Origin of the sequence: Virgibacillus sediminis, assembly GCF_042643265.1 — a bacterium.
GTDB classification, from domain to species: Bacteria; Bacillota; Bacilli; order Bacillales; family Amphibacillaceae; genus Virgibacillus_O; species Virgibacillus_O sediminis.
This window is the reverse complement of sequence record NZ_JBHRRZ010000002.1, coordinates 113645-170695: the sequence shown is the minus strand read 5'-3', so window position 1 is coordinate 170695 and position 57051 is coordinate 113645. Positions and strand designations below refer to the sequence as shown.

Genomic DNA, 57051 nt, shown 5'->3' with positions numbered 1-57051 from the left:
CCATCTTAAATTGAACAGAATAAGCCTCTTTGATTGTCTTTCTATTTAAACCGGCTGCGCCGTGTTTCTTGTATACGCTCACCCAATTTCTAAGCTGTGTACTTGACTTAATTCCATACTTGCTTGCCAATAACCTGTACCCGAGTGGCCCATCAAGATATTCCCGCACAACTTGAAGCTTAAATGTGGAACTATACTTTGCCATAATAAAACACCCCAAAAGTTAGATTTTTGACTCTAACTTTTGGGGTGCACTTCAGCCGTGCGGGTCTTTTTTGCTATATGGTTCAGACTGTCTGCCCTGCTTTCAGCATGCTGGTATATTCACGCAGCGAATGGGCTGAAAGTGGAGGCTCTTCCTCTGCCAGCAATCCTGCTGCAGCACGGAAGGTATCCAGACTGGTGAAATATGGCACCTGATGGCTGACCGCCAATTCACGGACAAGGAATCCTGCTTTCCCTTTTTCCCTGCCTACGCTTGGAATATTCAGCACGATATCCGGCACTATTTCCTGCCAGGCCTCTGTAATTTCCGCCTGGCCATCCAGAATCTGTTCCACATGAATCCCTTTACTCTCCAGGAATGATGCAGTTCCTTTAGTGGCAGTGATTTCCACGCCGGTTTTGATAAAATCTGCAAGCAGCTGGGCACTTTCTTCTTTCATCCGATCAGAGATGGAAACGAATAACCGGGTCGGTTTTCCAGGCTCTCGTTCCGGCATAATATTGCCAAATGCGGCATCCACTTTTCTTAGTGCTTCCTTTTCCGTATAGCCCAATCCGATAATCTCTCCGGTCGATTTCATCTCGGGCCCCATGACATGGTCGACCCCTTTCAGTTTATTCGCCGAGAATATCGGAGCTTTGACGGTATAGTAGGTCGGCTCCTCCAACAGGTCAAGCTGTTCGGTGATGCCCGCCAATGGAACGCCCAACTGAGCTTTCACCGCCCATTCAATCATCGGAACATCCGTCACTTTACTGAGGATCGGCACCGTTCTGGACGAACGAGGATTGACCTCGAGGACATAGATGGTTCCGCGGTCCAGAACAAACTGGATATTCATCATTCCAACCACCGGCAGTTTCCTGCTGATTTTCCGGGCGATTTCCACCATTTCCTGTTTCACTTCTTCGGTGAGTGTAACCGGCGGTAGATATGTCATACTGTCTCCTGAATGGACACCCGCCTTCTCGATATGTTCAAAAATGCCTGGCACCACGATGTCCTTTCCATCACTGATGACATCCATCTCACATTCCAAACCAGAGATATACTGGTCGATCAGCAGCGGCCATCCACGGCCATGGGTATCTTCCTGGATCCGTTTCAGGCACTTATCCAATTCTTCTGCGTTATAGCAGATGAACATCGATTGGCCGCCGATAACATAGGAAGGCCTGATCAGTACAGGAAAACCTAACTCATAGGCAGAGCTGGATAATTCCTTGGCATTATGGACGATATGCCCCTCAATATGTGCAATGCCCAATTCATCGAGAATATCATAGAATTGTTCTCGGTCTTCTGCACGATCGATATTTTCCGGTGTCGTTCCGAGCACCCGTACACCTTCTGCTTCCAGGTCATTCGCTAGATTGATTGCTGTCTGGCCGCCAAATTGGACAAGAACCCCTTCCACTTTTTCCTTTTCAATGACCGCAAGCACATCTTCCAGTGCCAAAGGTTCAAAATAAAGACGGTCGGCAATCGAGTAATCGGTACTTACTGTTTCCGGGTTATTATTGATGACCACCACTTCATAGCCCATCTGTTTTACAGCTAAGGCTGCGTGCACCGAGCAGTAGTCGAACTCCACTCCCTGCCCGATTCGGATGGGGCCTGACCCAAGCACCAGGATCTTTTTGCCGTGATCGTCAGGCACTTCATCCTGGCCCTGCCATGTGGAATAATAATACGGTGTAACGGCATCAAACTCGCCGGCACAGGTATCCACCAGTTTATATGCAGGTTGGATAGAATACTTCTTATATGCTTTTCTGACTTCTCTGGATGTCGTATCCAACAGTTCGGCAATCCGCTCATCACTTATGTTATAGCGTTTTGCTTCCCAGAGTTTTTCCAAGGATAGATGTGGCCAGCTGTCTTCCTGGAGATCTTTTTCACAGTCAATGATCCGTTGCAGCTTATATAGGAACCAATAATCGATTTCCGTGCAATCCTTCACCTTTTCCAACGTCCAGCCGCGTCTAATAGCCTCTCCCAGTGCAAACAGCCTTAAATCATTCGGGTTCTCCAGCAGTTCTTCCAAATCTTCCTCTGATTTGGACTCCATGCCAGGCCAAAGGAGACTATTCACATTCATCTCCAGGGATCTTAACGCCTTGTTCAATGCGCCTTCAAACGACCGGTCAATGGCCATGACTTCCCCGGTTGCCTTCATCTGTGTTCCTAACGTACGATCTGCTTCTGTGAACTTATCAAATGGAAAACGGGGCAGCTTCACTACCACATAATCCAATGCAGGCTCAAAGGAGGCAAAGGTATTGCCGGTAATCGGGTTAGGTATTTCATCAAGCATTTGCCCGGCCGCACACTTGGCGGCAATTCTGGCAATCGGATAACCGGTTGCCTTGGATGCAAGCGCCGATGAACGGCTCACCCTCGGGTTGACCTCAATAATACAATATTCATTGGACTCAGGGTGAAGGGCGAACTGGATGTTGCATCCTCCAACCACATCGAGAGCCCGGATGACTTTCAATGAAGCGGTTCGGAGCATCTGATACTGGACATCTGACAATGTCTGGGAAGGAGCCACGACAATCGAATCACCGGTATGGACACCGACCGGATCCATATTCTCCATATTGCAGACGATGATGCATGTATCATTGGCATCCCGCATCACTTCGTATTCCACTTCTTTCCATCCCTTGATGCTTTTTTCCACCAGCACCTGATGGATGGGGCTTAAGGAAAGGCCGCGCTTGAGCATGTGGGCCAGCTCTTCCCGATTATCGGCAAAGCCGCCGCCTTCTCCGCCAAGGGTGTATGCAGGACGGAGGATTACCGGATAGCCGATCTTGTCGGCAAAGTTGATTCCATCCTCCACTGTTTCTACGATTTCCGATTCGGCGATCGGTTCCTCGATATCAATCATCAATTGGCGGAATTCATCCCGGTCCTCCCCTTTCTTGATGGATTCAACAGAAGTGCCGAGTAATTCCACTCCATACTTTTCCAAAATTCCTTTTTCATACAAATCGACCGTTAGATTCAACCCCGTCTGTCCGCCCAGGGTCCCGATCATGCCGTCCGGCCGTTCCTTTGCAATGATGGTTTCAAGCATCTCCGTCTCCAGCGGCTCCATGTAGACATGATCGGCAATTTGCTTATCGGTCATGATGGTTGCCGGATTGTTATTAACGAGGACTACTTCCATCCCTTCCTCTTTCAATGCAAGGCAGGCCTGTGTCCCTGCATAGTCGAATTCTGCCGCCTGCCCGATGACGATCGGCCCTGAACCGATCACCAGCACTTTCTTCAGATTATTTTGCTTCTGCATATGCTGCCCCTCCTTTGGCATTGGTGACCTGCTGTATAAACTCCGTGAAGATATATTCTGTATCACTCGGGCCAGGATGGGCCTCTGGGTGGAACTGGACAGACTGGACAGGAAGGCTCACATGCCGTATTCCTTCCAAGGATTTGTCATTTACATTCCGGAACAGGACTTCAAATTCAGCGCTGTCCAGACTCTCTTCCTTCACGACGTAGCCATGATTCTGGGAGGTCATGCATACCTTGCCGGTTAATACATCCTTGACCGGATGGTTTCCTCCCCGGTGTCCGAATGGCATCTTTTCGGTTTCCGCTCCATAGGCGAGTGCGATCAACTGGTGGCCAAGACAGATTCCAAGGGTAGGGTAGGTTTCCGTCAATTCTTTAATTACCGGATAGATTCCCTTCAATTCCTCTGGATCTCCTGGTCCGTTGCTCAACACGATGCCATCCGGGTCGAGATTTTTGATCTGTTCAGCGGTAGTATGGTAAGGAACCACCGTTACCTTACACTCCTGTTTAAGCAGATAATCAAGAATGGACTTTTTATAGCCGAAATCCATCATGACTATATGCTGTTCTCCCTTTCCATACACTTCCGGCTCTGTGACCGACACCCCTCTTACAAGCGCACCATCGGGGTATTCGCCCCATCCGCTGATCTGCTTGTCGCTTGAGAAAACCAGTTTCCCCCGGACCGTCCGGTGTTTACGGATGGCAGCAACCAACGCCCTTGTATCAACCTGGGCCAAACCGGGAATTCCTGCTTTCTTCAACTCGGCAGAAAATGATGTCTCTGATTCATAATGGCTCGGTTCCTCACAGGCTTCACTTGATATTACTGCTGAAACGGCAGGTTGATTGCTTTCTTCATTATTTGCACTTATCCCGTAATTCCCGATCAGGGGATAGCAAAAAGTCAGGATCTGTCCGGCATAGGATGGATCTGTCAACATCTCCTGATACCCCGTCATGCTCGTATTGAATACAACCTCTCCTGCGATTTCCTTCTCCTCCCCAATCCAGTCGCCGGCAAATTCCTCGCCGGTTTCCAGTATGAGATAACCTTTTGTCATGATGTATCCCCCTCTGATTCCGATATATTCATAAAAGCTTTGGAAGCTTTCCAAATTTCCAGTGAATTATTCATTAGTATAAAACTACATCATTAATTATGCAAGTATATTTATTATATTTTTTGCATATTTATTCATTTTATATGTAACAGCATAATGGCCCGTTTCATCCATTCGCCTTCTTATGGGAAATATGGATCCTTAGCTAAGGGCGCCAGACAAGCGGCTACCCGACTTTGCTGCTGCTTTCTAAGGGAGGAATGTTTCCTGAAATATAAAACAGACCGGACATACGCATGCATGCCCGGTCTGTTATTTGCCCTCTTCTATATAATGTTTTTTCGCATCCCTGAACACCACATATTTCATCATAAAAAAACTGGCGGTGAAGGACATAGCCATGGCGATCCCCTTGGAGATGTTATAAAGCAGCCAGGAAGGTAAGCCGATCCATATCAATATCTCATTAAATACTAGGAACATAAGATTATTGACGCCAAGGCTAACGGCCCCCTGTACAATAAACAAGATGCGCTGCCTGCCGCTTCCTTTAGCGGACCTCCGGAATGTAAAACTTGCATTCCAAAAATAACTATTGGCCACTGCCAGTGTATAGGCTATGGTATTGAAAGCAATCAACCAGCCGCGCTCGTCCGTCTGAAAGAGGATCAGCAGCAGATTCAATGTTCCAATATCTATCGCCGCATTGGAAAAACCGATCATACTGAATTGAAGAAATTGAAATGGGCCTTTCTTTCGCTTTCCATTTTCCATCGAATCCCTCATGCCTGTCGCCAGTCGGAGTCATCTGCCGGATCAATCATTTCCTGTACTGATTCCGGCTGTCTTTCCTTTAGACTGCTCTAGCGATTCATCATTTATGTGTGCCACCTTTTGGTAAAGCTCGAGTGCCTGTTTCGACTGGATGTCCCAGCCCATTTCCGCAATATCCTGATGGGCGGCGGAAGACAGGCGCTTCCTTAATGTTTCATCCCTGAATTTCAGAACCGTCTCCTTAAAGTCATCCGGTCGATTTTTATCGTACAATAGGCCTGTCCGATAATCCTCGATCTGTTCACAGGTCGGTCCGCTCTTAGCAGCGACAATCGGAAGTCCGGAAGCCATGGCCTCCATAATCACCAGTCCCAAGGTCTCCGTAGTGGATGGGAATACAAACACGTCAGAAGAAGCGAACGCCTTCGCCAAGTCTTCCCCATGTAAGAAACCGGTGAATACAGTGTTCGTGTTGGAAAAATACTCTTCCAGCTCCTGGCGATGCGGTCCATCCCCAACTATTGCCAGCACAAACTCATCGGAGGCATCCAGAACCGATCTGATTTTCTCGATTTCCTTCTCTGCGGCCAGTCTTCCTACAAAGAGAAGGAGCTTTTTCTCCGGCTGCCCGCCGGAAAGCCTTTCCCTCATATCGGAGTCAAACCGGTCAGGATGGAACATTTCCGTATCGACACCGCGCTTCCATACATGCACATGATGGAAGTCCTTTTCGTCCAGTTCATCTTTGACAGCCTTTGACGTGCAGAGGTTCAAATCGGCTTGGTTATGTAGTTTACGAAAATACCACCAAAGCAATCCTTTAAACATACCGAGATTATAATAGTCCAAATATCTCGGGACATGCGTATGATAGGATGCCACCAATGGATACCCGAGCTGTTTTGCATAACGCACCCCTGATACTCCCAAGAGCGCAGGGTTGACTACATGGACGACATCCGGGTCATATTCCTTGAGCATTTTCCTCACCCTTCTAGTCGGCAGGGCGAATTTTTTCGACCGGTAAATTGGCAGGGTCCTTGGTTTTACACCGTCCACCTTCGCCCCTTCAAACTCATCCACTCCCAGATCAGGTGCAATGACACGGACATCATGGCCCTGGTGAAGGAAATACCTGATCGAATGAACCAAGCGGGTAACAACCCCATCTGTGGAAGGGAGGAATGTCTCGGTTATTATCGCGATTTTCATGGAAGCCACTTCCTTCCTTCGTGATTGATTATAGGAGAATTTGGTCTGTAAGAAAGAGGTTGGACATACGGTAAGCTGTTAGCTTAGGAAGGCGAAAATTAGTCCGAGGAAGAAACCTTCATATGTACAAATCTTTCCCGGTAAATTTTCAGGAGAGCTGGCTATTTAGCCAACCGCCCCCACTTTTATTCCCACTCCTATATTGTCTGCCGCCTCTTATTTTCTTGCCAAGCAGCAATTTCTTAACAATCCCTTATTCCCCGCCCTTATCTGACGTAAACATTTTTGACTCATTTGCTTAATGAGAAAGGACGGTTCGCTCCATACTGGCTGTGCTTCAATATGGAGCGAAGGCCGGCTTGTCTTAGACAGCGCTTTAGGTGAAAATTTCGCCAGACCTTGAGCGGGACATGATTGTTCCTAGTTATGGAATCACTCTTCACATTCTATGCGTTCTCTAACAATTTTCCTATTTACTTAAAAAAGTATCACTTAATTTTCCCTTTTGCAAACATTCCTTCCATTACAAAGAAAATGTTCTTCGCCGGTCTACAGAAACAGTGCCCGGCGACTTATATATTTATTCTTTTGTCTTATAAGAGAAAGGCCCGGACATAATCCAACTGTCCAACGCAACAGACAAGTGATCCGCCAACCAGCAGAGGAAATATGCGCAGACTCCTGCGGGAGTACAGGCCTAGGCGAGACAGCGCAGTGCGAAGCACAAGATGGCTCACCAGCCGCCCGCGGAAAGCGAAGCATATTTCCGCAGCGAAGGATTTATCTCCATATATTTTTTCTTTATTGTCTTATAAGAAAAAGATAAGGACATAATCCAACTGTCCAACGCAACAGACAAGTGATCCGCCAACCAGCGGAGGAAATATGCGCAGACTCCTGCGGGAGGACAGGCCTAGGCGAGACAGCGCAGTGCGAAACACAAGGTGGCTCGCCAGCCGCCCGCGGAAAGCGAAGCATATTTCCGCAGCGAAGGATTTTCGACTAAACAAGATTTCAAGTTAGCTTCACCAATTCACCAGCACAATTCAAGAGTCCTGAATCAATCGATATGTTTAGCCAGAAACTCCTTCAATTCCTCCACATATCTCTCCCGATGGATAACAAACGCCTCGCCATGGCTGGAATCGTCAAACAGAACCAGCTCGGACTCGCTGTTCGTATTTGCATGGAGCTCTTCCGCCATCGCCGTCGGCACAAAGGTATCGTCCTTGCCATGGATATACAGGATGGGAATCTCTGTCTTTTTCACCTGTTCCAAGGCAGATGCTTCCTTCAAAGTGTATCCAGCCCTCACCTTCGTCACCATTCCTGTACTTGGCAGAACTGGTATATCCGGAAGATGGAACATGCGCTCCAGTTGGTAATCAAACAAATCATATACACTGGTATAGGGGCTGTCGGCCACTACTGCCTGCACATTGTCCGGCAGATCCTCTCCACTGGTCATGAGCATGGTAGCCGCCCCCATCGAAACACCATGCAGGACGATATCAGCATCATCCCCCAGTTTCTCGATTGCCTGATCTATCCATCCCAGATAATCCAGGCGGTCATGCCAGCCGAAGCCGATATATTCGCCTTCACTGTTTCCATGGCCACGCATATCTGCCGTAAAGATGTTATAGCCAAGCTCCTCATGATAATATTCTCCATACAGTCCCATATCCGTACCCCTGCCGAGATACCCATGAGCGAATATAACCGTTTTATCTGTCGGCTCATCCGCTTCCAGGTAGTAGCCCTGAAGCGTCAACCCGTCATGTGTCTCCAATTCCCATTGCTCAAAATCCTGAGCGGCCGTCCATTCACGCCATCCGCCCTCCAAAAGAACATCCATCGTTTCTGCAGATACTTCCAAATCGGAATTGCCGACCAGGAAATCTTTTACATTCCGCTCGATTGCTAGATCATAAAAATAGAAGCCGGCAACTGTATTTATAATGAAAAGGGCAACGAAAAGCCCTATACCCGTTTTTAACCAGAATTTCTTCTTCACTGCTTCCCCCCCTTGCTCTTATGCATCTATTATACTAGATAACCAGATTTCTGCAGGAAAAAATCCGGTGGTATTTCTTTACAGCGTAGACTTTCCCGAAGGTTCCCCCACCTGCTAATCAATTAGCTTCTAGCAATCTTTCCTTTTGCAGCGATCCATAATTTTTGAATCTCAGAAGCTGCCAATTTTTTGGGAATGCCAAAACGATTGAGGATATAAGAGGGATGGCTAACATCTAATTACTTTTCTTCCGGCAGCCGGCGGGCAGGTGTTAAAGGGGGACCTGGAATTGGCGGAGCTGATGTCAGAGAACCCCGTTTTACGGATCAGCACATATAAATGTACAAGCATAGACGCCCCAGAAATCTAATGATTCAAAATAATCATAAATGACAGACCTATGTGAATATTTTACCATTTTAAGGGAAATTACATCTTTTACCAACAATATATAGTATAATGAACGGACAGACAGTGCAGTCATGCAGGCTCAATCCCCCAATGGAAGGGGTTGAGCGCGTGATTCCAATTGACAGAACGCTGGAACTGATGTTTCTGTTTTCCACGCTAGTCTTGTTAATTGTAAACAGCCGTGAAAAAAAGTAATCATCCCAGAGAAACATCTGTAGGGATCATTACTTTTTTTCGTTCCCGAAGAGCCTGCATGAATTGATACTGTCTTTCGGGGCCGTAAGGTGGAGCTTACGGCTCCATATCATGTTATGCACGATGGTAATCTTCCATGCCTTACAGATTTTCCGAACGAGAAAGCCCGTGCAGGGCGTAACTCGTCTTTAGACATGGAATGATAGTGAGGTCAGACAAGGGGTAGCTTTTGCTACCTTAATTGTCAGAAAATATGCTATACTTGGCATATAGACAAGCAAAAGTCTCTAAAACATTCTCGTTCATTGAAAAAATAGATATTGTAAAAGGTTCGATAGCCGAATTCATGCTATCGGTAAAACAATATGTGTCGTCAAGCACAAGACGATAAAACACATACGAACGAAAAAGCTGTACGCTATGGTCATAGTAGCGTAGCCCATGAACCTATATGGTCTGTCATGGGAAGGGTGATGGCACACCCCCATCTAAAGACCTGTCCAAAACAGAAATGGATTGCGGACGTTAAGGTACTTTAGAATCCCACTCGAATCAGAAGGATTAGAGCTTGCGGTTTTAGCCGTGGGAGTGTCAATCATTAACCACATTATATCACAAATGAATCTTGGAATGCCTTACTTCCTTCCTATTGAATAAAAGCCTCCTGTTCATCTATTCCACCAGCTGTCCAGTGCAAACCCTTTTACAGATAATCAAGCAGGATGCTCCATGCCTCCACCTTGCCTTCGAATGTTTTCGTGTACCTTCCAGGAATAGGGCTGGTCGACGGCAGCTTCACAACATCGACACCTTCCGTAACCTCATCCTTAAAATTCCTCCGAAACGTCTGATAGGATTTGGTTCCATTACAGGCAATCAGCCGGATCGACGGGTATTCCTTCAAGAGGCCGGGGATGTCATTCGGCACCTCATCAATGATGTTTGCATCCAAACTCCCTTCCCGGTAACAGGTTCCTATTGTGTCCCACAAAGCAATATGGTTGCGTTTGACAAATTCCAGCTTTTCCTGGTAATCCTTCATCGGCTGTTCATTAAAAAGTTCAAATAGCAGATCCCAAAAATGGTTCCGCGGGTTCCCGTAATACTCCTGCTTTTCAAGTGACATTCCTCCCGGCATAGAGCCAAGAATAAGCACTTTCGGTTCAGCAGGCAAAACTGGTGCGAACGAACGGAGTTTTTCCGCCATCATCATCCTCCTTTTCTGTCTTTGATTAAAACATGTTTTTCCCGGGAATACCATATGCAGAAACATCAAGAAGGGAGTGTGGCAAATGAAAGCCATTGTTATCAATGAATATGGCAATGTCAGCAAGCTGAAGGAACAGGAGATGCCTACCCCTGACCTTGGGGAGAAACAGGTATTAGTGGAAATGCATGCGACCTCTGTCAATCCGATCGACTGGAAAGCACGGGAAGGTTATCTGCAGGAAAAGCTGCCGTTTGACTTCCCGATTATTCTGGGCTGGGATGCTGCAGGCGTAGTAGCTGGAGTTGGAAGCCAGGTGAAGAATTTTGCTGTCGGTGACCGGGTCTTCGCAAGGCCGGACACTACCAATAGGGGCACTTACGCAGAATACACGGTCGTTGACGAAAACCTGCTGGCGAGGATCCCAGAAGAAATCAGCTATGAGGAAGCGGCAGCTGCACCGCTTACAGCCCTGACAGCTTGGCAGTGCCTCGTCGATTTTTCGAATGTCAAAAAAGGAGATAAGGTCCTGATCCATGCAGGCTCGGGTGGTGTCGGAAGCTATGCTATCCAGCTGGCCAAGCATTTTGGCGCCTACGTAGCCACTACTGCCAGCGGACGGAATGAGGAATTCGTCAAAGAACTTGGCGCTGATCAATTCATCAATTACCAGGAAGAAGACTTTGAACAGGCATTGGAAGACTTTGATATTGTTGTGGACACGCTTGGCGGTGAAGCACAGCAAAAGAGCTTCTCTGTCCTTAAGGAAGGCGGAAAGCTCGTATCCATCGTAGAGCCGCCAGAAGAGACTGCCGGAGCAGCTAAGCGGATCAAGTCCGGCTTCCATTGGCTTGAACCGGACGGCAGACAATTGGCAGAAATCGCTGCCCTTATGGTGACCGGGGAAGTCAAATCCCATGTAGGCCACAAGTTCCCGCTTACAGAAGAAGGCGTCAAAGAAGCGCATAAGCTGAGTGAATCCGGACATGCCAAGGGTAAAATCGTCATTAACATTAAGTAAGTGAAATTGTGAATTAACAGAAATGTTTAAGCCCCTTGAAATAGTGATATATGTATTGCAAGAAAGGATGCTCCACATCTTTTCTATAAATCATTTACGGGGGTGGAAAATATGGCAGAGAACAGATATAAGACTGGTGAAAATGCACCGGAAAGCGGCAAGTATAAAGTAGACAGTCTTGCCAATGGCAATACAAGCAATGATGATACCACCATTGAAATTAGTAAAGGCGATCAGTTTCCGCCATCACCATCCGAGCATGAAGCAGCATACTGGGTAAAAGCATAATCGCAATCATTCCCTCCTGCCTCTTGCAGGGGGGTTACCTATGTTGGATTGTTCAACCTAAAAGATAAAGTTATTGTATATGGAAGAAATGAGGAGGAGAAACATAGTGCTATTACCAAAGATAAAAACCAGGGAGAAAGATGATCGTTATGACCTGGAAGTTGTCCAGGGTCCATTTAAAATTTACTTCACCGAGAAGTATGCAACCTTGCAGCTTATTGGTGATATTCTTGTCGGGGTGTCTTTTGTTACCGGAAGTATCCTGAACTTTTGGGATGCTACCGACTTATACGGAAATATCGCTTATCTGCTTGGGAGTCTTTCTCTCACCATCCGTCCGATTCTCAAGATTATCCGCAAGACCTGGATCTATGGAACAAAAAAAGAGGAAACCGATTCAGAAGTGGATAAATAAGTACCTCCTGTATCTCCCTTTATTTCCCCTGGGAGTCCTACATATCATAAAATGGAAAGTTGGTGGCTGGGACATAACTTATGTTTGTCTAACCTAAAAGATAGGGCCACAGTATACAGCGGAGGAAATATACGCAGACTCCGACGGGAGGACAGGCCTAGATGAGACACCGCAGTGCGATAAGCTCAAGGTGGCTCACCAGCCGCCCGCAGAAAGCGGAGTATATTTCCGAAGCGGGGATTCCCAGGAATTTCTTTTGGATTACAACCTCTTCATATATTACCGCTCACATTAGAAAGTTTTCCGCCTGTCTACAGCTAACTCATGCACCCTTACGTACCATCCCGTGTTTTCCCCTGTCTGGACCTTCTTTCTTTAGCCGTTTCATCTTTCTTTCCCATCCTGTTCCGCAGTTCCCTGTACCAAGCAACAACATACTTCTCCCCCTCAAATAATCGGAGCCACCAAGCACCCAAATAGAGGAGGCTGGCCAGAATCAATACAGCCAATATATTCCCTCCCACCAGTTGAGACCAGAAATAGCCCCACTCCGTCATGTCTCTCGGACGCTGAGCTGCAAACAAGAGACTAATCACCGGTAAAGCCAGGGTGATGACTACTGTTAAATAAGAAAGATTCAAGCTCCTTCCCCGGACAATGCAATAGACAGCACTTGCCAATGTTGCCAATAGAAATAAACAAAATATGATCCACAATGATAATGGCACTGATTCCATTTCCTCACCTCTTACAATTTCCTGATCATGTCTGTCTTCACTTGCAGCACAAAGAGCTCCCAAGATTTCTCGGTGATCCAGTTCGTTCCCCAAACGTCTTGGTTTTGGAGCATTGTGCCAAGAAGCCAGAACCTTCGTGCTGTAATGAACAATGGAAGGCTTTCCAGGTCATCACTGGATAATTTGCGCTGTGACGTGTAACCTTCCAAGAATGCCTCCCAGCATTCCTCTTCCTGCTCTCCATAATTAGTAAGCAGATTCCACCATGAGACCGCTACATCATATGCCCGGTATCCAAAAGCTGATCGATCGAAATCAAATACTTCCAAGCCGGATGCGGTTAGATGCATATGATGATTATGGAAATCGCCATGGCAAAAACCTGTCTCAAGATCCAAGCTTTCCAACCATGTCTTCAGATTGGAGACCACTTCCTGTATATCCCCTTCTGTCTCCCTGCCAAAAAATTTGCGGATATACGGTAAGATGAATGCTGAAGGCTCATCCAGTAAATGTGCGGTATCCAGTTGGAAGCCCCGATCCACTGTCGGATGAAAATCATCGGTATTATTATGTAATTTGCCAAGTGACTCTCCAATCAAACGTGTATTTTCCGGTTGGATCGACGGCCTTTCTCCATCAGTATAGGTGAACAGTACACCGTACCGAATTCCCTCTGGCGCCGGCACTTCTGATAAGTAGGAACCATCCTCCATAGCAACCGGCACGGAAAGCCGGTAGGGTTTTCCCCTCAAATGGAGCAGGGCTTCCAATTCAAATTGGATGGCCTCCCTGCTTCTCCATCCATGCCTGTACAATCGGTAAATATAATTCTTTCTGGGAGTAATGATCTGATAAACATCGTTCAGTCCCCTGGTCAGAAATTTGCAGCTGGTAATTGGGCCCAGCCTGTACCTTTCCAAGAGCTTCATGATCGACCTTTCATCTGCTAAACTATGTTTCACTTTCCATTCCATCATTGCTGTCCCCCACTTGTTGCTGATACACCATCTATAACTTATTCTGTTTCTTCCGTCCAATCTCCTGCATGCGGGTCAAAATTTCCCCTATAAAAAAAGCCTCCTCCTAGAATTAAAAGGTGCTTTGCGCATGCTGCACTTTTATATTTTTTGGAGAAGGCATTTTTTACCGCTACCCTTAAGCCCTACTTCCCAAATAACGGAGGATATTGAATCCGAAGCAGAATATCCCGGCCACGGTTACAATCCCACCGATACTGGCAACCGGGAAGAATAGATTACTCACTCCAGAAATGCCAAGGGCAAGCGCAACCATCATGACCGGCAGTCCCAGGTTATGGAGCCAAAAATGTACTTTTGCTGCAGTGGTCAGGGCTAAATGAGGAAATAAGGTATAGAAAATGCCGGCAATTGCCAGACTCACCCAGCCAAGCAGGTTCACATGGACATGCACTGTCGCCAGATCATATACATGGAAAATAGACATGTACAAACCAAAAGATACCCCCACAATGAAATAGACAACAGATATTTTAATCAATTTTTCCCCCATCGTTCTCCCCCCTTAGGGAAAATATATGCTAAAGGAGGAGGACTTTAGAAGGATATCAATCAATTATTCGGGCCATCTGCCCAATTTACTGGTTTTGGCCTGCCGTCTGCATCTTCCGCTTCACCTTTTCGGGCCTTGTCTCTTTCATTCGGAACGCCAGGATTAATGCAGCCAATGACAGGGCCGTTGTCACATAAAACGCTACATTCACCCCGTGAATCACCTCAGAAGGCAATGCATCCTCCCCTGTATTCAATGCGGAATTAGTCATGACAGTGACCAGGATTGCCGTACCTATCGAAGCTGCCACCTGCCGCATTGTATTGGTCATCGCCGAACCATGCGGGATCATTTTCTTGGACAACTGATTGAGGCCAGCAGTCGTCGCCGGCATCATGATCATGGATATGCCCAGCATCCGCAATGTGAACACCACCGTTAAATAGGTAAGTGACGTGTCCACGGTGAGATTGGTATATAATAAAGAAGTCAATGTAAGGAGCACCAGGCCGATAATCACCAGCCACCTGGCCCCGAACTTGTCAAAAATCCTGCCGTTGATCGGGGACATAAAGCCCATGATCAAGGCACCCGGCATAATCACCAGACCAGATTCAAAAGCCGTATAGCCTGCCATTCTCTGCATATAGATTGGCAAAATGGTTTCCGCACCAATCAATCCAATAAAAGCGATCATTGTTATGACAGTTGTGATGGTAAACAGCCGGTTTTCAAATACGCGAAACTCCAGGATCGGCTGCTTCAGCTGGAACTGCCTGCGTATGAAAAATATCAGGGAAACTGCTCCCACTAAGATTGAAACAATGACCACGTTGTCAGTCCAACCGTAATTGCCGGCACTGCTGAATCCAAATAGGAGGCCGCCGAAGCCTACCGTTGAAAGAATAATGGATAGATAATCCACTTTCGGGAAGGTCCGCTCTGTAATGTTTTTCATGACAAAGTAGGCAATAATTATATCAATTACCGCAAGAGGGAAAACCAGATAAAATAATGATTTCCAATGATATTGTTCCACCAGCCAACCGGAAACAACAGGGCCCATTGCCGGAGCAAAGCCAATGACCAGTCCTACCATCCCCATTGCCGCCCCTCTTCTCTCAATAGGGAAAATAAACAAGAAGACCGTCATCATCAATGGCAGCATAATCCCTGCACCGGCAGCCTGAATGATCCGCCCGACCATCAATACCGCAAAATTCGGTGCTGCGATACAAATCAAGGTGCCAACAGCAAACAGGCCCATCGCTGCCAGGAACAGCCTCCTGGTCGTAAAAGTCTCAATAAGAAAAGCGGTCACCGGTATCATGATTCCATTGACCAGCATAAAAATAGTTGTCAGCCATTGGGCCGTATTCTCTGTAAGATTCAAATCCGCCATGATATGTGGTATGGCAGTTGCTAAAAGTGTCTGATTTAAAATAGCAAGAAATGCTCCGGTTATCAGTACGGCAACAATCGGAAGTTTATTGATCTTACTGATGTCCTGCACCTCTTCCTTCCTCAATGGCTGCACCTCCTCTCAAGCAATAGCCCATATTTTTGCTTACTGTGCCGATTTACCGTTAAAATCAACATAGCAGTGTTTACCAGTATACTATACTCTGTTCATTAATTCCCGCACCATCACTCATCCCACCTGCCCAGCTCACAAGCATCAATAAAAACTGAAGGGAGGAAATCCGGATGTTGACTCTTTTTAATGCCCTATGGCTCATTGTCTTCCTTTTCGGTATCGCCACCATAACCGGAATGCACCTTTATAAAAAGAGAAAGGGCAGGCAGTTCCCACATCGGGAAATAATTTCATTCAGTTTATTCTATCTGCTCATCCTGCTTTCCGCTCTTATCGCCTTTATAGAAGAGGGATGGTCGCAACGGATTATTATGTATATCCTGCTGCTTGCCTTGATTACCATCTATGCGGTTTGGAAAGTGTCCGGACGGAAGAACCGATCATAAAAAAAGAGCAGTATTGACTGCTGCTTGGGGAAACCAAGAATTCAAAAGGCCGGCTTCCCTCAGGAAACCGGCCCGGTCATAATCATAGTTACAGCCACATTTGCCGTATGCTTTAATAAAAAGTTTTAAACCACCACTTCACTAAGTGGGTGTTTGCAGGAACCTTCCTGTCTTCCGCTACTCCATGGCGGCACGACATTCCAATCCCGATGTAAAACTCCCTATTCATCTGTTAGAGGTTAAAACTTAATTAGATACGAACAATGCAGCTTGTATTTATATAATACCCGGAGTGAGCCCAAAAATCAATAGAAACTTTATCCATACAATTAAAACAGCAGTTCATATACTTCCGTAAGCTCTTTGACCCGGATATCATGCTGGACACCCTTCGCATAATCCAGTTCATTTTCCAACACATCATTTAAATACGTTATCTCTTCCTCATCCAGATCTTTAACAAAATGCCCTTCACTTACATATTGGTTTGTCTCCATCTTGCGGACAATCTGCTGACACATTTCATTATCCATATAATTGGATAATGACTCACGCAGATAATTCAATGTATGATCGATTGGAATCACCCTCTAAATTTTGGTATTCTTCTTTTTCGCACGATCCTCCAATTGGGATTTCGGACGCTGATCCGCCCTGTCCTCTGTCAATCCCTGTGGGTTTACGCTGGAATGCACACGCCGCTGACTGCGATTATCATTTTTAGCCACTGAAAACACCTCCATCCTATAGTTTGGCAGAAATGCCCGGTTCTATGCCTGCACCTGTGGACTTCACGGAGAAAAGTTTTGATGAGGCTGCTGGCAATTTCGGCATGCGTGCTGGCGATAAAACCTGGCTCCTGCTGATTTCACACGCGTGCTGCCGATATATTCTCGCTACTGCTGATTCCCCGTGTGTGCTGCCGATATAATCACCATCCCGCCGATTCCGACGCGCTCCTGGCGATAAATTCATGCTCCAGCCGATTCCCACTCTGCGCACAAACCAAAAAAGCACCGCTGCGAACGGTGCTCATTCATCTATTCAGCCGACAACTTCTCGTATTGGTCCCGAAGCGAGCGCTTTAATACTTTCCCGCTTGGATTCTTGGGAAGCTCCTCCGTGAAATCAACATACTTAGGTACTTTATATTTGGACAACTTTTGCCTGCAGAACTCCATCACCTGCTCTTTGGAGAGTTCTGCTCCTTTTTTCGGTACAATAATCGCAGTGACCGCTTCGATCCAATAGGCATCCGGTATACTGATCACTGCTACTTCCGATACGCCATCCAGCTGATAGATCGTCTCTTCGACTTCCCTGCTGGACACATTGACTCCGCCGGTATTGATCATATCTTTTTTGCGGTCGACAATTGTTATATAGCCATCTTCATCCATTACACCCAAATCTCCGCTGTGGAACCAGCCACCCTTGAAAGCTTCCGCCGTCTTCTCCGGATCATGCAGATATCCTTTCATGGCATGAGGGGTGCGGTGGACGATTTCTCCGACTTCTCCACGCGGTACTTCCTGATCGTCATCATCCACAATCTTGGTCTGGACATTAAGGGTCGGGACTCCTGCTGATCCCAGTTTGCGTAGTTGATCTTCCGGCTGAAGGGCCGTGGCAAGCGGGGCAACTTCTGTCTGGCCATAGAAGTTCCAGAACTTGGCATTCGGCAGCCGCTCCGCCAGTTCTTTCAAAATCTCCCGCGGCATGATGGCGGCACCATAATAGCACTTCTCCAAGGAGGAGAGATCCCTTTTATCAAAGTCGGGATGCCTCAAAAGAGCGATCCATACAGTCGGCGGGCAGAATAATTGGCTCGCTTTCTCTTTTTCGATCGTCTCCAGGATGACCTCGGGAGAAGCTGCATCCAAAATGATTCCGCTTTGTCCGAGATAAATCGCAGGGCCCAAAAAGACATGCAGCTGTGCACTATGGTATAGAGGCAGCGCATGGATGGCGACATCCCTCTCCTCCATTTTCCCATCGATGATACTGCTCACATATTCACTGATTAAACTTTTATGAGTGAGCATAACCCCCTTCGGCCTGGATTCCGTCCCGCTTGTATAAAGGACATGGGCCAGGTCATCATCCTGGATATCCGTATCCACGAAATTTGCCGGCCGGCCTGCCCGCAGCTGTGACAGAGGTGTCCATGCCGCAAGACTCCCGCTCTCCGCCCGTGAGATATCCATTAGATAGCGGTGTCTCACTTCTAATCTACCTGCCGCTGCATCCAGTGTGGGCGCGTATTCCTCTGATGCAATAAAGCCGTCCGCTTCTGCATGCTCCACAATATATTGAACATCCTCGTTGTTAAGCATATAATTGATCGGGATCATTACTGCTCCAATCCTAGCAAGCGCAAAGTTGACGACAACGAAATCCAAGCTGTTTTTGGACATGACCGTAATCATATCGCCTTTTTTCATCCCCTCGGCACGGAAAGCCTGTGCCGTTTGATTCACCATGTCATCCAGCTCGGCGTAATTCAGGCGGATATTTTTGTAAGCGATTGCGAATTTGTCCGGCATACGCTCCCTTGTCCTCGCCAGCAGATCACCCAATGTATTCCTCCGCGCCCTCTCCAGTGTCTTCTCCAATCCATCCTTTGCGTTTGTTTCCAGCTCCATACACCCACTCCTCCCGTTTGTTGGATGTCCTACGTGCTGAATATTCTATTTTTTATTTTAATTCAGTCAAATGGAATTGGCAAGATAATTTATGTCTGTACAAAAAACTAGACCCTCCACAAATATATGGAAGGCCCTAGTCAATTATTCAGCGAATACTACTCTCGTATTTCCGATCATATCATGAATCCCTTGCTTTTCAGGAGAGAAGGCGACAACCAGGTACAGAAGCGCCAAGATGGCAAATGCCCGATGCAGGAACCTGCCCACAACCTCCCGGAAAAGCAAGTCTCTCCATGTTAACTTTCCGCCATCTTCCGAGATGACTTTCAGGCCGAAGATCATCTTTCCTAATGTCTGCCCAAAAAATCTGGTCATCAACAGGAAGTATAGATAAAAGATGATGGATCCAAGTATTCCTGCCACTGTCCAATAACCAATCTCCACGGCTCCTGCATCCGTAAAAATCCTTAGCGGACTGAGAAGGATCCCGCTCACAGCCGCTGTAATAAGCAGATCGGCCAGATATGCCCAAAACCTCATCCAGAACCCTGCATATCTTCTGGTGACGGCTGCAGGTGCAGCAGCCGGATTTCTTACTTCTTCCTCACTCATTCCTGCAGCCTCCTTATTCTGAATATAGATACATTGCCCGTGGGGCATTCGTCTGCCTGAGCAGCTCGAGCATCCCGTGCAGTTCAGCTTCCTCACCGAACATGCTTTTCACTGTTCCGCCCAGAAACTGGTCAATCCCGAGCCCTGGCTGATATTCCACGACTTGCGGATCCTCTAGCCCCTGTTCTTCCTTCATCATGTCGATGGTGTCTGTCAGTGAGCCAAGATCATCAACCAACCCCAGTTCCTTAGCTTGACTGCCTGTGTAAACACGGCCGTCCCCCAGTTCCCTGACCCGCTCTTCACTCATCTCTCTTCCTTCCACGATGACCTGGACAAAATCTCCGTACATATCGTCGATTATCGTTTGCAAGATGTCTCGTTCTTCTTCTGTCATATCTCTGGAAGCGGACATGATATCTTTATATTCGCCGCTTTTAATCGTATTGAAATCAATGCCCAGATCATCGGCAAGGTCGGAAATATTGATGCTTTGCATAATGACGCCGATTGAACCAGTCAATGTCGCCGGATGTGCAACAATTTTATCTGCCGGTGCAGAGATGTAGTAACCGCCGGATGCAGCAGTATTTCCCATCGATATGTACACAGGCTTGCCGCTCTCCTCCTGCACTTCTACGATTTTATCATGGATTTCTGCACTCTCGACCACACCACCGCCAGGCGTATTGACCCGAAGGATTATTCCGTCTGTCATAGCATCCTCGCCTGCCGCTTCAATCATTTCAAGAAACTTGTCATGATTGTAGCCGCTCGTATTGAATGCTCCTCCAGTCGTATCCTGAATGACCCCATTTAAATTGATCACAGCAATTTTGCCTGCGCCACCGCCTTCTTCAATTACTTTTTCCTCAAATGGTGTGTCATTCATGCTGAAGATTTCTTCAAAATCGGCCGTCATAAAACTTGCCGCGGCCTGCCAAATCACAGAAAACACGAGCAGGCCTGCGGCAATGGCCAGGGCAATCCACCGTTTGGTATTCATATCAATGGTCTCCTTTCATCCTTACTTATTCAATAATTCCTTTAAGTTTCGTATTTCCTCTTCCGTCAGTGTGACACCTTTCCCCATCTTTTCCTTGTCCGGGGCCCAGTCACGCAGATCGTATTTAGGCTCCCGTCCATTCCAGCTGATCAGGTTCAGTTCCTTTTTCCATCCTTTCGGCGACTCGGATAGGACGCCGATGGTCTCCACCACCTCATATTTCAAGTCTGCCATGTTGATTCCCTCCTTATAGATAGATTCTTCTGCTTTTTGCTGGCCGCTTTGATTTAGGCGGGTAATAACCCCGTTCATAGATTCTGCCTTTTGTTATCCGGCACGCTTCCAGCAAACCCCTCCCGCTCTATAGGCGGACAGCGCCTGCATGAATACTTTTGCAGCCACGCGTGCATCTTCTAATGCATGATGGTGTTCAAACCGCATACCATGATGTGCTGCAACGGTATTCAGCTTATGATTCATCAGGTCGGGCCATACCCTTTTGGAAAGATTCGCTGTACAAAGATAATCCATCTCTGGGTATTCCAGGCTGTAATGGTCCAATGTCTGGCGGATCACACTCATATCGAAGCTTGCATTATGTGCGACCACCAGCTGCCCCGAAAGAAAGCTGTTCAGCTCCGGCCATAGCTGGGCGAATGTCGGCGCCTCCTCCACATCCTCTTCCGTAATTCCGTGAATCCTCGTGTTGAACTGGCTGAAAGGCATGAGAGGATTAATCAGGCTGTAATATTCTTTCTCAATCTCATGCTGATTGGCTACAACGATCCCTACTGCACATGGACTGAAGCGTTTTTCATTGGCGGTTTCAAAGTCAATGGATACGAATTTCATAACATATGGACCCTTTCTATGCTGGTATTCTTTTCCTATGATAACATTTATCCCAACAGCCCGGCATGCTTTCTGTCCCATCCATATCAAAAACTGCTGCCAGAAATTGCTTCTCCTTTGGATGTTATACTTTCAGCAAATAGGGAATGAAATAGAAGAAAGAACCTATCAACCAGTATTGGACATCATGAAAGGAGCAGATGGCCTATCCATTCTGTCACGCTATTCGTCATATTCATCATTTCAGCAATTCTTTCTGTCTTTGCCGCTGCTCAGCTGTCTAAATATGCCAACATCATCAGCAAGCAGGCAAAAATAGGTGGATTCCTGGCGGGAACGCTGCTCCTCTCTGTTGCCACTTCACTGCCTGAGCTTACAGCAACCATCTCTGCAAGTGTGATTGGCAATGCTGATATTGTCATCGGTAATGGAGTGGGGAGCATACTCTTCAATATATTTGTCCTGTTCCTGCTCGATGTGCATTTCCGCCGGAAGCGCCTCTTCCTTACAGCCTCCCATAATCATTTATATACCGGATACCTTGCCTTGCTGCTCTGCGTACTGACAGCTCTTGGGCTTGGGTTCAACTTCAACTTCTCCCTGTTCGGCTTGAGCTTCACCAGCTTGGCCCTTATCGTTGTCTACTTGCTTGGCATGAAGCTGCTTTCCGGAAGCCCGCAGGAAGAAGAGGTTCAGGAACCTGACAAAAATACCCGGCTGGGGCAGGCCGTCCGGCGTTTCCTCATTTTTGCGGCAACCATATTTATCACCGGCAGTACGTTGTCGCTTACCGGAGACGCAATTTCCCAGCAGACCGCCATCAGTGCGACGGCGGTCGGCAGTCTGATGATCGCCCTGGCAACTTCCTTGCCGGATGCAGCAAGTGTATATACCGCATTGAAATTATCCAATATGAACCTTGCGGTGGGGACTTTGCTTGGGAGCAATGCTTTCAACATTACCATCCTTGCTGCAGGGGATTTCTTTTATCCCAAGGGGAATATGTGGCAGGCAGCCAGTGATGATCTGCTGTACCTCTCCCTGCTCGGGTTCCTCCTTACTGCGATCGTCATGATTAACATCAAACGCGACAGGACAAGGAATATGCTGACGTACCTACTTCCTTCATCCTTGGCACTGATCAGCTATGCAGCAGGGGTCATTTACCTCCTGGCAGGTTAATGCAACACCCATAAAGAAGATGGAGGAAAAGGCAGAATTTTCCTACACCATGTATATCTTGACTTTTTCATGGACCGGGTGTATTGTACGTAGTAAATAAATCGAATACTGAATTTTCTTATCCAGAGAGGTGGAGGGACTGGCCCTTCGAAGCCTCGGCAGCAGACTGGCAATCCGTCAGTACTGTGCCAATTCCAGAAGCTTGCGTGCTGAAGATAAGAAGAGCCTCAATAAAACCGAGCCCTCTTCTTATGGATAAGAAGGGGGCTTTGACGTATTCTCACCCCAACAGCGCACAAAGAAGATCTTGCCTCCGGTCCCAGCGAAAAACCGGACAGTGTCTACAGTTCTATGCGCCTGACTAGAAAGAAATCAAGGAGATGAAGAAATGACCCATAAGAGCATCGAAACGAAACTCGCACAACTTGGAAATAAGAGTGATAAAAAAACTGGCGCCATCAATCCACCGATCTATTTGTCGACTGCCTACCAGCATGTAGGACTGGGACAATCAACCGGCTATGACTACACCCGCACTAAAAACCCTACACGCACCCTTTTAGAAGATGGAATCGCCGACCTGGAATCAGGTGACAAGGGATTTGCATGCAGTTCCGGCATGTCTGCGATCCAGCTGGTTCTTTCCCTCTTCCGTTCCGGCGACGAAATCATCGCACCTGACGACTTATACGGCGGCACCTATCGTATCTTGGAGCAGTATGAGAAGGCATATGACATCATTACCCGCTATATGCCATTTACGAGCATTGAAGAAGAAACAGAAGAACTGGTCACGGATAAAACGAAAGCAATTTTCCTGGAAACTCCGACCAACCCATTGATGCAGGAAATCAATATTACAGAAGTCGCCGAACTGGCCAAACGCCATGATTTGCTGCTGATCGTGGACAATACTTTCCTAACCCCTTATCTGCAGCGTCCGATTGAATTGGGGGCAGATATTGTCATTCATAGTGCCACCAAATATATCGGCGGCCATAATGATGTTCTTGCAGGCTTGGTTGCGGCCAAGGGAGAGGAGCTATGTGAAAGACTGGCTGTTTTGCATAATACCTCTGGTGCTGTATTGTCCGCCTTCGATTCGTGGCTCGTTATGCGCGGCCTGAAGACACTCTCACTGAGGATGGACCGCCATCAGGAGAATACCAGAAAGATTGCAGAATTCTTGGAGGGCCACACCGCGGTAGAAAACGTATTGTATCCGGGCAAAGGCGGAATGCTGTCCTTCCGGCTGAAAAACAGTGACTGGGTCGATCCACTGCTACAAAATCTCGAACTGATTACGTTTGCGGAAAGTCTGGGCGGTGTAGAGAGTTTTATCACCTATCCAGCTACCCAGACACATGCAGAGATACCTAAAGAAGAAAGAGAAAGCCGCGGCATCACCGATACACTGCTCCGCTTTTCCATCGGGATCGAACGCGCCGAAGACTTGATAGAGGATCTCGACCAGGCACTTAATAGACTGTAAAAAAAATGCGATCACCCCTTACGCTTGGGATGATCGCATTTTTTCTCTGTCATAATTCAAATACTTTCTCCTCGATGGTAAATCTCCGGACAGCTTCCTCATCCAGTTCATAGCCGATTCCCGGCCGGTCGAGGACGGAAATTTCGCCATCTGTCACTACCACTTCCGGCTTGATGATGTCCTTTTCCCAATAGCGGGAGGATCCAGAAGTGTCACCAGGAAGCAGAAATTGAGGCAAGGTGGTCAACGCTATATTGTGTGCCCTGCCGACACCTGCTTCCAGCATGCCACCGCACCAGACCCGGATACCCTGCCGCTGGCAAAAATCATGGATTTTCCGGGCTTCCGTCAGCCCTCCGACACGGCTGATCTTGATATTGATCACCTGGCAGCTGCCCGATTCGCGGGCCTTTTTAACATCCTCCAGCGAGGTGATGCTTTCATCCAGACAAACAGGTGTCTGGATAACTCTTTGCAGTTTTGCATGGTCGATAATGTCATCCGCTCCAAGCGGCTGTTCTATCATGAGAAGATCCAGATCATCCAGCTGTTTCAGGTGGTCGATATCCTCCAATGTATAGGCAGAATTGGCATCTGCCATGATCGGTGCCTCGGGAAATCGGCGCCGTACTTCCCTTAGGACATCTATATCCCACCCCGGCTTTATCTTCAGCTTGATCCGCTTATACCCCTCCTCCAAATACTGTTCCATCACCTCGAGGGTATCCTTGACGGTCGGCTGGATGCCGAGACTGACCCCTACATCAATTTTTTGCTTTTTGCCCCCGAGCGCCTCGGCAAGAGGTATGCCTTTTCGCTTGGCATAGAGATCCCAAACCGCCCCTTCCACACTTGCCTTGGCCATGTTGTTCCTTCTGATTGGCCGGAACAGCTCGGAGACCTCATCCGGATGGCTGACTTTATTCTCTCCCAAGATCGGAATCAGGAAATCTTCCAGCATATGGCGGGTCGTTTCTACCGTTTCCTCTGTATACCAAGGTTCGGTGAAGGCAGCCGATTCGCCATACCCCGTATTCCCCTCCCCATCACTTGCCGCCAGCAGAAAGAATTCTTTATGCCTCATGGTTCCGAAACTGGTGGCAAATGGGGTCTTCAGCCGCATTTTCAGCCGCTTCATCGTAATTTTCTGTATCGGGACTTCCATATCGACGACCTCCCATTCTTTTCCATTGAAAGACAGCAGCCCTTATGTGGACTGCTGTCTATTTTTCTATATTTAAAATACTATAAGATGGGCAATCAAGACAATGATCGGCAGCGTGATGATGGTCCGTTCCACAAAGATGATGAACAGTTCAAGGAAGTTGATCGGGATATTCGAACGCATAATGAGTACACCGATTTCCGACATATAAATGATTTGAGTCAATGAGAGAGCACCGACAACGAATCTGGTCAATTCACTCTCAATACCGCTTCCCAGCACTGCCGGAAGGAACATATCCGCAAAACCGACAAGCATGGTAGGCGCAGCCGCGGCAGCTTCCGGAATTCTCATCCATTCGAGAATTGGCACCAGCGGATAGGAAAGAATCTCAAAGATTGGTGTATATTCTGCGATAATCAAGGCTGCAGCCCCAAGGCTCATTACAAGCGGAATCAATCCCATCCATATATCGAGCACGGTCTTTGAACCGCTTTTCACGAGTTCCATCGGGCTCTTCGCCTCTCCTGCCTTACGCATGGCTTCCTTCCAGCCCCACTCTATGGAAGAGACACCTTCTGGGACCTCTTCATTGATCTGCTTTCCTACCGGCTCATAATAAGTATCCTTTTTTCTGGAAAGCGGCGGGATCCGCGGCATAATTACAGCAGCGACGACACAGGCAAATGCCACTGTAAGATAAAGCGGGATGAATAAATGTCCGACACCAATCACATTGGCAACCACCAGACTGAAAGCAATCGATGATACGGAAAACGTGGTGGCGATCACAGAGGATTCCCGTTTGGAATAGAATCCTTCATTATATTGCTGGGTTGTTACGAGGACACCGACAGGGCCGGCCCCCATCCAAGATGCCATACTGTCAATCGACGATCTGCCCGGCAATGTGAAGATCGGACGCATCACTTTCTGAAGCAGCGAACCGATGAGTTCCATCAGGCCAAACTCCACCAGCAGTGGAAGCAATAGCCCAGCGAACAGGAACCATGTCAGTAATACAGGTGCCAGATCATACAGTACTACTCCACCTGTATTCATGGACCAGATGAACTCCGGCCCGAATTCGAACAACGTCATGATCCCGACCAAGAAACCAACCAATCTCATGGTAAATCCGAACGGCCCTGTAATGAATAATCCTTTCAGAAAAGGGCTGTCCATCATGAACTTCGGCTTGACTGCAATTGCAATCGTGGTCATGACGGTGGACATTCCCAATATGGCCACGATGACTGCAGGCAGTGCTTCACCGAATGCCCCCTGCAGAGAGGAAGCCAGTATGCCGACACCAATGGTGAACTCCCCGTCCACTTTGATTGGGACGAGGAAAAACAAGACACCTATCAAAGAGGGGATCAGGAATTTCCAAATCGGATTGGCACCTGTTCCTGCCAATTCTTTATTACTATTTATCTCCATCCTATAAACCCCCTTCTAAATCTGTCAAAACCTCATCCAAAATGGCAATGCCATGCTCGACCTGCTCTTGCGTGACGGTGAGCGGTGGAATCATACGGATGACTTCTCCGGCATTACCGCATAAATAGAACAGCACCCCTTTTTCCAAGCAGCCGTCGAGAATCTTCATGACGAGTTCTCCATCCGGATCCTTCGTCTGGGGATGTTCGATTTCAATGCCCAGCAGCAGGCCGACTCCCCTTACATCTTTTATCATCTCGTGCTTCTGCTTCAATTCATCCAACTTGGAAAGTGCATGCTCTCCCATCGCATTGGCGTTATCCAGCAGTTTCTCCTCTTTCATCACTGACAGGGACGCTCTTGCGGCTGCACATGCCATTGGATTCCCTCCAAAAGTAGTTGCATGTGCCCCCATCGGCCATTGATCCATCAGTTCCTTGCTTGCAACTGTTGCACTTAGTGGCATACCCGCTGCAATCCCTTTGGCGATCGCCATAATATCCGGTGTCACATTAAACGTCTGGGATGCGAACCAATTACCCGTCCGGCCAAAGCCAGTCTGCACCTCGTCAAAGATGAGCAAAATGCCGTGGCGATCACAAATTTCCCGAATTTTCTTCAGCCAGGATGAAGGTGGGATAACATACCCGCCTTCCCCCAAGATCGGCTCCACAATCATGCAGGCCACTTCCTCTGGATCCACCTGGTGGCTGAACAAGCTTTTTGCTTCCCTTTCCAATTGTTCAGGGAAGTACTCCTCAGGGTCTTCCCCTTCTGGACAGTTCTGCGGATTCGCATATGGCAGCTGGTAAGTCAACCAGGATGGCTGCTGATGCTTCCGGTACTTGCTTTTGGAGGTGGAAACACTCATGGCCCCAATCGTCCTTCCATGGAACCCGCCGGTAAATGAAATCACATACGGACGCTCTGTCACGTATTTGGCCAGCTTCAATGCTCCTTCAATAGCTTCCGTTCCACTGTTTCCGAAAAAGAAATTATCCAGATTGCCGGGGAGAATGCCCTGCAGTTCCTCGGCAAATTTCAGGATGGACTCATACATGATGACACCGGAAGGTCCATGGATCAGATGATCGGCACTGTCCTTGATGGCCTGTACTACTTTCGGATGGCGGTGTCCCACGTTCTCCACTGCTATCCCGGACGTAAAGTCCAAATATTCTTTTCCATCCACCCCATAGTAGTAGCAGCCTTCCGCTTTTACCACAGGAAGATTGGGATGGTCCTTCGCCATGCTTGGCGCCAGATAATCTCCTATGGTTGCCGTCAGATCTTTCCAGTCTCTTGATGTCTTACACATATGATTGCCTCCTGTATAAAATCGTATATTTATTAATTGATGTTAATAATTATACATAAAATATGCATACATGCAATGCCTTTTCGACAATTTTTGCGCAGCTCCAATGGCTCCTATCCATGGACCTTTGACCTGCAAGCGCTCTCTTATTAAGGCATGACTGCATTCCTTTAGCATCGCACTTTCCGAAAAAAAGGTAGTACATCCCTTTTCTTTCATATGTTAGTATAGAGGAATATGAATCTATTTTTTCCAAAAATAATAAAGGAGTGTCTATGAATGGCAGAGAAAATGAATGTGGAGAGCTTTAATCTTGACCATACGAAAGTAAAAGCGCCATATGTACGTCTCGTTGGAGTAACAGAAGGTGCCCATGGCGATAAAGTCTATAAATATGATATCCGTTTCAAACAGCCGAACAAGGATCATATGGAAATGGCCGGCCTGCATTCCATCGAGCATCTAATGGCCGAGAATATCCGCAATCATATGGATAATGTCCTTGATATCAGTCCAATGGGCTGCCAGACAGGATTCTACCTTGCTATCCTGAATACGGAGGACTATGACTTAGTCCTGGATGCATTGGAAAAGACATTGAATGACGTATTGGAAGCGACAGAAGTTCCGGCATGCAATGAGGTCCAGTGTGGCTGGGCGGCCAACCACAGCCTGGCGGGCGCTAAAGATATCGCCCGTGAAATGCTTGACCACCGCTCAGAATGGAAAGATGTATTCGGGAAGTAAGTAGGACGGCAGCATAAAATTAGAGGGATACTGATCAGCAATCGATCGGTATCCCTTTTTTGTGGATAAACGTTTATAAAGCCAGTTGGTTGGAAACGTATATTTTGATATGCCTGATGCCTGCCTATATAATTGAATCCAAAAAGGGGACGAGAAATGTGTGTCTGATTAACTTCCACTTCCAGGCTCATCCAACCTATCCATTGATTGTTGCAGCAAACCGGGATGAATTTTACGGGCGCCCCACTGCCCCTGCAGATTTTTGGGAAGATGAGCCGAATATCCTTGCAGGCAGAGATTTAGAACAAATGGGGACATGGCTGGGCGTTACCAAAAATGGCCGTTTTGCCGCGTTGACCAATTATCGCAGTCCGGAGCATATGGCTGTGGGCGGCATCTCCCGGGGAGAGATTGTCAAAGAATATTTGAGTGGTGATTCGTCTCCTGAAGCGTTTATGCATCATTTGCAGAAAAACCGGAAGCGCTATACCGGTTTCAACCTGATTGCCGGTGACACGCAGCAGCTCCTTCACTACCATAATGTATATAATGAAATAACAGAAATTGAGCCGGGCACACATGGGTTGAGCAACGATACATTGAACACTCCATGGCCCAAAGTGGTCAAGGGAAAGAGGAACTTGAAGGAATATGTAAAATCCCATGAAAGCCTTCATCCCGAGCCTTTGTTCGATATCATTTCAGATGCAGAGAAAGCTCCGGATGAACAGCTTCCTGATACAGGTGTCGGGGTACAGATGGAACGCGAGCTGTCGCCGCTGTTCATCCAAATGCCGGAATATGGCACACGGGCTTCCACTGTAATGCTGATTGACTATTCCAACCATGTCACTTTCGTCGAACGGAGCTATGAGCATGGACATTCGGCCGGAGAGAACCGGTTTGATTTCCGGATCCTTTGAACGAGGCTGGGGCAAAAGTGTTCAATTAAAAGAAAGAACGAACTTGATTAGTGGATATAAACCTCTCCGGAAATACACTTCGCTTTCCGCGGGCGGCTGGTGAGCCACCTTGTGCTTCGCACTGCGTTGTCTCGCCTAGGCCTGTCCTCCTGCTGGAGTCTTCGTGTATTTCCTACGCTAATGCAGTTTATTGTTCGCCTTTAGAGTTAAACGTTTTAATTATGCCCCAGCCTCCATGCCATACCCCTTCTGTAAAAGGATGACTTTACCTTAGTCTACTCCTTTATTTGGAGCGATCATTGTCTTCAGCGGCGCCTCTCTTCTCATTGTTGTCGGCCGGCTCGCCGACTGCAGCTGCGGCCCCGCCAAATGGATCAAGAGCAGATGATATTGTGTCTCCAGGAGCTACACCTACACCACTCCCTACATTCTTATTTACATACCTATCGTCACGCTTCTGTTTGTTGTTTTCAGCCATCTATATCACTCCTTCGCATTTTCTAAGGAAAGTGCCATTGTTTTAGCAGCACTTTTCCGTACCTTATTTTGTCCAATAGGGACAGATTTACGAGGAGGGATTAGTGGTCGGCATTTGGTATTTTTTCTTTCATCCACTCTTTTCCAAGTATGTACACGCTAACTATCTAAGGAAAGTTTCCAATTATATCTGGTTATGGTTTTTTTATCCTATTTTTTCTGTAAAAACCCCCAATACCTTATTAGTTTATTCTATCATCAGTTACTTATATTAATAAGGGTTTGGGATATGTTAAAGATAAAACCAACACTTAGGAGGGGAATTATGGAACAAGAAGAAAAATTGAAAACTGCCGGACTTGCTATGAGAAGTGATTTAAAAGTACAAACAGTTGGTGGTGCCGAAAAAACAACGAAAACTTTTGCAAATATGGATACAGTCAAATCTATTGTGAAGGATTGGAATGCAATGTCTAAAAAAGCAGCTAATCTTACAATAGATCAATACGGCCCTCCTAATGAAGCTACTGAAAGCAGGCTGATTTGGTATAACAATGGCCCTTGGAAGAGAACCATTGTCTATCGTGATGAAATCCCACATGATTTCCCACAGCCCCATACCGATGTTATCGAGAACTATATTAACTATAACGTACCCTTTGAAAAGTTTAGTGAACTCGCAAAATTTGACGGCAGTGTCATTGTTGAGAGAACAAGAGGTGAAGTTTCTTCCCGTTGTGATATGGAAGCTGCAAATATCCTTGCATTAAATTTAATGAACGACATTGTTACAGATAAAATAAGTGTGGAGGAAGCCCGTGAAAAATATTGTGAAATTACCTCAGCTTTTATGATGAATAGATCAGCTCCATATGCAGAAAAACTCCAATTTAAAGTATCAAGGGACGAAAAATATGACACAGACGTTGTGATGATTACTGATGAACTAATAGAGCAAGCCAAAGAGAAAATTAATGAAGTAGTCGATGATGATGATAAGAACAATGGCATCCTTCATTAAGAATATAGAACCCTATAAAGAGCTGTCGAGAAAGACTCGGCAGCCTGAATGCTGGTCCTAATGCCAGCATTCTTTATTCACCGGAAATATCACTTTTAATTTCCTTATTCATTTTCTCTCTTGGGATGTCCTAAAAACAACAATTTTCAACTATCGCCATGCTGTATACATTTCAAACTGTTATAATTAGTCCTTATTTGAGTATTGCTGGTGCCCGTGTGGGCGGTGCTGGCGACCGAGTGAGCGGTGCTTTAGTCCGTGTTGAGGAACAATAAATGTCATATATAATGCCAAATAGGCACACCTGCTCAAGTATGATAACAAATTATTGATAAAAACAAGTATATATAACCCCCCATACATATTTAACGGCAAAAAAATAAAAAGCCCTTCTGTGACAGAAGAACTTTTCACCAATTATATTAATTATTGTTTAACAACGTTAGCTGCTTGTGGTCCACGGTTACCTTCTTCGATGTCGAAAGAAACTGATTGACCTTCTTCCAATGTTTTGAAACCTTCGCCTTGAATTGCTGAGAAGTGTACGAATACATCGTCTCCACCTTCAACTTCGATAAATCCAAAACCTTTATCTGCGTTAAACCATTTTACTGTACCTGTGTTCATATGAAATTCCTCCGTTGTGCATAGTGCACGTGTATTACTTTGGTTGTTCTGATAATAATTCAAGACGATGATATACATTGTAGGACTATGACATAGATCTTGTATTGCTAGCACGAACAATTAAGTTATTCATAGTATAGCACGTGTCACTCAAAAAAGATACTGTCTTTTAAATGATTTCCCTTTAATAATAATATCCCCAGAAAATTGAGGGTATTTTTGGGAGATGCAATGCATTATCTATAATTAACCTTAACAGAAAATTTTTATTTGATTTTTAGTGATCCCTTTAATTAATCTTAATTCACTAATCAAAGATTCATGTGCGTTATCAAACATCTTTTTTTCGCTTGAATTAAGCGCCTTCTCTTTCTTCAAACGCATTAAATCACGTACAACTTCAGCGCCTTCTTGTATTTTACCTGTTTTTAATTTATCCGTGTTCACTTTATACCTTTGTTTCCACGGCAGCAATCTATCTGATTCTCCATGCTGAAAAATGTGTATGAGGTGTTTTAATGCAATTATGTCAGTAACTGGGCGTATACTTGAATTCAATATTTTACCCGTAGGAATCATCACTTGCATATTACTGATTAACATGTTTATGACATAATATTGTTGTTTTTCCCCTGAAACTTCCTTTTCTTCTATGGCTTTAATTATACCTACTCCGTGCATTGGATAAACGATGTTATCGCCAATTTCAAACAAAAAAACCACCTCCATATATGTGTAACCTTATTAAGCTTAACATACATGTTGGTTTTATCAAAATTTTAATAATATCATAATTTAATCTTTGCAGTCAACCAATTTTCCTTCAAAATAATAAAAACGAAAAAATAAGTGGAATCGTGTCGGGTTATCAATAAAAGAAAGTTGATTTCCCCGCATATATTCTAGAACCTCTACTAATTTACGTAGATCAACTTTCCCTTAAAAACGACTAAACCAGTCCCATCACTTTTTCACAAAGTCACTTGAAAACAAAAACGTTTATTGCACAGTATCAGTCTATTCCGCAGTAAACCATGACGTTTTTCTTATTCCAATTAATTTTAATGTCCCATTTGTATTTTAAAGGATACATAACTTCACAATTTATAAGCTGAAGCACAAATCTTACTATTTGTTGTATTCAGGTACTTTGACACAAACAAGCTTTCTATTCCCCCCATATGCTAAAAATGAAAGGAGGAAAATAGGTTATGTATAGAAAAATCAGAAATAGGGATTTAGAAGATTTCTTAAAGAATCGCCTCAAGCATAGTAAAACATCCAAGCGCCATAAACGCCATCACAAACATCACCACACGAAAGACCTAGAAAGTTTATGTGAACAATTTGCTGATATCCTAGAAGCGGATAGTCATGAAATTGTTAATGATGTTTGTGTAGCTACACGCATTAGATCTGAGTTAAATCCAACCATATTAAATAGAGAAACCAATTCACCATTAGCAATTGCGGCTCTTTTTTCATTTGAGGACGTGGATAGCCGTGGGAATGCACTAAACCTTGGTGAAACAGTGATTCTACAAGATGAAACACAAGAATTCATTAGCGCTCTCCGTAAACAAGATCTGATTGTAACTGCTTTACACAACCACTGGTTATTTGAGGACCCAAGGCTAATGTATATACACTGGGAATCAGTTGAACCACCACTTGAATTTGCTGAAAAAACAGCTAAAGCATTCCGGGTTTTGTAACGTCTTTTATTTTTGCCCCTCTTTTCATAATAGAGGGGGCAATTATTTATTGAACAATAGTATGGCCCCAAACTTCCAAGAGTCGGAATTGAACTTAACTCCGACTCTTTTTTTGACAAAAATACAATAGTCCCTCATTACACTGTACTGTCTCGTAGTTTAAGTACAGTCCTTCACAATCTTTGTGTTTATATTAATATGAAATTATTAACATTAACACAGAAAATAGAAACACACTTAACGTGTTCATTGGCACGTTCACAACGGCTGTTGTCATTATGTTAGTTGGGCTGCGAATTCATGTGCTAATTTATATGTTACCAACCGATAATAGTTGATATAAGGAAAAAATAAGAGACCAGATCGCATAGAATCTGGTCTCCGGATTTGTATATTATTCGTATAGTTCCACACCGGAACGAAACTACTCGCGTATGCCGACCTTCTATTAATTCCTGATCTGGCCGCTTCCCTTGATGAAAAACTTGCTGGAAGTTAGAGCAGGTAGTCCCATTGGCCCTCTCGCATGCAGTTTTTGCGTACTGATTCCGATTTCTGCCCCATAGCCGAACTCCGAGCCGTCCGTAAATCGGGTAGAAGCATTATGGTATACGGCTGCTGCATCAACACCCTGCAGGAACATTGCCGCATTTCCTTCTTCCTCTGTCAGAATGGCTTCGGAGTGATTCGTACCATATGTATTAATATGGTCGATGGCTTCCTTCGTATCATCTACGAGCTTCACACTGATCGTCAGGCCAAGGTATTCGGCATGCCAATCCTCTTCTGTTGCCAGTTCTGCCTTGGAGAAAGCCTCTGTAACCGTCTTATCCCCGTATATCTGCACATCTTTTTCCGCGAGCTTCTCCAACAAATCCTTGCCGTTTTCCTTAAACCAGTTCGAATGGACAAGGAGTGACTCGATGGCGTTGCAGACGGATGGGCGCTGCAATTTGGCATTCAGAACAATTTCTTGCGCCATTTTCTTGTCTGCCGATTCATCTATATAGATATGACAGTTGCCGGCACCTGTTTCAATAACAGGGACGGAGGATTCACGTACGACTGTATCGATCAGATTTTTCCCACCACGTGGAATCAAGACATCCAAGTAATCATTCAACCGGAACAGCTCCTTGGCCGTCTCTCTGTCCGTATCTTCAATCAGTTGGACGGCATCCACCGGCAGATTGCTTTTTTCCAGAGCGGTATGGATCGATTTCACCAGGGCAATATTAGAAAACTTGGCGGAAGAGCTGCCGCGCAATACCACCGCATTTCCCGTCTTCAGAGACAGGGTGGCTGCATCGATGGTAACATTCGGCCTTGCCTCATAAATCATGCCCACCACCCCGATCGGCACCCGCTGCTTCTGAATGGACAGCCCATTTTCCTTTTCAATGGTTTCCAACACTTCACCGATGGGATCATTCATTTCCACCAGCATTTGGATGGCATCGGCCATATCTTTGATTCTTGCTTCACTCAGCATGATGCGGTCAAGGATGGAATCGGAAAGCCCCCTATCCTTCCCCTGTTCAATGTCCTTGGCATTTTCCTCCAGAATATAGGACTGGTCCGCCTGCAGTTGACCGGCTATCAATTCAAGCGCATGATTCTTTTCGGCTGTCGTTATACCCATCAGTTCATAACTGGCTGCCTTGGCCGCCTTGCCTTTTGTCTGCACTTCTGACAATATTTTTTCCATGAGATCTCCTCCTTCGGTATGATTGAAAATTTACCGGGAAGATTCCTTGCTAAAAGAATCGCTGGAGCTTTCCCGGTTGGCTTTCCTTTATACTTGAACCCATCCTTCCCGATGGATGACTTCTACAAATGAAACGATACTGCGGGTATGATGCTCCTCTTTATTTTCCAGCACCTTTTTCAGTTCATCGGACGAGCAGCTGATTTCCCCTTTGCCAATCAGCCCGTTTGTCCCATGCACCTGAACCACATCCCCTTTCTGGAAGGTCCCTTTCACCTTGAACACTCCGGCAGGCAGCAGACTCTTCCCGTTATAGAGGATCGCCTCTTCGGCCCCTTGATCTACATAGATAACTCCATTGGGATTGGAATGAAGGGCAATCCACTGCTTGCGGATATTGACCGGTTTCAGTGACTGGTTGGCAATATATGTGCCATCCCCGTGTCCTTCCAATACATCCACGAGCTTCCTGCTTCCCTTCCCTGTACCGATGAACACAGGGACACCAAGGGACATGGCCGTTTTGGCAGCAAGCAGCTTCGACTTCATGCCGCCCGTTCCTACTTTTGATCCGTTGGCATCCGCCCCCTGGATCATTAGGTCCGTTACTTCCTCTAGAGAGTCATATTTGATTGCTGAAGGGTTGGTACGCGGATTTCCATTATACAGCCCATTAATATCTGTGAGTATGATCAACTGGTCGGCATGCACAAAACCGCTCACCAAAGCGGAAAGCATATCATTATCTCCGAAAGTCAGTTCATCTACAGACACTGTGTCATTTTCATTGATGATCGGGATGACACCCCGCTCCAGCAACTCCGTGGTGGTCGCCACTGCATTCTTATACCGGTCCCGATTGGAAAAGTCATGCCGGGTCAGCAGCAATTGTGCTGGTGTAAGCTTATGCTCCGCCAACTTCTCATTATATGTCTGGACCAACAGCCCCTGCCCGATGGCTGCCGCCGCCTGCCTTCCTTTAATGGTAACAGGCCGTGAGCAATATCCAAGCCTGGCAAACCCAGCCGCTACTGCTCCGGATGAGACCAGTATGACTTCATGGCCTTCCTTCCGTAATTCTGCCAATGCACAAATATGATCATCCAGTTTTTCCTCGTCGATTTCTCCCTTGGCATTTGTTAAAGAACTGCTGCCAATTTTCACTACAATACGTTTTTTCTTCATGACGATTACTCCTGATTTAGTATTTTGTAAATAAAAGTCCCGTTAATTGCCGGACACTCTGAAATCTATCAAAAAAGGCCCTAATCATCCTATCTATTAAAAGGACGAAAGAGCCGTCTTCCGCGGTGCCACCATTTTTTGGATGCGTACATCCCACTTTGCTTCGATAACGCTGAAGGGCGCCCGCAGTTTTATGCGGGTCTCGGGATGCACGTTCAGCATGCTGTTTGCGGCCGGACCTTCCAGCTTAGAGATCCAGCTCTCTTTCGCCACGTTGCATGCTTACTACTCATCCGTCTCTCGATCGATATGGTTGATATCATTATGGAAAGAAATCAGAAAAAAGTCAATAGATAAATCAATATTTATGAGAAATTATTTATAATTATGCATTTACATGTTTTTTTATAAATCTCTCCCACTGCCTTTATCCAGTATGAAATCCTAATAAAACAACAAGGCCCCTTCTTGATCAGAAGGGGCCTCCATACATGAAAATGTATAAAACTAGCATTAACCGGCTTTGCTTTCCGTTATTTGGTATTTATCCTGCGATTTCTGGCTGATCAGTTTACGGATAAACCAGGCTGCAACTGCCACCCAGATGATGCCGCCGAGCAGCATGGAAATTCCGTAATCCATGCTGAAACCTTCCGGAGCATAGAATACATAGGTGCTGACGACTGCTGTCATAAACAGGGCCGGTATACTGCAGATCCAATGGAACTTATGGTTCTTCAACAAGTACATGGCACCTGTCCACAGCATCACCGTCGCAACTACCTGATTGGACCAGCCTACATAGCGCCACAAGAAATTATAATCAATCATGGACAGGAACAGTGCCGGCAGGGCGACCGGGATGATCAGCAGTGCGAGTGTGCCTTTTTTCTTCATCATATCTGTCTTGGTCAATTGGCCCAACAGCTCGGCAAGCATCATCCTCGATGAACGAAGTGCCGTGTCGCCAGTAGTGATAGGCAGAATTACAATCCCCATGATTGCCAGAAGTCCGCCGAACACGCCGAGTGTGGAAATGCTTATTTCATTTACTACCCCGCCTGGTCCGCCTGCATCAAGTGCTGTCTGGAGTGCGCCTGTACTGCCGAAGAAAGTCATGCCGGCAGCCGCCCAGACCAAGGCGATGACACCCTCACCAATCATTGCTCCGTAGAAGACTTTTCTTCCTTCACTTTCCTTCTTCAAGGTCCGGGCAATAATCGGGCTCTGTGTACTGTGGAATCCGGATATCGCTCCACAGGAGATGGTCACCATCAACAGCGGCCAGATCGGCAGTTCGCCAGGGTGCAGGTTGCTGAAGGTCAGATTCGGGATCGGCTCTTCAAAGAAGAACATCCCAATTCCGATTGATACTGCCATAAATATAAGTATAGCTCCAAATACTGGATAGACCTTCCCGATGATCCTGTTCACCGGCAGGACAGCTGCCAGCAGCAGGTAGGCAAAGATAACCAACAGGCATGCCGTAAAGCTGAGTGGAGTCAATGATGAAATCAGCTGGGCAGGTGCTGCTGTAAATGCTGCTGCCACCAGGATCATTAGGCAGATGGATAAAATCGTCGTAAGTATTTTTGCGTATTTCCCCAAGTACCTTCCCACCAACGATGGAAACTGGGCACCCCCATGCCTCAGGGACATCATCCCGGAGAAGTAATCATGGACGGCACCGGCGAAGATACAGCCGATTACAATCCAGACGAAGGCTATCGGCCCGTACAGCGCCCCTAGTATGGCTCCGAATATCGGTCCAGTTCCAGCGATATTCAAGAGTTGTATAAGACTCCCTTTCCACCAGCTCATCGGCATATAATCCATGCCGTCATTACGGGAATATGCGGGCGTTTCCTGGTCATCATTGATGCCGAAAATCCGTTCAACAACCTTCCCATATACAATGTACCCTACTATTAATAGTACGATGGAAATGATAAATGTAGTCATCGCTGAAACCTCACTTTTTGAAATGTTAGATAATATGCAATATACTACCCCCTTAAACGACAAAAATCAACCTTTTTCGTTAAAATTTTTCTATAATTCCCAATTAACCGCTTTCATCCATCGTATTGTGTCGAAATTCACATAATACATTGACTTTATCCGAACTTTTGCTATGCTGAAAATTATTTAATGTTATATAATGGCTATATATATCTGTAGAAAGGGGAAAGGGACATGTTGACAGGATCGTACATAGGGGAAACACAACACTTGATGGAACCTGCAAGGGAAGCATACATAGGAATAGAGGAGGAACTGGACCATGTTTAACATATTGATTGCAGATCCGCTCAGTGAAGACGGCATCCAGCCGCTAAGAGCAGCCGACAATATGAACATTGTGGTGGATACCGGATTGAAGCCTGAAGAACTCATGGAGAAGATAGGCAAGTTCGATGCCCTATTGGTCCGCAGCCAAACCAAGGTGACACGCGAAATCATCGAACAGGCATCCAACTTGAAAATCATCGCCCGTGCCGGTGTCGGCGTGGACAATATCGACTTGGAGGCAGCCACCGAAAATGGAATCATTGTGGTAAATGCTCCAAATGGCAACACCAATTCCGCCGCGGAACACACGATGGCCATGATTATGTCCTTGTCCCGCAATATTCCGCAAGCCTATCTTTCTTTGAAAGAAAAGAAATGGGACCGGAAAAAATATGTCGGGGTGGAAGTAAAGAATAAAACCTTGGGAATTGTCGGACTGGGCAGAATCGGTGCGGAAGTGGCTTATCGCGCGAAAGGACAGCGTATGAATGTCATCGCCTATGATCCGTTCCTAACGAAGGAAAAGGCGGATAACATGGGAATAGGTTACGGCACACTGGATGAAGTGCTGGAAGCAGCCGACTTCATCACGATCCACACGCCCCTGCTGAAGGAAACCAAGCATATGATCGATTCCGATGCATTCGGGAAAATGAAGGATGGCGTCCAGATTGTTAATTGTGCACGCGGCGGCATCATCGATGAAGATGCCCTCTATCATGCTATTGTATCCGGAAAGGTTGCCGGAGCTGCCATGGACGTTTTCGAAGAGGAGCCATTTACCGACCATCGGCTGCTGGAGCTGCCTGAGGTCATTGCTACACCACATCTGGGGGCCAGCACCTTTGAAGCCCAGGAAACGGTAGCCATCGATGTGAGCCATGATGTGGCAGGATTCTTAAATGGTGAACCGGTAAAAAACCCGGTCAATCTCCCTTCATTGCCGAAAGAGATTTTGAATACGATTGAGCCGTATTTCAATTTATCCGAAAAGCTTGGTGAATTCCTGATTGGCCGGACCGAGGATGTTGCCGAGGAGATAAACATTTCCTATGCCGGCGATCTGTATGATGTGGAGGTAGCACCCCTGTCAAGAAATGCAGTCAAAGGATTCCTAAAACGCCACCTCGGTGACCATGTGAATGATGTCAACGCCCTTTATCTGGCGGAGCGCAAAGGCATTTCCATCCATGAAAATAAGACAGCATCTACGAAAGGGTTCACCAACCTCATCAGTGTCGAAGTGGTGATGAAATCCGGAAAGCGCAGTGTATCCGGTACACTGTTGAACGGGCTTGGCGCAAGAATCGTAAAGGTCGACGGCTACAATGTGGATGTAACGCCAAAAGGGCATATTGTCGTCATCAACCATAAAGACATCCCAGGTGTCATCGGGAAAATGGGGTCTTTGCTTGCCCGTCATGAGATCAATATCGCAACCATGCAGGTGGACCGTTCCGATATCGGCGGGAATGCAATCATGATGCTTACCGTCGATAGGCATCTCGATGAGAAGGAACTGGACACATTAAAAGAACTGGAAGAAATCTATGAAGTGACTGCCATAGACCTCTAAGACACATCAGCATACAAAGAGCCCCGCAGTAAGGTTAGCTGCGGGGCTCTTTTCATTTATCCTTGATTAATCTTCTCTAAAAGAGGCAGCAGCTCTTCCAGCTTGGAGATTTCATACGTAGGAACCACTTCTTCTGCTGTTTTCCCTTTGCGATTGACCCATACCGAATCGATGCCAGTCCGGTTGGCACCAAGTATGTCTGTCATTAGGTTATCACCAACCATCAGCACCTCTTCCCTATCCGCTTTCAGAAGATCCAATGCATGCTCGAATATTTCCGCTGCAGGCTTCCCTTTGCCAAAGGCGCCTGAAACAAGAATCTCATCGAAATACGGAACAAGCTCCGGCGTGATATCCAGCTTGATCTGCTGAAGGTCCGGTGAGCCATTTGTCAGGAGAAGCAGGTTATATTTCCCTTGAAGTTTGTCCAATACGGTGAACGTATCATCATAGACATAGGCATGTTTCTTCCGTTGTTCAGGGAAGGCACTTGCCAGTTCCCGGCCGAACTCCTCATCATCAATGCCGCTTTCTTTGAGTCCCCTGAGCCATGCCTCCTGTTGGTAGGCAGGAGCGATTTCCTTCAGCTTGGCGAAATCCTCCCCTTCATCCGGGAAAGTTCCCCACAGTCCCTCAAATGGATTGATGCCAATCATTTTGGTAAACTCATAGGTCTCATAGGAGGCATAGAGATCCCTCGCTTCTTTTCGCACATGATTCTCCAGCGCCGCTGGGTCAACTGCGTATTTTTCTTCCGCCAACCGGCATGTTGCCTTAAAAGCCTCCTTAATGCTTTTTTCATCCCATAAAAGTGTGTCGTCCAGGTCGAACATCAATGTCTTTTTCATCTGCAGCTTCCTCTTTTCCATGTAGTAGTATTATTACCATAGCATATCATTGTCTAAAAAGAGAAAAAACAGAAAATTAGGGGTTGCCATTATTTTAAATTAGGTTTAAGATAGGTATTAAAAATTCAACAACAAGGGGATAGTAACATGGAAGAATGGACAGTAAGAGTTGAACACTGTGATACGAAGAAAGAAAAACCTGATACAGACCATCTGGAATTTGGAAGAAGCTTCACAGACCATATGTTTGTGATGGACTATTCGGAACCTCTCGGCTGGCATGACGCCCGGATTGTACCTTACCAGAAGCTGACAATCGACCCGTCTGCCATGGCTTTCCATTACGGCCAGACTGTATTTGAAGGGATGAAGGCTTACTATACCGAAAATGGAGAAATTCAGTTATTCCGCCCGGATAAAAACCTCGCCCGCCTTAATCATTCAAACGACCGCCTCTGTATCCCGCCGGTTGACGAGGAATTCGTCCTGAAGGCAATCAAGCAGCTTATATATACGGATAAAGAGTGGATTCCTAAGGCGGAAGGCACCTCCCTGTACATTCGTCCATTCATTATTTCCACGGAGCCTTACCTCGGTGTCGCTCCTTCCCATCATTATAAATTGATTGTCATCCTTTCACCGGTCGGTGCTTATTACAAGGAAGGGATCAATCCAGTAAAAATTGCGGTAGAAAACCACTATGTACGCGCAGTTAAAGGCGGTACAGGAGAAGCGAAGACCGGTGGAAACTATGCATCAAGTTTGAAGGCCCAAGAAATGGTCTCCAAGCAAGGGTACTCACAGGTATTGTGGCTTGACGGTGTGGAGAAAAAGTATATTGAGGAAGTCGGCAGCATGAACGTATTCTTCAAAATCAACGGAGAAGTCGTCACCCCTGCCCTGAACGGAAGCATCCTGAGCGGTGTAACCCGTGATTCCGTCATCGAACTGCTGAAATATTGGGATGTACCGGTCACAGAACGCCGGATCTCCATGGAAGAATTGTACCAGGCCTATGTGGACGGTCAGCTGGAAGAAGCCTTCGGTACAGGAACAGCCGCTGTCATCTCCCCAATTGGCGAGCTGGCATGGGAAGGCAAAAAACTCGAAGTAAACAACGGAAAAATCGGCGAAACAGCCAAACGCTTATATGATACAATGTCCGGCATCCAGTACGGAAAAGTGGAAGATCCATTCGGATGGATCGTCAAAGTGAAAGAAACAGAACCTGTTAAATAACGAGCATAGCATCCCCAGCCGAATTAACGGCTGGGGATGTTTGTGTTCGAATAGAATAAGGATGGACAGCCGGCTTTGCCCTGCTGCTGGGAAGTAATCCATCTTAACAAATAAAAGGCTAGGATATAACTTTCTAATCCAAAAAAAGCCGATACGGCGGTAACCATAGTTACCATCGTGTTCTTCAAAAATGGATTGGATTTCTTCTTCCAGAGCCTGATTCGGATTTTCTGCCCTCATTCTTTTCACGTGATAATGATAGGAGGATTCAGGAATACCCACCACCTGCAGGACATCCTTCAATCGGAATCTTTCTTTGAGTTCGAATGATAGCGCTGTTTGTGCTTTCTGAGATAGCCTTCCGGATCCATCTGAAAAGCTCTCAACTTTTTTAGGTATTCCACCTCCAGACGGAGAAGTTCGTTCTCACGTTCCAGCTTCTGTTCCCGAGTCATCTCACCATGTTTACTTGTTTTATTTTTTCTGTTCTTCCCCTGATCAGACATGGATGGCCGTCCTTTCTTTCGGTTTAGGGCTTCGGCGCCACCTTCTAAGAATGCCTTCTTCCAAGTAGTAATCATTGGGGTTGGTCAATCCAAATTGAAGTGCGGTTTCAGCTACCGAAGCGCCTGTCCTTTTCATAAAGTTTAGTACATCCATCTTGAATTGAACAGAATAAGCCTCCTTGATTGTCTTTCTATTTAAACCGGCTGCGCCGTGTTTCTTGTATACGCTCACCCAATTCCTGAGCTGTGTACTTGACTTTATTCCATACTTACTTGCCAATAATCTGTACCCGAGTGACCCATCAAGATACTCCCGTACAATGTGGAGCTATACTTAGCCATAATGAAACACCCCAAAAGTTAGATTTCTGACTCTAACTTTTGGGGTGCACTTCATGACAGAAGAGCTTTTTTCTATATTTTGTTATAATTTAACAACGTTAGTTGCTTGTGGTCCACGGTTACCTTCTTCGATGTCGAAAGAAACTGATTGACCTTCTTCCAATGTTTTGAAACCTTCGCCTTGAATTGCTGAGAAGTGTACGAATACATCGTCTCCACCTTCAACTTCGATAAACCCAAAACCTTTATCTGCGTTAAACCATTTTACTGTACCTGTGTTCATATAACATTCCTCCATTGTGCATAATTTCAAGTTTTTTTCTTTGGTTGTTTTACTAATGAAATTTATTTATTCATAATATACCCCGATTCACTCAAAAAAAACATCCCTCTTTCTACATTAAACAGAAGGCCTTCTTGTTCAATTATTCTTCAGCTTTCGCACCAGTTAGTTTAATAAGAACATTCGCTATTATTAACATTATTCTAACTATTCAGAAAAAACTATGCAATATACCATATATATGTTATACTTAATATATTAACAATACAATTGTTGGGAACCTTTTGACTTTCCTTAGTCATCTTCCATCTATTAAGGAGGAGACACTAAAATGTCAAAAGAAAGTCTAATAAAAATGCTTGAAACTCTTTGTCAGTACAACAATGTTGAGATTACACATACATTTAGCTCTAATGAACAACCAGTAATGACAGTACGATGCTTAAAACATACAAGGACTATAGAGGTAACCAATCTTAAAAATAATACGGTCAAATTATTTGATAATATTGAAGAATCAGCGGAAACCCTACAACTTTTAATAAATGAAAATACGATTGTTTAAACCTCTTACTCTTAAGAGGTTTTTTATTACTCGTCAAATGCCACATAAAAGTTCTCATACTCATCTTCAACAAACCTGCCCCGTTAGTTTAAGTATATTTTTTCACAATGGTATTAAAAAATCAGCTTCGCAAATAACATTAAAATTCACATAGGAAATCGAACATTGACAACTGCTATTGTCATTATGCTATTTGGGTTGCGATTTTGTATGATTATTCAAGTGTTAATACCCAATAATCGTTGATAAGTAAAAGGAATAGACCAAATCATAGGTGATTTGTTTGTTAATTAGTACGCTATTTCGTATGTTTCTCAGCAGAAACGGAGCTACTTAAGCTATTTCAGCGGAGGAAATACACGCAGACTCCTGAGGGAGGATAGGCCTAGGAGAGACACCGAAGTGCGATAAGCACGAGGTGGCTCTCCAGCCGCCCGCGGAAAGCGAAGTGTATTTCCGGAGCAGCTCATTCCACTCGCTAGTTTACTTACGGAACACCTTCGACAGCATCCAGCCCAACAGTACAATTACAAAGAATACGAAGAAAAAAGCCAAAAACCCCCAAAGCCCGGCAACAGCATCGGCAAACTCCATATTCCCCCGGTTAGTAATGGCCTGCTGCAGCTCGATGGCAAAGACGAGGACTACCATGATCGTAAACGTGTAGATAAACGACAGAATCCCTGTCCTCCACTTCATATGTTCAAATAATTTGAAACAGACATATACAAAAAAGTATGTGCCCATCCCCATGATGCCAAAAATCCAAAAATGAAGCTCTTTGTCCGTCATATATATACCAATTGAGTCGACTAACAAATCATGAATCGTGTTAACGGCTTCCGCTATCATCAAAATGATATCCCTCATGCTTCCCCTCCGTATATTTACTGGTATAATTATTATCTCAGATTGCCTGCTTTTCTCCAACTTGTCTTTTATTCCAGCCTTTTCACCTTCATGTATTCCGTGCATGCATGGAAGAAAACAGGGAAACATAGAAAGGAAACAGTCTGCATAAGGGAAGGAGGATAATACAATGAGATATATGACTGCTTTAGCAATAAAATTTGTTATGATTGCTGCTGTTCTGTGGATCGTCCTTGGCGCAATCTATGGAGTTTCATTTGGAGATATTTTCGCCATCAGTCTGATTCTGACAGGACTATCTTTCCTGGCCGATGTCTATCTCCTTCCAGTTATTGAAAACTTCGGCTCTACGCTGGCCGACTTCGGACTGGCACTTGCCGGGGTCTGGGTTCTGGGGGGATATTTATTTGAAGAAACCATCCCGCTGGGAACTGCTGCCTTGATTTCCGCTTTGATTATCGCGGTCGGTGAATTCTTTTTCCATCAGTATATGGAGAACACCGTGTTTGAAGAGAACGGTGACAGAAACTCCGGTGAATTCCGCCGCAAAGATGAAAACCTTCAGACCGAGTTCGGGGAGGATATGGATGCTCCTCCTCAAAAGCCAAGAACCGATAAAGATGACAAAATTTAGTTGCCGATACTTGGATAAACGCACAATCTTCACTGAAATGAACCGTTGTCCCGCACTTATTTCCCATCCTGCCATATCCTATTAGTGATCCCATGGATAAAGGAGGGAATATCTATGAGTTACGGCGGCGGTTATGGCGGCGGAAACGGTTTTGCTTTGATTGTCGTGCTCTTCATCCTGCTCATCATTGTCGGAGCAGGCGGCTATGTTAAAGGCTTCGGCGGAGGCTACTAATCCACGGTGGCGAGAGCACGAATAAAAAAGATAACGGCAGACCAGGTGCCTCCCTATGGTCTGCCGTTATTTACATCCAACGAACCTTGGTAAAATTTCCATCCTCCAGATCTTTAAATGCTTTGGATGATTTTTTAATACCGGGACAAACTATCTATTGTGGCGGGCAAAAGACCTGCACACCAACTTTAAATACACAGGAGGATTTTATCCATGGACAATCGTAACAACAGAAACCGCAACAACCGTGACAACAATCGTGACAATAACCGCAACAACAACCAGGAAGTGAACAACGTAGAATTCGCTAACGAAAACGAATTCATCGACAATAACGACCTGAACAATAACCGCAACAACAACCGTAACAGAAACCGCAATAACGACAACAACAACAACAACCGCTAATCCTTTTATCATTGGACGGCCTGCATTCTTCGAGGATGCGGGCTTTTCTATGGCTAAATGCATATAAGAAAGTTGATTCTTCCTCCCATCCGCCAAGAGGATTGGCCGCATCATGCTTTGGCATCTCGCTATAGCTTGGTTTCCCTTAACAGCATAAATATTTGATTAGTGCAGAACCTAACATATACCCAAGAGACATAGGAGGCATACATCCATATGAAAGCGGTAACCTACCAAGGAAAATATAAAGTGGCGGTGAAAAAAGTACCCTTCCCAGTCATCAAGGACCCGCAAGACGTCATCGTCCGGATTACTTCCACGGCCATCTGCGGCTCGGACCTGCATCTTTATCAGGGCAACATGCCTACACCTATCGACTACATTATCGGCCATGAACCGATGGGAATTGTGGAGGAAACAGGCCCTGACGTGACAAAAGTAAAAAAAGGCGACAGAGTCATCATTCCGTTCACCATCGCTTGCGGGGACTGCCCTTACTGCAACAGCCACCTGGAGAGCCAGTGTGATAATTCCAATCCGCATTATGATTCAGGCGGCTATTTGGGCTATACAGAGAAATTCGGAAATTATCCTGGCGGCCAGGCGGAATACCTCCGCGTGCCTTTTGGCAATTATACCCCGTTTGTAGTTCCGGAGGATGCTGAATTAGAAGATGAGCAGCTGCTTTTCTTATCCGACGTCCTCCCAACCGCCTATTGGAGTGTAGAAAATGCGGAAGTGAAAAAAGGGGACACTGTCATCGTCCTCGGGTGTGGACCGGTAGGATTGATGGCCCAGAAGTTTGCCTGGCAGAAAGGCGCCGAACGGGTGATAGCCGTCGACCATTATGACTATCGCCTCAGCCATGCTAAAAAGATCAATAAAACAGAAGCATATGATTTTACCGAATACGACGATATGGGAGAAACATTGAAGGAGCTCACCAAAGGCGGAGCAGATGTCGTGATTGACTGTGTCGGAATGGACGGAAAAAAATCTCCACTGGAATTTGTGGAGCAGAAACTGAAGCTTCAGGGAGGAACCCTCGGCCCCATCCAGATCTCGACCAAAGCAGTGAAAAAGGGCGGCATTGTGCAGATAACTGGAGTCTATGGCGGCTTATACAACATGTTCCCATTAGGACCATTTTTCGTCCGGAACGTTACCCTGAAAACCGGACAGGCACCCGCCCGCAGTTACATGGAGACAATCTATAACCAAATCAAAGACGGAGAAATCGATCCAAGCGAAATCATTACCCACACCCTGCCGCTGGACCAAGCTGCCCATGGTTTCGATATTTTCAACAGCCGGACAGATGACTGCATAAAAGTTGTCTTGAAACCGTAACAGAGGACAGCCCGCATCCGGATTCGCTTAGCGTTCTAAACTAAAAGCACACCCCAGGCTCCCCTGGGATGTGCTTTCTATTAATTATTCATATTCTTTTTCAAACGTCCTGTTGCTGCGGACGGTATCAATCGGTCGCACCATTTTTTCGATCTGTTCCCGCTCGGATTCAAGGAATGGTGGCAGGGAAAGTTTCTCCCCCAATGTCTCATACGGCTCATCACCCATGAAGCCCGGCCCGTCGGTTGCAAATTCAAATAAGATCTGCGGCGCGACACCGGCATACAGCGATTCAAAGAAATGCCGGTTTACATAGCCGGAAGTACGGAAACCGAATCCTTCCATGCGCTTAATCCAATGCTCGAGGACATCACGGTTTTCCACACGGAAGGCGGAGTGATGGACGGTGCCATATCCCTGGCGGGCGTCTGGGAGGGTATTATTCTTTTCTACAATAACCCTGGCACCATTGCCCCCTTCTCCCACTTCAAACAGGTGGAAATCTCCGTCCTCATCAATTTCTTTGAATTGCAGCACCTTCTCCATCATTTCTTTAAAATAATCGAAGTTGGCGACACGGACATGAATGGGACCCAGCCCGGTGATGGCGTATTCCAATGGAATCGGCCCATCCTGCCAAGGAATCCCCGCTTCGACTCCCTCCAAGCCTTCATCGGAAACAAGCTGGTACTGCTGTTCATCAAAATCGGTGAACGGGAGTGTCTTTACCCCGAATTGTTCCTGGATCCCTTCATTGTCCACTTCCAGTCGGTTCAATCGTTTCACCCAGTAATCCAGTGCTTCATCCGTAGGAACTCGGAAAGATGTCCGAAAAATTTCATTGGTGCCATGCTGCCCTTTCGGTATTCCTGGAAAGTCAAAAAACGTCATATCCGTACCGGGATTGCCCTTGTCATCTGCAAAGAACAGGTGATATGTCTGTATGTCGTCCTGGTTGACTGTTTTCTTAACGAGGCGCATGCCGAGTACATAGGTGAAAAACTCATAATTCTTTTCCGCAGAACTTGTAATCGCCGTAACATGGTGCATACCTTTCAGACCGTTCATAAAAAATCCTCCAATGCATTTATTGATCAATCTTTTATCTGTAATTAAGTTATCTTTAATTCAAAATTTATCATTTCCCATTCCCTTTGTCAACTTACGCGCTTTGTAAAGCATGAAGATTATACGAAAAGGGAATGGTAGTCATATCCATGATTACCATTCCACATAAAGGGGAGGAATATGATGTTGATGAATAACAATCTCCGGCTTAGCCGTGTTGCTCTTATCGGAACAGGGTTTGTCGGATCCAGCTATGCTTTTGCACTGATGAACCAAGGGATTGTCAATGATCTCGTCATGATCGACGCCAATAAGGACAAAGCCCAGGGAGATGTGCTCGATTTGAACCACGGGAAAGGTTTTGCACCGAATCCAATGAACATCCGCCATGGCGAATATAAAGACTGCCAGAACGCGGATATCGTTGTCATCTGTGCAGGAGCCGGCCAAAAACCAGGCGAATCTAGGCTGGACCTGGTGGAAAAGAACTTAAAGATTTTTAAAGAGATTGTCGGTGAAGTGATGGACAGCGGCTTTGATGGCATCTTCCTTGTGGCCACCAATCCGGTCGATATCCTGACCTATGCTACCTGGAAATACAGCGGACTGCCCAAAGAAAGGGTCATCGGTTCCGGGACAATTCTGGATACTGCCCGTTTCCGCTATTCTCTTGGAGAATACTTTGACGTGTCCCCCAACAATGTCCACGCCTATATTATTGGTGAACATGGGGACAGCGAACTGCCAGTCTACAGTTCAGCAGATATAGGAACCATTCCGCTCCGGCAGTACATGGAGCGGGACAGCAAATTCCGCAGTGAAGACTTGGAGGATATCTTCATCAACGTCCGGGATGCAGCCTATCACATCATCCAAAATAAAGGTGCCACCTATTACGGCATCGCCATGGGGCTCGCCCGGATCACCAGGGCGATCCTTGCCAATGAAAATACCATCCTGACCATTTCCGCTCATCTGGATGGTGAATATGGAGAAAAGGATGTCTATATCGGGGTGCCGGCTGTCATCAACCGAAGCGGAATCAGAGAAATCATTGAACTTGATCTCGAGGAGGAAGAGCAGAAAAAATTCCACCAAAGTTCAGAAATCCTCAAAGGAATACTGGAGCCATACTTTGATGAGGTTCAGCCGGATTAAGGTAGACAATTACAACTCCAATAATAAATGGGATACTAATCGGCATTCGATAGTATCCCATATTTATATGCTGTTCTTTTTTCTCTCCACCGCCGTCCCTGTTGCTGCCAGCTCTTATTTTAATATTGCCGATTCGTTTAAAAGGTCTCATACCTGATGATTTCATCTCTTAGATTATGTTTCTTGCTGTCTGGAACCTCCTCTGGATAGCCAAGGCCCAAGCCTGCTACGACACGGCTGTCATCCGGTATCCCGAGAAGGGAACGTACATGGTCCTCCCTTTCCTTCGACTCCTGCTGGTCCTCCGCATTGTAAACCGCTCCAAAAGCAGATCCCAAGCCATTCTCTGTTGCCTCGAGCCAAATGAAGGCACATGCGAAGGAAGCATCCTGCAGCCAGTACTTGCTGACACCCGGTTTGCCCGTCACCACAATAGCCGCCTGAGCTTCTTTCATCCATTTCATATAAGGAGTGGTATCCGCCATCGCATCGAGTGTCTTTCTCTCGGTCACAACAATGAGATTCTTCGAAGGAAGATTGTTGCCGGTCGGCGCATAATAACCTGCATCGGCAACTTTTTCCAGTACGTGCAGCGGCACGGGTTCATCCTTATACTTAGTGATTTCCCTTCGTGCCTTGATTGCCTGAAAAACTTCCATCCATATCCCTCCTCTACGTATACCTTCATGATAGCAAAATTCCGCGTTATCTACTAGGAATTAAGCGGAGTAGAGTATGGGGAATTTAGCTCTAGCGTGTTGGGGGGATCTGCTGGGTATCGGCTGGTGCTCAGATTTATCCGCAGGACGTGCAGGATATCAGCTGGTGCGCTGGCTTATCCGCAGGACACGCCCGATATCAGCTGGTGCTCGGGTTTACCCGCAGGATGCCGGCTGCTTCCATCAATCCCGATAGACAACTCTGGTGCCGCATACGATGTCATGTAATGCCTTCTTTTCCCTGTTCCATCCAGCCATCATGTAGCCGATCAGCAGGGTAATGGTAGACAGGATATAGGCCAACCATCTTCCGAAAGATTTCAGCAAGGATATCTGTGTCATATCCTCATTGACCACTTTGATTCTGCAGGCCAGTTTTCCGGGAGAGCCCATGAGATTGCTTGCCGTGAAAATAACGATGAACACCAATGAATAAATCAGGCCGCCGATGCTGTCAGCCAAGGAAGTTTCTCCTAAGGCCGAAGAGGAAAAATAGGTGGAATCGCCGATCAATACAGCAATAATCAAAGTAAGGACCGCACTCAATATGGAATCGATGAATAATGCCAGAAATCGTATCCAGAAGCCGGCCGGTTTAGGACTCATTCGATCACTCCTTTTAGAAAGTCTAAAGTTTATCACGGGTGAAACGTAAGTGTTTCGGCCACACTATGAAGGAGATTATGAATGGAGGTAATACCTAATGAGAGAAGGCTATCGCGAATATAGAACAGGACAAGGTGTGCCCCATGATGGGGAATTCATCTGTCAGTCTGGGAAAAAAGCAACTTTGTCGAAGGATGACACCTTTCCGTCCTGTCCCGTCAGTGGCAGCGAAACAACCTGGAAACATAAGGAAGAATAGAAAAAGGGTCGCTTGATGCGCCCTTTTTCATTCTTCTGAGTAATCTTATGCAGAGTCAGATTTGTCCTAATCCATATTATTTTAATGTTTCCCCCGCAACGCTGTAATATCATCGTATCACAGGAGCAGGCTTCACTAAAAAAATAATCTTCTCAAGCCTCAGAGCATCCTCAAGACGTCTGTACAAACAGGCTATCCCATTCCGGACATTCATTTTGAGCCAAACAGATAGCTGCATCTTTTGTCTGTGAAAGTGTGCTATCCATCATGGATCCAGGAGCCTGCCTTCTTCTTGCTGAATATCCGCAACTTGAAAATTTCCAAGCCCTAAAAGAAAGAGACTGGGACATAAGTAAAACGTTGAATCCTACAGACGAATAATAATGAACCGAACCAACGGAGGAAAGAGAAAGGCATAGGTGAGACACCACAATGCGTTAACACGTGGAGGCTCACCACGCTAAAAAGCGAAGTGCATTTCCGGAGCGGCTCCTATCCTCTACTTAAATTCTTTAGTTAGTTCAGATTTATCTTAGGATAAACATTTCTGTCCCAGCCTCTTTCGCTGTTATCTTAACTTAGGCATAGTAAAAATCATTTCTTTAACTGTTTCATCAAAAAGCTGACAAACATATCGTCTCTGACCAGCCATGCCTCATACTCTTTTTTAAGGGCTTTTTCCGCTTCCCAGAAATCCTTGTACGTACCTTCCAATGTCTTATGATTCCGGTCGATCACCCATTGGCCGTCCTGCTGCGGGTGAACGAAGTACAGGGCATCGCTGCGGTCCTGATACAGGGATCCAAAGGAAGAGGCCTTGCGGTTGTAGCGGTTACGCCATGCATCTTCGCGTAGCGGCTCAAGCTGAAAGGCTTCCTGTACGAACGTTTTGAAAGCCTCTTCCGTCATCAGGCTCCCAGCCGCCTTAGCATGGCCACCGCCCCCATACTCACCAGCCACTTCTGATACATCCACATCATCATGGATGGTACGGAAGCCCATCCGTCTGCCTCCCATATTCAAGATGACAATGTAGTCAAGATGCGGATAGTCTTTGCCAAGCTGGTTGCCCAGTTCGGAGTGATAGGATTCCGCATGGACAATCCCTGCATAATGGCTGCCGACTTTTTTCTGGATGAGCTGCTTGCGCTTCCTCCGGATATAGCGCTGGATTTTGTTTTCTTCCATATCCAAGAGCCTCTTCTCAAACTCATCAAAGTCAAAGGAGGCACGTTCCTGCAGCCGCTCCAGCATGGTCTCTTCAAACTCATCGATGGATACGAGGAAAAACAACGCATTCAGCCGCTGTGCTTTCTGGTTCTCATTGGCTTCCCATTCCCATGTATCATACTGGCGGACCAGCTCGACAAACTCCTCGATTCCCTCGGAAGGCTCCAAATGGCCCTCTGTGACTAGATAATCGTACAGCAGGGATGTTGCCGCATGCAGTTTCCCGTTCTCATCTTCTACAGACACGTCGGCCCATTCATAAGCATTGAAGGGAAGAGCAGTTTTATGATGATCGATCATCTGAACCTGCCCGCCCGACTGGTAAAATTCATTCAATGCCTGCTCATTTTCTTCATTCACCGACAAGTCGGTGATCAGCAGAAACGTTTCCTTGTCGCCATTCTCCAGAAAATACTTCACTTCCCGATCCAGACTGGAGACGGAGTTGTACCGGACATCCACATCCTTGCCGAATGCGAGTTTCGCCACGATTCCGCAGCCCACCCCGTCCAAGTCGTTATGTGAAAGCAATTTATACATATTCCTCACCTCTGCATGTAGTATGGATAAAACCCGGTGAAATTATTGCTTATCTACTCATCCACTCCAAGTTCTAACAACCTTATATCTTACCAATGATAACCATTTTACAGGAAAATGAATACTCCCGCCATTCACCAAATTGTCGTACTCCCCTGGAAATTCCATGTTTACCTTAATTTTCTAGTGGGTAAAAACAAAATATGACTCCAAAAGACCAAGGGAGGGTATCAAATGGCAGACAAAAATAATGCACCAGACATGTCGAGACGCCGTTTTCTGAAGAACTCAGGGTATGTAGCCGGCGGGGTTGTCGGCGGCGGAATTCTTGGTTCTCTGCTGGGGGTCAACCTTGATGATGGATCCCAGCAAGCGACGACTTCCCCTCAAGGAGAGCAGACAGATTACCAGCACGCACTCATGTTTTTTACCAGACAAAAGGACTTCGATATTTTAAGCGCTGCCACAGAACGGATTTTCCCGGAGGACGAAAATGGCACAGGGGCAATCGGGTTGGGAGTCCCTTACTTTATCGACCACCAGCTCGCCGGAAGCTATGGTAATAATGAAAAAACATATATGCAGGGGCCTTTCTATCCAGGTACCGATTATCAAGGCTATCAATCCCGCTTGAAGCGCAAAGAAATCTTCATGGAGGGAATCCGGGCCCTTGATCGGGAAAGCAATTCGGCTCACAACACATCTTTCACTGAGCTGGAAGGTGAGCAGCAGGATGAGCTGTTGCAGAAGTTTGAAAATAATGAAGTGGATCTGAAGGGTGTGTCCAGCAGCGACTTTTTCGAACTGCTTCGTTCCGCAACACTTAGAGGGGCCTATGCCGATCCGCTCTATAACGGGAATGAAGAGATGGAAGGCTGGAAGATGAAGGAATTCCCAGGCCATCAGATGAGTTATCTGAACCAGATCGATAGTGAAGAGTTTGTAGAAATCGAACCGCAATCATTGCACAGCCAACTCAAGTAAACGATGAAAAATAACATAAATAAAGGAGGATACATATGGCAACCACATTGGATAAAGTTCAAGTTGTTACAGTAGGGGTAGGCTGGACAGGCGGCATCATTGCTGCCGAACTGGCCAAGCAGGGAATTCAGGTGGTCGGACTGGAACGTGGCCAGAACCGGTCCACCGAAGATTTCCAGATGATTCATGATGAATACCGCTATGCAATCCGCCTTGACCTCATGCAAGATGCATCCAGGGAGACACTTACTTTCCGCAACAACCGGGACGAGCGGGCATTGCCGATCAGACAATGGGGATCCTTCCTCCCCGGCGAAGGTGTCGGTGGAGCAGGTGTTCACTGGAACGGACAAACTTGGCGTTTCCTTCCCTACGACCTGCAGATCAAGTCTATGACCGATGAAAAATATGGAGAAAATAAACTGGGAAGCGAGTATACGCTGCAGGACTGGGGAATCACCTATGAAGAATTGGAGCCCTATTTCTACAGATATGAAGAGACGACGGGAATCAGCGGCGAAGACAATCCAATGGGTGCTCCGCGCAGCAATGACTATCCTACACCGCCAATGAAGAGTACTCCAATCCTCGACCGATTTAAAGAAGCTGCCAGCAACCTGGGACTGCATCCATTTCAAATGCCGTCCGCAAACCTGTCCGAAAACTACGAGAATCCTGATGGCCAGCAAATCAATGCCTGCCAGTACTGTGGGTTCTGTGAGCGGTTCGGTTGTGAGTATGGAGCCAAGTCAAGTCCGAATGTGACGGTGATCCCGACCGCACAGCAGACCGGTAATTTCGAACTGCGCACGGATGCCGATGTCGTAGAAGTCATCAAAGAAGGCGGCAGGGCAACCGGGGTTCGATACATCGATTTGAAATCAGGCGAAGAATTCATCCAGCCTGCAGATGTGGTCGTCATGACCAGTTATGTATTGAACAATACCCGCCTGCTTCTGCAATCCGGATTGGGCGAACCATATGACCCGGAAACAGGCACAGGTGTCATCGGCAAAAACTACTGCTATCAGATTCTCCCTGGGGCTAATGGCTACTTTGAAGAGGAGAAGTTCAATACATTTATGGGGGCAGGTGCATTAGGAGCTACAGTGGACGATTATAATGGAGACAACTTTGACCACTCCGACCTTGATTTCATCCATGGAGGCAGCATGTCCATCACTCAAACCGGACGGCGGCCGATTGCCAATAATCCGGTGCCTAAGGACACACCTTCCTGGGGAGCGGAGTTCAAAGCCAAATCACTGCATTATTTCAACCGTGCCCTTTCTATCAGTGCACAAGGGGCTTCGATGCCGCACCGCGATAATTACTTGGATCTGGATCCTACTTATACCGATGTACATGGCAATCCACTGCTCCGTTTAAACTATGATTTTACTGAACAGGACCGTAAACTGCATGAATACCTGTCCGACCGTGCCGCCGAAATCATGAAGGAAATGGGAGCCAATATCGTAGAAAAAGCCAGCATGCCGGAGCATTATGACATTGTTCCATACCAGACCACCCATAATACCGGAGGCGTCATCATGGGGGCAGATCCGGAAACATCTGCAGTAAATAATTACCTGCAAATGTGGGACCATGACAATGTATTCGTTGTCGGCGCTTCCGCTTTTGCCCATAATGGAGGCTATAACCCGACAGGTACAGTCGGTGCACTAGCTTACCGTGCGGCAGAAGGTATCAAGGAATTCCTTGATACCGGTGGACAGTTGGTCAAAGCACCTCAGAAAACCGAGACAGTCTAATTCCGAAGTTTAGGCGAAGGAGTTGAAAGCTATGGCTAATATTGGTGTACCCGGCCTGATTCTTATCCTGATTATTGCCTTGATTATTTTCGGGCCCAAAAAGCTCCCGGAAATAGGAAAAGCAGTGGGACAGACACTGACAGCTTTCAAACAGTCTGCTACTGAATTGGTTGAAGACGATCAACCGGACAAAAAGGAACAGAGAACGGAAACATAAAAAATCTCTCCAATTCATTCTAAAAAACGTGAAAAAAATAAAACAGGCCGGCCCTCTCATCGGGGGCTCGGCCTGTTTTACTATAGAAAGGCATCCAGGTAATAATCTTCTTCCTGTGCATACAGGACAGTGCTCTCTTCTAGTTCTTTGCTGGCGATTTCATGTGCTTCCTGCTTAGTCTCTGCCTGGACGACCGTTCTCCTGATCAGACCCTCTTCTGTCTGATACGTAATACAATAGCCACTCATTTCCTGGTAAACTCTCCTTTGGTTTATATCCTTAGCTTCCCTACTACTTTATAACATATTCTTATTCATTTCTATATTTATTTGAAATTATTCAAGGTTGTGCAGGAATTTGTCTGTAAATCGAAGAAAAACGGCTATCGTGTATGCAATTTTGACATTTTTTCATTCATCGCTTCCATCAACACAAAGATATTCTTCAAATGGCGTTCCACCCGGATCATCTGGAAGTTATTTTCCACCAAGGAAATGGTGTCCCTATTTAAATGGCAGCCATCACACATCTTCTTCCATACCGGTGTCAATCCATCCTGCAGTTTTCCTAGCGGTCCTTCCAACCTTACATGTTCCAGGAACAGGATTGGCGCTCCTGGTTTACATACCCTGCTGAGTTCCCGGAGCGCTTGTTCAGGTTCAGGTATGGTGCAAAATACCAAGGCAGCGACAGCGGCATCAAACGTGTCGTCTGCAAATGGCAGAGATTCTCCAGAAGCTTCCACCAGCTCAATCAGCACACGGGCCTCCTGCGCCCTGGCCAGCGACTTTTCCCTCATAGACGAGTCCGGTTCCACTGCCACCACTTTTTC

The 57051-nt window shown here is 46.2% G+C and carries 60 protein-coding genes, 1 other RNA gene and 1 riboswitch (1 of these 62 running past the window's edge); of the genes, 21 read left to right on the top strand and 40 right to left on the bottom strand.

Features of this window, described 5'->3' with window-relative positions:
- From ACFODW_RS01860 to ACFODW_RS01830, 7 genes are all read right to left on the bottom strand, one after another.
- Window positions 1–205 (bottom strand): transposase (locus ACFODW_RS01860; protein WP_390302068.1); only part of this gene is annotated, 205 nt, incomplete at its 3' end.
- An 82-nt stretch (window positions 206–287) separates the two neighbouring features.
- Window positions 288–3530, bottom strand: a complete 3243-nt coding sequence (carB, locus tag ACFODW_RS01855; protein ID WP_390302065.1) for a carbamoyl-phosphate synthase (glutamine-hydrolyzing) large subunit — start codon at window positions 3528–3530, stop codon at window positions 288–290.
- Window positions 3514–4602, bottom strand: coding sequence for a carbamoyl phosphate synthase small subunit (locus ACFODW_RS01850; protein WP_390302063.1), 1089 nt, complete (start codon window positions 4600–4602; stop codon window positions 3514–3516). The genes carB and ACFODW_RS01850 overlap by 17 nt, the downstream gene beginning before the upstream one ends.
- Before the next feature lie 312 nt (window positions 4603–4914).
- Entirely contained in the window at window positions 4915–5376 is a 462-nt protein-coding gene (locus ACFODW_RS01845) for a GtrA family protein (RefSeq protein ID WP_390302060.1), read from the bottom strand.
- Window positions 5377–5418: 42 nt separating this feature from the next.
- The gene (locus tag ACFODW_RS01840; protein WP_390302057.1) at window positions 5419–6588 is read right to left on the bottom strand and encodes a glycosyltransferase family 4 protein; all 1170 of its coding nucleotides are present in this window, start codon (window positions 6586–6588) and stop codon (window positions 5419–5421) included.
- A gap of 1060 nt (window positions 6589–7648) precedes the next feature.
- Window positions 7649–8605, bottom strand: coding sequence for an alpha/beta hydrolase (locus ACFODW_RS01835; protein WP_390302054.1), 957 nt, complete (start codon window positions 8603–8605; stop codon window positions 7649–7651).
- Window positions 8606–9914: 1309 nt separating this feature from the next.
- Entirely contained in the window at window positions 9915–10418 is a 504-nt protein-coding gene (locus ACFODW_RS01830; protein WP_390302051.1) for a DNA-deoxyinosine glycosylase, read from the bottom strand.
- Window positions 10419–10503: 85 nt separating this feature from the next.
- Between ACFODW_RS01830 and ACFODW_RS01825 the strand changes: the two genes are divergently transcribed.
- The 3 genes from ACFODW_RS01825 (at window position 10504) to ACFODW_RS01815 (ending at window position 12142) form a co-directional block, all read left to right on the top strand.
- Entirely contained in the window at window positions 10504–11439 is a 936-nt protein-coding gene (locus ACFODW_RS01825; RefSeq protein ID WP_390302048.1) for an NADP-dependent oxidoreductase, read from the top strand.
- Between the two features lie 111 nt (window positions 11440–11550).
- Entirely contained in the window at window positions 11551–11727 is a 177-nt protein-coding gene (locus tag ACFODW_RS01820) for a YjzC family protein (protein WP_390302045.1), read from the top strand.
- A gap of 106 nt (window positions 11728–11833) precedes the next feature.
- Window positions 11834–12142 (top strand): YrhK family protein, encoded by a 309-nt coding sequence (locus tag ACFODW_RS01815; RefSeq protein WP_390302042.1) that lies wholly within the window; start codon window positions 11834–11836, stop codon window positions 12140–12142.
- Window positions 12143–12474: 332 nt separating this feature from the next.
- Here the strand turns inward: ACFODW_RS01815 and ACFODW_RS01810 are convergent, their stop codons facing one another.
- The 4 genes from ACFODW_RS01810 to ACFODW_RS01795 all read right to left on the bottom strand — a co-directional run bounded on the left by ACFODW_RS01810 (window position 12475) and on the right by ACFODW_RS01795 (window position 15940).
- Entirely contained in the window at window positions 12475–12879 is a 405-nt protein-coding gene (locus ACFODW_RS01810) for a hypothetical protein (protein WP_390302039.1), read from the bottom strand.
- Window positions 12880–12890: 11 nt separating this feature from the next.
- Window positions 12891–13859 (bottom strand): phosphotransferase enzyme family protein, encoded by a 969-nt coding sequence (locus tag ACFODW_RS01805; protein WP_390302036.1) that lies wholly within the window; start codon window positions 13857–13859, stop codon window positions 12891–12893.
- Between the two features lie 178 nt (window positions 13860–14037).
- A complete protein-coding gene (locus ACFODW_RS01800) occupies window positions 14038–14412 on the bottom strand; it encodes a cytochrome-c oxidase (protein WP_390302032.1) in 375 nt (124 codons plus the stop codon).
- A gap of 85 nt (window positions 14413–14497) precedes the next feature.
- Window positions 14498–15940 (bottom strand): DHA2 family efflux MFS transporter permease subunit, encoded by a 1443-nt coding sequence (locus tag ACFODW_RS01795; protein ID WP_390302029.1) that lies wholly within the window; start codon window positions 15938–15940, stop codon window positions 14498–14500.
- Between the two features lie 179 nt (window positions 15941–16119).
- Between ACFODW_RS01795 and ACFODW_RS01790 the strand changes: the two genes are divergently transcribed.
- Window positions 16120–16395 (top strand): hypothetical protein, encoded by a 276-nt coding sequence (locus ACFODW_RS01790; protein ID WP_390302026.1) that lies wholly within the window; start codon window positions 16120–16122, stop codon window positions 16393–16395.
- A gap of 88 nt (window positions 16396–16483) precedes the next feature.
- Here the strand turns inward: ACFODW_RS01790 and ssrS are convergent.
- The 8 genes from ssrS to ACFODW_RS01750 all read right to left on the bottom strand — a co-directional run bounded on the left by ssrS (window position 16484) and on the right by ACFODW_RS01750 (window position 21513).
- Window positions 16484–16670, bottom strand: a non-coding RNA gene (gene ssrS, locus ACFODW_RS01785) — 6S RNA.
- A gap of 54 nt (window positions 16671–16724) precedes the next feature.
- A complete protein-coding gene (locus ACFODW_RS01780; protein ID WP_390302023.1) occupies window positions 16725–16982 on the bottom strand; it encodes a sporulation protein in 258 nt (85 codons plus the stop codon).
- Window positions 16983–16985: 3 nt separating this feature from the next.
- Window positions 16986–17123, bottom strand: coding sequence for a small, acid-soluble spore protein L (sspL, locus tag ACFODW_RS01775; protein ID WP_390302020.1), 138 nt, complete (start codon window positions 17121–17123; stop codon window positions 16986–16988).
- A 312-nt stretch (window positions 17124–17435) separates the two neighbouring features.
- Window positions 17436–19040, bottom strand: coding sequence for an acyl-CoA synthetase (locus ACFODW_RS01770; protein WP_390302017.1), 1605 nt, complete (start codon window positions 19038–19040; stop codon window positions 17436–17438).
- A 144-nt stretch (window positions 19041–19184) separates the two neighbouring features.
- Window positions 19185–19655 (bottom strand): RDD family protein, encoded by a 471-nt coding sequence (locus tag ACFODW_RS01765; protein ID WP_390302015.1) that lies wholly within the window; start codon window positions 19653–19655, stop codon window positions 19185–19187.
- A 13-nt stretch (window positions 19656–19668) separates the two neighbouring features.
- On the bottom strand, window positions 19669–20661 hold the full coding sequence (gene sppA / locus ACFODW_RS01760; protein ID WP_390302012.1) for a signal peptide peptidase SppA: 993 nt from the start codon (window positions 20659–20661) through the stop codon (window positions 19669–19671).
- Window positions 20662–20682: 21 nt separating this feature from the next.
- Window positions 20683–20895: a YdbC family protein gene (locus ACFODW_RS01755; protein ID WP_390302009.1), complete on the bottom strand. Its 213-nt coding sequence runs from the start codon at window positions 20893–20895 to the stop codon at window positions 20683–20685.
- A gap of 93 nt (window positions 20896–20988) precedes the next feature.
- Window positions 20989–21513: a 3'-5' exonuclease gene (locus ACFODW_RS01750; protein WP_390302006.1), complete on the bottom strand. Its 525-nt coding sequence runs from the start codon at window positions 21511–21513 to the stop codon at window positions 20989–20991.
- A 177-nt stretch (window positions 21514–21690) separates the two neighbouring features.
- Between ACFODW_RS01750 and ACFODW_RS01745 the strand changes: the two genes are divergently transcribed.
- Both ACFODW_RS01745 and ACFODW_RS01740 read left to right on the top strand, forming a co-directional pair.
- Window positions 21691–22695, top strand: a complete 1005-nt coding sequence (locus ACFODW_RS01745; protein ID WP_390302096.1) for a sodium:calcium antiporter — start codon at window positions 21691–21693, stop codon at window positions 22693–22695.
- Window positions 22696–22810: 115 nt separating this feature from the next.
- A riboswitch (SAM riboswitch) is annotated at window positions 22811–22917 on the top strand.
- Window positions 22918–23083: 166 nt separating this feature from the next.
- Window positions 23084–24187, top strand: coding sequence for a methionine biosynthesis PLP-dependent protein (locus tag ACFODW_RS01740; RefSeq protein ID WP_390302003.1), 1104 nt, complete (start codon window positions 23084–23086; stop codon window positions 24185–24187).
- Between the two features lie 49 nt (window positions 24188–24236).
- Here the strand turns inward: ACFODW_RS01740 and menC are convergent, their stop codons facing one another.
- The 3 genes from menC to ACFODW_RS01725 all read right to left on the bottom strand — a co-directional run bounded on the left by menC (window position 24237) and on the right by ACFODW_RS01725 (window position 28113).
- A complete protein-coding gene (menC, locus tag ACFODW_RS01735; protein WP_390302001.1) occupies window positions 24237–25352 on the bottom strand; it encodes an o-succinylbenzoate synthase in 1116 nt (371 codons plus the stop codon).
- 72 nt (window positions 25353–25424) lie between these two features.
- On the bottom strand, window positions 25425–26795 hold the full coding sequence (locus ACFODW_RS01730; protein WP_390301998.1) for a YjiH family protein: 1371 nt from the start codon (window positions 26793–26795) through the stop codon (window positions 25425–25427).
- A 1-nt stretch (window position 26796) separates the two neighbouring features.
- A complete protein-coding gene (locus ACFODW_RS01725) occupies window positions 26797–28113 on the bottom strand; it encodes an aspartate aminotransferase family protein (protein ID WP_390301995.1) in 1317 nt (438 codons plus the stop codon).
- A 279-nt stretch (window positions 28114–28392) separates the two neighbouring features.
- Here ACFODW_RS01725 and ACFODW_RS01720 point away from each other — a divergent pair, with 279 nt between their 5' ends.
- Window positions 28393–28860, top strand: a complete 468-nt coding sequence (locus ACFODW_RS01720; protein WP_390301991.1) for an S-ribosylhomocysteine lyase — start codon at window positions 28393–28395, stop codon at window positions 28858–28860.
- Window positions 28861–29018: 158 nt separating this feature from the next.
- Window positions 29019–29783: an NRDE family protein gene (locus ACFODW_RS01715; protein ID WP_390301988.1), complete on the top strand. Its 765-nt coding sequence runs from the start codon at window positions 29019–29021 to the stop codon at window positions 29781–29783.
- Window positions 29784–30066: 283 nt separating this feature from the next.
- On the opposite strand, the gene ACFODW_RS01710 is transcribed toward ACFODW_RS01715, so the two are convergent.
- Window positions 30067–30261 carry a hypothetical protein gene (locus tag ACFODW_RS01710; RefSeq protein ID WP_390301985.1) on the bottom strand — a complete coding sequence of 65 codons (195 nt, stop codon included), beginning with the start codon at window positions 30259–30261 and terminating at the stop codon, window positions 30067–30069.
- Window positions 30262–30585: 324 nt separating this feature from the next.
- Here ACFODW_RS01710 and ACFODW_RS01705 point away from each other — a divergent pair, with 324 nt between their 5' ends.
- The gene (locus ACFODW_RS01705) at window positions 30586–31281 is read left to right on the top strand and encodes a hypothetical protein (RefSeq protein ID WP_390301982.1); all 696 of its coding nucleotides are present in this window, start codon (window positions 30586–30588) and stop codon (window positions 31279–31281) included.
- A 426-nt stretch (window positions 31282–31707) separates the two neighbouring features.
- On the opposite strand, the gene ACFODW_RS01700 is transcribed toward ACFODW_RS01705, so the two are convergent.
- Entirely contained in the window at window positions 31708–31908 is a 201-nt protein-coding gene (locus ACFODW_RS01700; protein WP_390301979.1) for a cold-shock protein, read from the bottom strand.
- Window positions 31909–32160: 252 nt separating this feature from the next.
- Window positions 32161–32637 carry a CarD family transcriptional regulator gene (locus ACFODW_RS01695; protein WP_390301976.1) on the bottom strand — a complete coding sequence of 159 codons (477 nt, stop codon included), beginning with the start codon at window positions 32635–32637 and terminating at the stop codon, window positions 32161–32163.
- Between the two features lie 482 nt (window positions 32638–33119).
- Here ACFODW_RS01695 and ACFODW_RS01690 point away from each other — a divergent pair, with 482 nt between their 5' ends.
- Window positions 33120–33623, top strand: a complete 504-nt coding sequence (locus ACFODW_RS01690) for a DUF1259 domain-containing protein (protein WP_390301974.1) — start codon at window positions 33120–33122, stop codon at window positions 33621–33623.
- Window positions 33624–34071: 448 nt separating this feature from the next.
- Here ACFODW_RS01690 and ACFODW_RS01685 read toward each other — a convergent pair whose 3' ends face one another.
- The 3 genes from ACFODW_RS01685 to ACFODW_RS01675 all read right to left on the bottom strand — a co-directional run bounded on the left by ACFODW_RS01685 (window position 34072) and on the right by ACFODW_RS01675 (window position 38478).
- Window positions 34072–35319, bottom strand: coding sequence for a glutamate-5-semialdehyde dehydrogenase (locus ACFODW_RS01685; RefSeq protein WP_390302093.1), 1248 nt, complete (start codon window positions 35317–35319; stop codon window positions 34072–34074).
- 99 nt (window positions 35320–35418) lie between these two features.
- The gene (gene proB, locus ACFODW_RS01680; RefSeq protein WP_390301971.1) at window positions 35419–36516 is read right to left on the bottom strand and encodes a glutamate 5-kinase; all 1098 of its coding nucleotides are present in this window, start codon (window positions 36514–36516) and stop codon (window positions 35419–35421) included.
- 513 nt (window positions 36517–37029) lie between these two features.
- Window positions 37030–38478, bottom strand: a complete 1449-nt coding sequence (locus tag ACFODW_RS01675; protein WP_390301968.1) for a carbon starvation CstA family protein — start codon at window positions 38476–38478, stop codon at window positions 37030–37032.
- A gap of 322 nt (window positions 38479–38800) precedes the next feature.
- On the opposite strand from ACFODW_RS01675, the gene serA reads away from it, so the two are divergent.
- Window positions 38801–40384 carry a phosphoglycerate dehydrogenase gene (serA, locus tag ACFODW_RS01670; RefSeq protein ID WP_390301965.1) on the top strand — a complete coding sequence of 528 codons (1584 nt, stop codon included), beginning with the start codon at window positions 38801–38803 and terminating at the stop codon, window positions 40382–40384.
- 56 nt (window positions 40385–40440) lie between these two features.
- Here the strand turns inward: serA and ACFODW_RS01665 are convergent, their stop codons facing one another.
- Window positions 40441–41232, bottom strand: coding sequence for an HAD family hydrolase (locus ACFODW_RS01665; RefSeq protein ID WP_390301962.1), 792 nt, complete (start codon window positions 41230–41232; stop codon window positions 40441–40443).
- 147 nt (window positions 41233–41379) lie between these two features.
- On the opposite strand from ACFODW_RS01665, the gene ACFODW_RS01660 reads away from it, so the two are divergent.
- Complete coding sequence (locus ACFODW_RS01660; protein ID WP_390301959.1) at window positions 41380–42471, top strand: branched-chain amino acid aminotransferase; 1092 nt, start codon at window positions 41380–41382, stop codon at window positions 42469–42471.
- A 299-nt stretch (window positions 42472–42770) separates the two neighbouring features.
- Here the strand turns inward: ACFODW_RS01660 and ACFODW_RS01655 are convergent, their stop codons facing one another.
- From ACFODW_RS01655 to ACFODW_RS01645, 3 genes are all read right to left on the bottom strand, one after another.
- The gene (locus tag ACFODW_RS01655) at window positions 42771–42977 is read right to left on the bottom strand and encodes a hypothetical protein (RefSeq protein ID WP_390301956.1); all 207 of its coding nucleotides are present in this window, start codon (window positions 42975–42977) and stop codon (window positions 42771–42773) included.
- Window positions 42970–43257, bottom strand: coding sequence for a hypothetical protein (locus tag ACFODW_RS01650; protein WP_390301953.1), 288 nt, complete (start codon window positions 43255–43257; stop codon window positions 42970–42972). Before ACFODW_RS01650 ends, ACFODW_RS01655 begins: the two co-directional genes overlap by 8 nt.
- A 144-nt stretch (window positions 43258–43401) precedes the next feature.
- Entirely contained in the window at window positions 43402–43602 is a 201-nt protein-coding gene (locus tag ACFODW_RS01645) for a cold-shock protein (protein ID WP_390301950.1), read from the bottom strand.
- 331 nt (window positions 43603–43933) lie between these two features.
- Here ACFODW_RS01645 and ACFODW_RS01640 point away from each other — a divergent pair, with 331 nt between their 5' ends.
- A complete protein-coding gene (locus ACFODW_RS01640; protein ID WP_390301947.1) occupies window positions 43934–44167 on the top strand; it encodes a hypothetical protein in 234 nt (77 codons plus the stop codon).
- Between the two features lie 483 nt (window positions 44168–44650).
- Here the strand turns inward: ACFODW_RS01640 and ACFODW_RS01635 are convergent, their stop codons facing one another.
- Window positions 44651–45037, bottom strand: coding sequence for a hypothetical protein (locus ACFODW_RS01635; RefSeq protein WP_390301944.1), 387 nt, complete (start codon window positions 45035–45037; stop codon window positions 44651–44653).
- 169 nt (window positions 45038–45206) lie between these two features.
- On the opposite strand from ACFODW_RS01635, the gene ACFODW_RS01630 reads away from it, so the two are divergent.
- On the top strand, window positions 45207–45671 hold the full coding sequence (locus tag ACFODW_RS01630; RefSeq protein WP_390301941.1) for a YndM family protein: 465 nt from the start codon (window positions 45207–45209) through the stop codon (window positions 45669–45671).
- Window positions 45672–45785: 114 nt separating this feature from the next.
- Window positions 45786–45905: a YjcZ family sporulation protein gene (locus ACFODW_RS01625; RefSeq protein ID WP_390301938.1), complete on the top strand. Its 120-nt coding sequence runs from the start codon at window positions 45786–45788 to the stop codon at window positions 45903–45905.
- 207 nt (window positions 45906–46112) lie between these two features.
- Here ACFODW_RS01625 and ACFODW_RS01620 read toward each other — a convergent pair whose 3' ends face one another.
- Complete coding sequence (locus tag ACFODW_RS01620; protein WP_390301935.1) at window positions 46113–46427, bottom strand: hypothetical protein; 315 nt, start codon at window positions 46425–46427, stop codon at window positions 46113–46115.
- A 102-nt stretch (window positions 46428–46529) separates the two neighbouring features.
- Here ACFODW_RS01620 and ACFODW_RS01615 point away from each other — a divergent pair, with 102 nt between their 5' ends.
- Window positions 46530–47663, top strand: a complete 1134-nt coding sequence (locus ACFODW_RS01615) for a zinc-dependent alcohol dehydrogenase (protein ID WP_390301932.1) — start codon at window positions 46530–46532, stop codon at window positions 47661–47663.
- A gap of 84 nt (window positions 47664–47747) precedes the next feature.
- Here the strand turns inward: ACFODW_RS01615 and ACFODW_RS01610 are convergent, their stop codons facing one another.
- Window positions 47748–48731, bottom strand: a complete 984-nt coding sequence (locus ACFODW_RS01610) for a ring-cleaving dioxygenase (protein WP_390301929.1) — start codon at window positions 48729–48731, stop codon at window positions 47748–47750.
- Between the two features lie 183 nt (window positions 48732–48914).
- Here ACFODW_RS01610 and ACFODW_RS01605 point away from each other — a divergent pair, with 183 nt between their 5' ends.
- Complete coding sequence (locus ACFODW_RS01605) at window positions 48915–49889, top strand: L-lactate dehydrogenase (RefSeq protein WP_390301926.1); 975 nt, start codon at window positions 48915–48917, stop codon at window positions 49887–49889.
- Window positions 49890–50026: 137 nt separating this feature from the next.
- Here ACFODW_RS01605 and ACFODW_RS01600 read toward each other — a convergent pair whose 3' ends face one another.
- Together ACFODW_RS01600 and ACFODW_RS01595 are read right to left on the bottom strand one after the other, a co-directional pair.
- A complete protein-coding gene (locus ACFODW_RS01600) occupies window positions 50027–50548 on the bottom strand; it encodes a nitroreductase family protein (RefSeq protein ID WP_390301923.1) in 522 nt (173 codons plus the stop codon).
- Window positions 50549–50791: 243 nt separating this feature from the next.
- The gene (locus ACFODW_RS01595; RefSeq protein ID WP_390301920.1) at window positions 50792–51214 is read right to left on the bottom strand and encodes an RDD family protein; all 423 of its coding nucleotides are present in this window, start codon (window positions 51212–51214) and stop codon (window positions 50792–50794) included.
- 97 nt (window positions 51215–51311) lie between these two features.
- Between ACFODW_RS01595 and ACFODW_RS01590 the strand changes: the two genes are divergently transcribed.
- Entirely contained in the window at window positions 51312–51473 is a 162-nt protein-coding gene (locus ACFODW_RS01590) for a hypothetical protein (RefSeq protein ID WP_390301917.1), read from the top strand.
- Window positions 51474–52067: 594 nt separating this feature from the next.
- Here the strand turns inward: ACFODW_RS01590 and ACFODW_RS01585 are convergent.
- Window positions 52068–53243 (bottom strand): DHH family phosphoesterase, encoded by a 1176-nt coding sequence (locus tag ACFODW_RS01585; RefSeq protein ID WP_390301914.1) that lies wholly within the window; start codon window positions 53241–53243, stop codon window positions 52068–52070.
- A gap of 234 nt (window positions 53244–53477) precedes the next feature.
- Here ACFODW_RS01585 and ACFODW_RS01580 point away from each other — a divergent pair, with 234 nt between their 5' ends.
- The 3 genes from ACFODW_RS01580 to tatA are packed head-to-tail and all read left to right on the top strand — an operon-like array spanning window position 53478 to window position 56219.
- Window positions 53478–54227: a gluconate 2-dehydrogenase subunit 3 family protein gene (locus ACFODW_RS01580; RefSeq protein WP_390301911.1), complete on the top strand. Its 750-nt coding sequence runs from the start codon at window positions 53478–53480 to the stop codon at window positions 54225–54227.
- 35 nt (window positions 54228–54262) lie between these two features.
- Window positions 54263–56002 (top strand): GMC family oxidoreductase, encoded by a 1740-nt coding sequence (locus tag ACFODW_RS01575; protein WP_390301908.1) that lies wholly within the window; start codon window positions 54263–54265, stop codon window positions 56000–56002.
- A gap of 31 nt (window positions 56003–56033) precedes the next feature.
- Window positions 56034–56219: a twin-arginine translocase TatA/TatE family subunit gene (gene tatA / locus ACFODW_RS01570; RefSeq protein ID WP_390301905.1), complete on the top strand. Its 186-nt coding sequence runs from the start codon at window positions 56034–56036 to the stop codon at window positions 56217–56219.
- An 80-nt stretch (window positions 56220–56299) separates the two neighbouring features.
- On the opposite strand, the gene ACFODW_RS01565 is transcribed toward tatA, so the two are convergent.
- Window positions 56300–56467: a hypothetical protein gene (locus ACFODW_RS01565; protein ID WP_390301902.1), complete on the bottom strand. Its 168-nt coding sequence runs from the start codon at window positions 56465–56467 to the stop codon at window positions 56300–56302.
- A gap of 134 nt (window positions 56468–56601) precedes the next feature.
- Window positions 56602–57051, bottom strand: the 3' portion of a protein-coding gene (locus ACFODW_RS01560; protein ID WP_390301899.1) for a class I SAM-dependent methyltransferase. It continues 192 nt past the right edge of the window; the window shows 450 of its 642 coding nt (coding positions 193–642); its start codon lies beyond the right edge, outside the window; its stop codon occupies window positions 56602–56604.

Bases quoted from the DNA above. Each gene is read 5' to 3' on its own strand.
- ACFODW_RS01765 (WP_390302015.1), bottom strand. From the start codon at position 19,655: ATGAGTGAGGAAGAAGTAAGAAATCCGGCTGCTGCACCTGCAGCCGTC.
- ACFODW_RS01840 (WP_390302057.1), bottom strand. From the start codon at position 6,588: ATGAAAATCGCGATAATAACCGAGACATTCCTCCCTTCCACAGATGGG.
- ACFODW_RS01580 (WP_390301911.1), top strand. From the start codon at position 53,478: ATGGCAGACAAAAATAATGCACCAGACATGTCGAGACGCCGTTTTCTG.
- ACFODW_RS01705 (WP_390301982.1), top strand. From the start codon at position 30,586: ATGGAACAAGAAGAAAAATTGAAAACTGCCGGACTTGCTATGAGAAGT.
- ACFODW_RS01790 (WP_390302026.1), top strand. From the start codon at position 16,120: ATGTTGACTCTTTTTAATGCCCTATGGCTCATTGTCTTCCTTTTCGGT.
- ACFODW_RS01730 (WP_390301998.1), bottom strand. From the start codon at position 26,795: ATGGAGATAAATAGTAATAAAGAATTGGCAGGAACAGGTGCCAATCCG.
- carB (WP_390302065.1), bottom strand. From the start codon at position 3,530: ATGCAGAAGCAAAATAATCTGAAGAAAGTGCTGGTGATCGGTTCAGGG.
- ACFODW_RS01640 (WP_390301947.1), top strand. From the start codon at position 43,934: ATGTCAAAAGAAAGTCTAATAAAAATGCTTGAAACTCTTTGTCAGTAC.
- ACFODW_RS01725 (WP_390301995.1), bottom strand. From the start codon at position 28,113: ATGTGTAAGACATCAAGAGACTGGAAAGATCTGACGGCAACCATAGGA.
- ACFODW_RS01645 (WP_390301950.1), bottom strand. From the start codon at position 43,602: ATGAACACAGGTACAGTAAAATGGTTTAACGCAGATAAAGGTTTTGGG.
- ACFODW_RS01820 (WP_390302045.1), top strand. From the start codon at position 11,551: ATGGCAGAGAACAGATATAAGACTGGTGAAAATGCACCGGAAAGCGGC.
- ACFODW_RS01710 (WP_390301985.1), bottom strand. From the start codon at position 30,261: ATGGCTGAAAACAACAAACAGAAGCGTGACGATAGGTATGTAAATAAG.
- ACFODW_RS01700 (WP_390301979.1), bottom strand. From the start codon at position 31,908: ATGAACACAGGTACAGTAAAATGGTTTAACGCAGATAAAGGTTTTGGA.
- ACFODW_RS01845 (WP_390302060.1), bottom strand. From the start codon at position 5,376: ATGGAAAATGGAAAGCGAAAGAAAGGCCCATTTCAATTTCTTCAATTC.
- sppA (WP_390302012.1), bottom strand. From the start codon at position 20,661: ATGAATACCAAACGGTGGATTGCCCTGGCCATTGCCGCAGGCCTGCTC.
- ACFODW_RS01750 (WP_390302006.1), bottom strand. From the start codon at position 21,513: ATGAAATTCGTATCCATTGACTTTGAAACCGCCAATGAAAAACGCTTC.
- ACFODW_RS01830 (WP_390302051.1), bottom strand. From the start codon at position 10,418: ATGGCGGAAAAACTCCGTTCGTTCGCACCAGTTTTGCCTGCTGAACCG.
- ACFODW_RS01625 (WP_390301938.1), top strand. From the start codon at position 45,786: ATGAGTTACGGCGGCGGTTATGGCGGCGGAAACGGTTTTGCTTTGATT.
- ACFODW_RS01590 (WP_390301917.1), top strand. From the start codon at position 51,312: ATGAGAGAAGGCTATCGCGAATATAGAACAGGACAAGGTGTGCCCCAT.
- ACFODW_RS01675 (WP_390301968.1), bottom strand. From the start codon at position 38,478: ATGACTACATTTATCATTTCCATCGTACTATTAATAGTAGGGTACATT.
- ACFODW_RS01720 (WP_390301991.1), top strand. From the start codon at position 28,393: ATGGCAGAGAAAATGAATGTGGAGAGCTTTAATCTTGACCATACGAAA.
- ACFODW_RS01740 (WP_390302003.1), top strand. From the start codon at position 23,084: ATGACCCATAAGAGCATCGAAACGAAACTCGCACAACTTGGAAATAAG.
- menC (WP_390302001.1), bottom strand. From the start codon at position 25,352: ATGGAAGTCCCGATACAGAAAATTACGATGAAGCGGCTGAAAATGCGG.
- ACFODW_RS01565 (WP_390301902.1), bottom strand. From the start codon at position 56,467: ATGAGTGGCTATTGTATTACGTATCAGACAGAAGAGGGTCTGATCAGG.
- ACFODW_RS01810 (WP_390302039.1), bottom strand. From the start codon at position 12,879: ATGGAATCAGTGCCATTATCATTGTGGATCATATTTTGTTTATTTCTA.
- ACFODW_RS01605 (WP_390301926.1), top strand. From the start codon at position 48,915: ATGTTGATGAATAACAATCTCCGGCTTAGCCGTGTTGCTCTTATCGGA.
- ACFODW_RS01600 (WP_390301923.1), bottom strand. From the start codon at position 50,548: ATGGAAGTTTTTCAGGCAATCAAGGCACGAAGGGAAATCACTAAGTAT.
- ACFODW_RS01620 (WP_390301935.1), bottom strand. From the start codon at position 46,427: ATGATGCGGCCAATCCTCTTGGCGGATGGGAGGAAGAATCAACTTTCT.
- ACFODW_RS01610 (WP_390301929.1), bottom strand. From the start codon at position 48,731: ATGAACGGTCTGAAAGGTATGCACCATGTTACGGCGATTACAAGTTCT.
- tatA (WP_390301905.1), top strand. From the start codon at position 56,034: ATGGCTAATATTGGTGTACCCGGCCTGATTCTTATCCTGATTATTGCC.
- proB (WP_390301971.1), bottom strand. From the start codon at position 36,516: ATGAAGAAAAAACGTATTGTAGTGAAAATTGGCAGCAGTTCTTTAACA.
- serA (WP_390301965.1), top strand. From the start codon at position 38,801: ATGTTTAACATATTGATTGCAGATCCGCTCAGTGAAGACGGCATCCAG.
- ACFODW_RS01660 (WP_390301959.1), top strand. From the start codon at position 41,380: ATGGAAGAATGGACAGTAAGAGTTGAACACTGTGATACGAAGAAAGAA.
- ACFODW_RS01755 (WP_390302009.1), bottom strand. From the start codon at position 20,895: ATGGCAGACTTGAAATATGAGGTGGTGGAGACCATCGGCGTCCTATCC.
- ACFODW_RS01635 (WP_390301944.1), bottom strand. From the start codon at position 45,037: ATGAGGGATATCATTTTGATGATAGCGGAAGCCGTTAACACGATTCAT.
- ACFODW_RS01805 (WP_390302036.1), bottom strand. From the start codon at position 13,859: ATGATGGAATGGAAAGTGAAACATAGTTTAGCAGATGAAAGGTCGATC.
- ACFODW_RS01595 (WP_390301920.1), bottom strand. From the start codon at position 51,214: ATGAGTCCTAAACCGGCCGGCTTCTGGATACGATTTCTGGCATTATTC.
- ACFODW_RS01770 (WP_390302017.1), bottom strand. From the start codon at position 19,040: ATGGAGCTGGAAACAAACGCAAAGGATGGATTGGAGAAGACACTGGAG.
- ACFODW_RS01800 (WP_390302032.1), bottom strand. From the start codon at position 14,412: ATGGGGGAAAAATTGATTAAAATATCTGTTGTCTATTTCATTGTGGGG.
- ACFODW_RS01665 (WP_390301962.1), bottom strand. From the start codon at position 41,232: ATGAAAAAGACATTGATGTTCGACCTGGACGACACACTTTTATGGGAT.
- ACFODW_RS01655 (WP_390301956.1), bottom strand. From the start codon at position 42,977: ATGTCTGATCAGGGGAAGAACAGAAAAAATAAAACAAGTAAACATGGT.
- ACFODW_RS01615 (WP_390301932.1), top strand. From the start codon at position 46,530: ATGAAAGCGGTAACCTACCAAGGAAAATATAAAGTGGCGGTGAAAAAA.
- ACFODW_RS01850 (WP_390302063.1), bottom strand. From the start codon at position 4,602: ATGACAAAAGGTTATCTCATACTGGAAACCGGCGAGGAATTTGCCGGC.
- ACFODW_RS01690 (WP_390301974.1), top strand. From the start codon at position 33,120: ATGTATAGAAAAATCAGAAATAGGGATTTAGAAGATTTCTTAAAGAAT.
- ACFODW_RS01825 (WP_390302048.1), top strand. From the start codon at position 10,504: ATGAAAGCCATTGTTATCAATGAATATGGCAATGTCAGCAAGCTGAAG.
- ACFODW_RS01695 (WP_390301976.1), bottom strand. From the start codon at position 32,637: ATGGAGGTGGTTTTTTTGTTTGAAATTGGCGATAACATCGTTTATCCA.
- ACFODW_RS01585 (WP_390301914.1), bottom strand. From the start codon at position 53,243: ATGTATAAATTGCTTTCACATAACGACTTGGACGGGGTGGGCTGCGGA.
- ACFODW_RS01630 (WP_390301941.1), top strand. From the start codon at position 45,207: ATGAGATATATGACTGCTTTAGCAATAAAATTTGTTATGATTGCTGCT.
- ACFODW_RS01575 (WP_390301908.1), top strand. From the start codon at position 54,263: ATGGCAACCACATTGGATAAAGTTCAAGTTGTTACAGTAGGGGTAGGC.